Source organism: Exiguobacterium sp. LL15, assembly GCF_024436095.1.
Lineage (GTDB): Bacteria > Bacillota > Bacilli > Exiguobacteriales > Exiguobacteriaceae > Exiguobacterium_A > Exiguobacterium_A indicum.
Genome location: NZ_JANFNX010000001.1, coordinates 260735 through 318405, shown reverse-complemented (window position 1 = coordinate 318405; position 57671 = coordinate 260735). Strand labels below are relative to the sequence as shown.

At 46.6% G+C, this 57671-nt stretch carries 52 protein-coding genes (2 of these 52 running past the window's edge); 19 read left to right on the top strand and 33 right to left on the bottom strand.

The window, feature by feature from the left end; genetic code table 11:
- Positions 1–77, top strand: the final stretch of a protein-coding gene (locus NOM72_RS01455; protein ID WP_255997474.1) for a hypothetical protein. Its footprint begins 391 nt before the window's first position; only the last 77 of its 468 coding nucleotides appear in the window; its start codon lies off the left edge, out of view; it ends in the stop codon at positions 75–77.
- 60 nt (positions 78–137) lie between these two features.
- Here NOM72_RS01455 and NOM72_RS01450 read toward each other — a convergent pair whose 3' ends face one another.
- On the bottom strand, positions 138–734 hold the full coding sequence (locus NOM72_RS01450; protein WP_255997472.1) for an alpha/beta hydrolase: 597 nt from the start codon (positions 732–734) through the stop codon (positions 138–140).
- Positions 731–1669, bottom strand: a complete 939-nt coding sequence (locus NOM72_RS01445) for a VOC family protein (protein ID WP_255997470.1) — start codon at positions 1667–1669, stop codon at positions 731–733. Before NOM72_RS01445 ends, NOM72_RS01450 begins: the two co-directional genes overlap by 4 nt.
- 177 nt (positions 1670–1846) lie before the next feature.
- Here NOM72_RS01445 and NOM72_RS01440 point away from each other — a divergent pair, with 177 nt between their 5' ends.
- From NOM72_RS01440 to NOM72_RS01430, 3 genes are all read left to right on the top strand, one after another.
- Positions 1847–2740 (top strand): ABC transporter ATP-binding protein, encoded by an 894-nt coding sequence (locus NOM72_RS01440; protein ID WP_087681376.1) that lies wholly within the window; start codon positions 1847–1849, stop codon positions 2738–2740.
- Positions 2730–3929 carry an ABC transporter permease gene (locus NOM72_RS01435; RefSeq protein ID WP_255997468.1) on the top strand — a complete coding sequence of 400 codons (1200 nt, stop codon included), beginning with the start codon at positions 2730–2732 and terminating at the stop codon, positions 3927–3929. Before NOM72_RS01440 ends, NOM72_RS01435 begins: the two co-directional genes overlap by 11 nt.
- Before the next feature lie 66 nt (positions 3930–3995).
- Positions 3996–4433, top strand: coding sequence for a hypothetical protein (locus NOM72_RS01430; RefSeq protein WP_023469318.1), 438 nt, complete (start codon positions 3996–3998; stop codon positions 4431–4433).
- Positions 4434–4479: 46 nt separating this feature from the next.
- Here the strand turns inward: NOM72_RS01430 and NOM72_RS01425 are convergent, their stop codons facing one another.
- The 8 genes from NOM72_RS01425 to NOM72_RS01390 form a co-directional block, all read right to left on the bottom strand.
- On the bottom strand, positions 4480–5109 hold the full coding sequence (locus NOM72_RS01425; RefSeq protein WP_255997466.1) for a helix-turn-helix domain-containing protein: 630 nt from the start codon (positions 5107–5109) through the stop codon (positions 4480–4482).
- A gap of 30 nt (positions 5110–5139) precedes the next feature.
- On the bottom strand, positions 5140–7071 hold the full coding sequence (locus tag NOM72_RS01420) for an ABC transporter permease (RefSeq protein WP_255997464.1): 1932 nt from the start codon (positions 7069–7071) through the stop codon (positions 5140–5142).
- Positions 7037–7801: an ABC transporter ATP-binding protein gene (locus NOM72_RS01415; protein ID WP_023469321.1), complete on the bottom strand. Its 765-nt coding sequence runs from the start codon at positions 7799–7801 to the stop codon at positions 7037–7039. Before NOM72_RS01415 ends, NOM72_RS01420 begins: the two co-directional genes overlap by 35 nt.
- Positions 7794–8786: a sensor histidine kinase gene (locus NOM72_RS01410; protein ID WP_023469322.1), complete on the bottom strand. Its 993-nt coding sequence runs from the start codon at positions 8784–8786 to the stop codon at positions 7794–7796. The genes NOM72_RS01415 and NOM72_RS01410 overlap by 8 nt, the downstream gene beginning before the upstream one ends.
- On the bottom strand, positions 8783–9469 hold the full coding sequence (locus NOM72_RS01405; RefSeq protein WP_047393119.1) for a response regulator transcription factor: 687 nt from the start codon (positions 9467–9469) through the stop codon (positions 8783–8785). Before NOM72_RS01405 ends, NOM72_RS01410 begins: the two co-directional genes overlap by 4 nt.
- Before the next feature lie 97 nt (positions 9470–9566).
- Positions 9567–11483, bottom strand: coding sequence for an ABC transporter permease (locus NOM72_RS01400; protein ID WP_255997461.1), 1917 nt, complete (start codon positions 11481–11483; stop codon positions 9567–9569).
- Positions 11470–12231 carry an ABC transporter ATP-binding protein gene (locus tag NOM72_RS01395; RefSeq protein WP_058264636.1) on the bottom strand — a complete coding sequence of 254 codons (762 nt, stop codon included), beginning with the start codon at positions 12229–12231 and terminating at the stop codon, positions 11470–11472. Before NOM72_RS01395 ends, NOM72_RS01400 begins: the two co-directional genes overlap by 14 nt.
- A gap of 157 nt (positions 12232–12388) precedes the next feature.
- Positions 12389–12892: a PTS sugar transporter subunit IIA gene (locus NOM72_RS01390; RefSeq protein WP_035396161.1), complete on the bottom strand. Its 504-nt coding sequence runs from the start codon at positions 12890–12892 to the stop codon at positions 12389–12391.
- Between the two features lie 175 nt (positions 12893–13067).
- Here NOM72_RS01390 and NOM72_RS01385 point away from each other — a divergent pair, with 175 nt between their 5' ends.
- A complete protein-coding gene (locus NOM72_RS01385; RefSeq protein ID WP_087681385.1) occupies positions 13068–14774 on the top strand; it encodes a M3 family oligoendopeptidase in 1707 nt (568 codons plus the stop codon).
- A 104-nt stretch (positions 14775–14878) separates the two neighbouring features.
- Here the strand turns inward: NOM72_RS01385 and NOM72_RS01380 are convergent, their stop codons facing one another.
- Together NOM72_RS01380 and NOM72_RS01375 are read right to left on the bottom strand one after the other, a co-directional pair.
- A complete protein-coding gene (locus NOM72_RS01380) occupies positions 14879–17665 on the bottom strand; it encodes a putative bifunctional diguanylate cyclase/phosphodiesterase (RefSeq protein WP_255997459.1) in 2787 nt (928 codons plus the stop codon).
- A gap of 136 nt (positions 17666–17801) precedes the next feature.
- Complete coding sequence (locus NOM72_RS01375; protein WP_023469329.1) at positions 17802–18224, bottom strand: CBS domain-containing protein; 423 nt, start codon at positions 18222–18224, stop codon at positions 17802–17804.
- A gap of 173 nt (positions 18225–18397) precedes the next feature.
- On the opposite strand from NOM72_RS01375, the gene NOM72_RS01370 reads away from it, so the two are divergent.
- The 3 genes from NOM72_RS01370 to NOM72_RS01360 all read left to right on the top strand — a co-directional run bounded on the left by NOM72_RS01370 (position 18398) and on the right by NOM72_RS01360 (position 24193).
- A complete protein-coding gene (locus NOM72_RS01370; protein ID WP_255997456.1) occupies positions 18398–20671 on the top strand; it encodes a methyl-accepting chemotaxis protein in 2274 nt (757 codons plus the stop codon).
- A gap of 118 nt (positions 20672–20789) precedes the next feature.
- Complete coding sequence (locus NOM72_RS01365; protein ID WP_255997454.1) at positions 20790–21950, top strand: helix-turn-helix domain-containing protein; 1161 nt, start codon at positions 20790–20792, stop codon at positions 21948–21950.
- A 101-nt stretch (positions 21951–22051) separates the two neighbouring features.
- Entirely contained in the window at positions 22052–24193 is a 2142-nt protein-coding gene (locus NOM72_RS01360) for a bifunctional glycosyltransferase/CDP-glycerol:glycerophosphate glycerophosphotransferase (RefSeq protein WP_075642837.1), read from the top strand.
- Positions 24194–24240: 47 nt separating this feature from the next.
- Here the strand turns inward: NOM72_RS01360 and rlmD are convergent, their stop codons facing one another.
- From rlmD to NOM72_RS01315, 9 genes are all read right to left on the bottom strand, one after another.
- Positions 24241–25599 carry a 23S rRNA (uracil(1939)-C(5))-methyltransferase RlmD gene (gene rlmD, locus NOM72_RS01355; RefSeq protein WP_035396153.1) on the bottom strand — a complete coding sequence of 453 codons (1359 nt, stop codon included), beginning with the start codon at positions 25597–25599 and terminating at the stop codon, positions 24241–24243.
- 25 nt (positions 25600–25624) lie between these two features.
- On the bottom strand, positions 25625–26587 hold the full coding sequence (locus tag NOM72_RS01350; RefSeq protein ID WP_023469333.1) for a diacylglycerol kinase: 963 nt from the start codon (positions 26585–26587) through the stop codon (positions 25625–25627).
- 147 nt (positions 26588–26734) lie between these two features.
- Complete coding sequence (gene gatB, locus NOM72_RS01345) at positions 26735–28168, bottom strand: Asp-tRNA(Asn)/Glu-tRNA(Gln) amidotransferase subunit GatB (RefSeq protein ID WP_255997451.1); 1434 nt, start codon at positions 28166–28168, stop codon at positions 26735–26737.
- 14 nt (positions 28169–28182) lie between these two features.
- Positions 28183–29625, bottom strand: coding sequence for an Asp-tRNA(Asn)/Glu-tRNA(Gln) amidotransferase subunit GatA (gene gatA / locus NOM72_RS01340; RefSeq protein ID WP_023469335.1), 1443 nt, complete (start codon positions 29623–29625; stop codon positions 28183–28185).
- 15 nt (positions 29626–29640) lie between these two features.
- On the bottom strand, positions 29641–29931 hold the full coding sequence (gatC, locus tag NOM72_RS01335) for an Asp-tRNA(Asn)/Glu-tRNA(Gln) amidotransferase subunit GatC (protein ID WP_023469336.1): 291 nt from the start codon (positions 29929–29931) through the stop codon (positions 29641–29643).
- A 199-nt stretch (positions 29932–30130) separates the two neighbouring features.
- Complete coding sequence (locus tag NOM72_RS01330) at positions 30131–31375, bottom strand: Nramp family divalent metal transporter (RefSeq protein WP_074668410.1); 1245 nt, start codon at positions 31373–31375, stop codon at positions 30131–30133.
- Positions 31376–31486: 111 nt separating this feature from the next.
- Positions 31487–32998 carry a sodium/proline symporter PutP gene (gene putP, locus NOM72_RS01325; protein WP_023469338.1) on the bottom strand — a complete coding sequence of 504 codons (1512 nt, stop codon included), beginning with the start codon at positions 32996–32998 and terminating at the stop codon, positions 31487–31489.
- A 78-nt stretch (positions 32999–33076) separates the two neighbouring features.
- The gene (gene pruA, locus NOM72_RS01320; RefSeq protein WP_029342578.1) at positions 33077–34621 is read right to left on the bottom strand and encodes an L-glutamate gamma-semialdehyde dehydrogenase; all 1545 of its coding nucleotides are present in this window, start codon (positions 34619–34621) and stop codon (positions 33077–33079) included.
- 129 nt (positions 34622–34750) lie between these two features.
- Complete coding sequence (locus NOM72_RS01315; protein WP_023469340.1) at positions 34751–35038, bottom strand: HesB/YadR/YfhF family protein; 288 nt, start codon at positions 35036–35038, stop codon at positions 34751–34753.
- A gap of 122 nt (positions 35039–35160) precedes the next feature.
- Between NOM72_RS01315 and NOM72_RS01310 the strand changes: the two genes are divergently transcribed.
- The 4 genes from NOM72_RS01310 to NOM72_RS01295 all read left to right on the top strand — a co-directional run bounded on the left by NOM72_RS01310 (position 35161) and on the right by NOM72_RS01295 (position 39360).
- The gene (locus NOM72_RS01310; RefSeq protein ID WP_023469341.1) at positions 35161–36000 is read left to right on the top strand and encodes a hypothetical protein; all 840 of its coding nucleotides are present in this window, start codon (positions 35161–35163) and stop codon (positions 35998–36000) included.
- A gap of 12 nt (positions 36001–36012) precedes the next feature.
- Complete coding sequence (gene bcp / locus NOM72_RS01305; RefSeq protein WP_255997447.1) at positions 36013–36462, top strand: thioredoxin-dependent thiol peroxidase; 450 nt, start codon at positions 36013–36015, stop codon at positions 36460–36462.
- A gap of 329 nt (positions 36463–36791) precedes the next feature.
- On the top strand, positions 36792–38441 hold the full coding sequence (locus NOM72_RS01300; RefSeq protein WP_023469343.1) for a peptide ABC transporter substrate-binding protein: 1650 nt from the start codon (positions 36792–36794) through the stop codon (positions 38439–38441).
- Between the two features lie 268 nt (positions 38442–38709).
- Positions 38710–39360, top strand: a complete 651-nt coding sequence (locus NOM72_RS01295) for a homing endonuclease associated repeat-containing protein (RefSeq protein WP_023469344.1) — start codon at positions 38710–38712, stop codon at positions 39358–39360.
- Positions 39361–39457: 97 nt separating this feature from the next.
- Here NOM72_RS01295 and NOM72_RS16160 read toward each other — a convergent pair whose 3' ends face one another.
- Positions 39458–41155: a GGDEF domain-containing protein gene (locus NOM72_RS16160; RefSeq protein WP_055969073.1), complete on the bottom strand. Its 1698-nt coding sequence runs from the start codon at positions 41153–41155 to the stop codon at positions 39458–39460.
- Between the two features lie 133 nt (positions 41156–41288).
- Between NOM72_RS16160 and NOM72_RS01285 the strand changes: the two genes are divergently transcribed.
- Positions 41289–41897: a YktB family protein gene (locus tag NOM72_RS01285; protein WP_023469346.1), complete on the top strand. Its 609-nt coding sequence runs from the start codon at positions 41289–41291 to the stop codon at positions 41895–41897.
- A 29-nt stretch (positions 41898–41926) separates the two neighbouring features.
- On the opposite strand, the gene NOM72_RS01280 is transcribed toward NOM72_RS01285, so the two are convergent.
- From NOM72_RS01280 to NOM72_RS01255, 6 genes are all read right to left on the bottom strand, one after another.
- Entirely contained in the window at positions 41927–42436 is a 510-nt protein-coding gene (locus NOM72_RS01280) for a hypothetical protein (protein WP_255997445.1), read from the bottom strand.
- A gap of 162 nt (positions 42437–42598) precedes the next feature.
- On the bottom strand, positions 42599–43672 hold the full coding sequence (locus NOM72_RS01275) for an ABC transporter substrate-binding protein (protein ID WP_023469348.1): 1074 nt from the start codon (positions 43670–43672) through the stop codon (positions 42599–42601).
- A gap of 3 nt (positions 43673–43675) precedes the next feature.
- On the bottom strand, positions 43676–44476 hold the full coding sequence (locus tag NOM72_RS01270) for an ABC transporter permease (RefSeq protein ID WP_029342587.1): 801 nt from the start codon (positions 44474–44476) through the stop codon (positions 43676–43678).
- Entirely contained in the window at positions 44476–45285 is an 810-nt protein-coding gene (locus tag NOM72_RS01265) for an ABC transporter permease (RefSeq protein ID WP_029342588.1), read from the bottom strand. Before NOM72_RS01265 ends, NOM72_RS01270 begins: the two co-directional genes overlap by 1 nt.
- A complete protein-coding gene (locus NOM72_RS01260) occupies positions 45282–46376 on the bottom strand; it encodes an ABC transporter ATP-binding protein (RefSeq protein WP_023469351.1) in 1095 nt (364 codons plus the stop codon). Before NOM72_RS01260 ends, NOM72_RS01265 begins: the two co-directional genes overlap by 4 nt.
- Positions 46377–46389: 13 nt before the next feature.
- On the bottom strand, positions 46390–46953 hold the full coding sequence (locus NOM72_RS01255) for a helix-turn-helix domain-containing protein (RefSeq protein WP_255997444.1): 564 nt from the start codon (positions 46951–46953) through the stop codon (positions 46390–46392).
- Between the two features lie 169 nt (positions 46954–47122).
- Between NOM72_RS01255 and NOM72_RS01250 the strand changes: the two genes are divergently transcribed.
- Genes NOM72_RS01250 through NOM72_RS01240 form a run of 3 tightly spaced genes read left to right on the top strand, consistent with a single transcriptional unit; the run spans position 47123 to position 49158 of the window.
- Positions 47123–47968: a DegV family protein gene (locus NOM72_RS01250; RefSeq protein WP_023469353.1), complete on the top strand. Its 846-nt coding sequence runs from the start codon at positions 47123–47125 to the stop codon at positions 47966–47968.
- Between the two features lie 59 nt (positions 47969–48027).
- Positions 48028–48759 carry a tryptophan-rich sensory protein gene (locus tag NOM72_RS01245; RefSeq protein ID WP_023469354.1) on the top strand — a complete coding sequence of 244 codons (732 nt, stop codon included), beginning with the start codon at positions 48028–48030 and terminating at the stop codon, positions 48757–48759.
- Positions 48760–48810: 51 nt separating this feature from the next.
- Entirely contained in the window at positions 48811–49158 is a 348-nt protein-coding gene (locus tag NOM72_RS01240) for an iron-sulfur cluster biosynthesis family protein (RefSeq protein WP_055969076.1), read from the top strand.
- 230 nt (positions 49159–49388) lie between these two features.
- Here NOM72_RS01240 and NOM72_RS01235 read toward each other — a convergent pair whose 3' ends face one another.
- The 3 genes from NOM72_RS01235 to NOM72_RS01225 all read right to left on the bottom strand — a co-directional run bounded on the left by NOM72_RS01235 (position 49389) and on the right by NOM72_RS01225 (position 52901).
- Positions 49389–51431 carry a putative bifunctional diguanylate cyclase/phosphodiesterase gene (locus tag NOM72_RS01235; protein ID WP_023469356.1) on the bottom strand — a complete coding sequence of 681 codons (2043 nt, stop codon included), beginning with the start codon at positions 51429–51431 and terminating at the stop codon, positions 49389–49391.
- Positions 51432–51619: 188 nt separating this feature from the next.
- The gene (locus tag NOM72_RS01230; RefSeq protein WP_035396129.1) at positions 51620–52357 is read right to left on the bottom strand and encodes an anti-sigma factor; all 738 of its coding nucleotides are present in this window, start codon (positions 52355–52357) and stop codon (positions 51620–51622) included.
- Entirely contained in the window at positions 52338–52901 is a 564-nt protein-coding gene (locus tag NOM72_RS01225) for an RNA polymerase sigma factor (protein ID WP_023469358.1), read from the bottom strand. Before NOM72_RS01225 ends, NOM72_RS01230 begins: the two co-directional genes overlap by 20 nt.
- 227 nt (positions 52902–53128) lie before the next feature.
- On the opposite strand from NOM72_RS01225, the gene NOM72_RS01220 reads away from it, so the two are divergent.
- A complete protein-coding gene (locus NOM72_RS01220; RefSeq protein WP_058714080.1) occupies positions 53129–53392 on the top strand; it encodes a metal-sensitive transcriptional regulator in 264 nt (87 codons plus the stop codon).
- 93 nt (positions 53393–53485) lie between these two features.
- Here NOM72_RS01220 and NOM72_RS01215 read toward each other — a convergent pair whose 3' ends face one another.
- Positions 53486–55693 (bottom strand): phosphodiester glycosidase family protein, encoded by a 2208-nt coding sequence (locus tag NOM72_RS01215; RefSeq protein ID WP_255997439.1) that lies wholly within the window; start codon positions 55691–55693, stop codon positions 53486–53488.
- A gap of 175 nt (positions 55694–55868) precedes the next feature.
- Between NOM72_RS01215 and NOM72_RS01210 the strand changes: the two genes are divergently transcribed.
- Complete coding sequence (locus tag NOM72_RS01210; RefSeq protein WP_023469361.1) at positions 55869–56675, top strand: SMP-30/gluconolactonase/LRE family protein; 807 nt, start codon at positions 55869–55871, stop codon at positions 56673–56675.
- Between the two features lie 127 nt (positions 56676–56802).
- Positions 56803–57531, top strand: coding sequence for an MBL fold metallo-hydrolase (locus NOM72_RS01205; RefSeq protein WP_023469362.1), 729 nt, complete (start codon positions 56803–56805; stop codon positions 57529–57531).
- 74 nt (positions 57532–57605) lie between these two features.
- On the opposite strand, the gene NOM72_RS01200 is transcribed toward NOM72_RS01205, so the two are convergent.
- A protein-coding gene (locus NOM72_RS01200) for an alpha-glucosidase (protein ID WP_174316572.1) crosses the window boundary here: on the bottom strand, positions 57606–57671 show its final stretch. The gene runs 1545 nt beyond the window's last position; the window shows 66 of its 1611 coding nt (coding positions 1546–1611); its start codon lies beyond the right edge, outside the window; it ends in the stop codon at positions 57606–57608.

Below are 57671 nucleotides of genomic sequence, written 5' to 3'. Positions count from 1 at the left end.
AGACGCTCGCCCTCCAGCTCGTCGAGCGTGGTGTGCTCATCGTCTATTCTCGACCAAAAAGTGATCATCCTGCTTGAAACGAAAAGAGGACTGCCCCATCATCTTCTATGAAAGAAGTAGATGGGACAGCCCTTTTTTTACTGTTTCAGCCAATCCGTTGCTGCTTCAATCGTTGGCATGACGAGTTGGTGACCATAATTCGACCACGTGACGTCGACTGATGCACCAGCTTGTTTCAAGAGCGCTGATAACTCTTCCGTTTCCTGAGCCGGACAGATCGGATCATTACTACCTGCACCGATGAAGACGCGTACGTCCGATAGGTCAGGTAACGTCACACCACGACGTGGTACCATCGGATGCAACAGAATCGCTTGTTTGAACAAAGCTTCTTCGAACAACATGTTCGCCGCGATGTTCGCCCCGTTCGAGTATCCGACTGGAATCAGACGATCGAGATCAAAACTACGCTCTGCTGCTTGATCACGTAAAAACTGAATTAAACGCGCTGTCCGTAAAGCGAGGTCTTCTTCATCGAAGACGCCTTCCGCGAGTCGTTTGAAGAATCGTGGCATCCCGTTTTCCGAGACCTCCCCGCGGACGGACAAGTAGCCTGCTTCCGAATCGAGCAACGAGACGAGCCCGACGAGATCTTGTTCCGTTCCACCTGTGCCATGTAAGAATAAAAAGATCGGTGCGTCTGCTGTTTTTGGTGCTTGGTATAAATGAATCATACGAGTCTCCCCTTCGGTACAGTAATAGGTGTTACATGATTTGTGATCGCACTGCGATGTGCTTCGAATTGTTCCGGTAACTTCAAGTCTTCTCCGAGCATCTCGAACGCTTCATCGATTGCGAATCCTGGATTGTCGGTCGCAATTTCATGGAGAATCCGACCGCGGTCATGAAAATAGATCGATGTGAAGTAATGGCGGTCCTTCACTTCAGTCGTCAGTAAACCGAACGCGTTGATGGCATTCATCCAGTCGAGTTGTTCCTTTTGATCCGTCGCCCGCCACGCGATATGGTGAACCGTTCCCGTTCCCGGACGACCGACTGGCATTTGACCATGAACGACGTCAACGACATTCCCGAACTCGCCTTCTGCGATGTACCGGTCAACGGTTTCCGTCCGTTTGCTAAGTGTCAGCCCGAATGTGTCTGTCAGTAATTTTGCTGTATCTGATGGATCCCGCGACAGTAACGTCGCTCCGGCGAATCCTTTGATCGCGACTTCACGTGTGATGCCGTCGATTTCATAGCGACTGTCTGATCCCGCCTCGCGTTCGACGAGTTCAATTTGAAGACCATGTGGATCTTCGAAGGCGATCTGTTGTTCTCCGAAACGAACCGTCTCTACAAACGAGACGTTTTTTTCTGTCAGCCGCGCTTTCCAAAAATCTGCTGCACCGACCGGAATCGCGTACGCTGTCGTTCCGACTTGTCCGGCACCGACTTTCCCTTTTGCCATGCCTTTAAACGGAAAGAACGTGATGATCGTTCCCGGTGCTCCGGATTCGTTTCCAAAATAGAAGTGGTATGTTCCTGGATCATCAAAGTTGACCGTTTTTTTGACGAATCGTAGTCCGAGAATGGTTCCGTAAAAATCGAGATTTTCTTGTGGATCGCCGACCATTGCTGAGATATGATGGATACCTTGCGTTTTCATATGATGCGTTCCTCCTTCAGTCGTATCTATTAACACAATAATAGTAACTAAAGAACAAAAAGTAAACTAATAAGTCTTTCCTCGTTTTTTCTGGAACCTTTATCCAATTTAAACCGTAGGACACTAGGTAACAATGGTACACTTGTCGTGCAACAGACGTCTTTAAAGGAGGTTCATATGTTAGAAATCAAACACATCACGAAGCGTTTCGGCGATTTTACAGCCGTAGATGCTCTGACGATTGAGGTGCCACGCGGGCAAATCTTTGGTTTGCTTGGTGCGAACGGTGCCGGGAAGACGACGACCTTCCGGATGCTGCTCGGTCTACTGCAACCAACTGAAGGCTCAATCACCTGGAACGGAGAGCGCATCCCGACTTCAAAAATCGGATACCTTCCGGAAGAACGGGGCTTGTATCCAAAAGTCCGCGTCGACGAACAACTTTTGTTCCTCGCAGAACTCCGCGATATGAAACGGAAGGATGCGAAACGAGCGTTGACAGAATGGCTCGAGTATTTCCAAATTCCGCAGTATGAAAAAATGCGCGTCGAACAACTCTCAAAAGGAAATCAACAAAAGATTCAGTTGATCTCTGCCGTCCTACATAAACCTGAACTGCTGATTTTAGATGAACCGTTCAGCGGACTCGATCCGGTCAATGCGGAGCAATTAAAACGTGCTGTCAAAAAATTGACCGTCGACGGAACGACGATCGTCTTCTCAAGTCACCGGATGGATCATGTCGAAGAACTCTGTGAACATGTCGCCATTCTCGATCATGGTAAGCCGGTCGTTGCAGGATACCTCCCTGACATCAAAGCGAGCTACGGAAAAACCCGGGTCCTCTTAAAAACCGATGCACCACCTCTTTTATGGGATAGTTTACCGGGGATCCTCCAAGTCGAGTCGGATAATAACGGGTATGTCGTCCAAGTTTCTTCAAAAGAAACCGCTGATCAACTTCTTCAACATATCGTCAGCGAAGGACATCACGTCGATCGTTTCGTCTGGGATCAATTATCTCTACAGGATATCTTCATCGAGGAGGTCGGCAAACGTTATGAATCGTAAATTCCTGACTTTATATCGCTTCAATCTATTGCAAAAATTACGTGCTAAAAGCTTCTTGATTTCGACAGTCCTGATGGTCCTGTTCCTCGTCGGCTTCGGTAACATCGAACGGATTCTTGACTGGTTCTCCGGTGACGATCCAAAAGTCGCTCTCGTCAGTGAACTATCGACCGATCTTCGTCCTGCCTTGAAGAAGGCTGGTGTCACTTCAGACATCACGACGAAGGACTATACGGTCGCACAAGCACGAAAGGCCGTCGACCGCGGAACATTCGATGCCGTGGCAATCGTTCAGGATTCGTATGACGTGACACTCGTCAGTGCTAGTCCTGAGTCTGAATTACAGTCACAGGTCGCGACGGTCGTCAAACAAGTCCGTGACCAAGCCGTCATCACGGATGCTGAAATCGATCCGAACGTCCTCGCCTCACTCGCTGAACCTGTTCCTGTCAAACAGGAGTTGACGTCGACGGGTGGGAAAAGTGAGGATGAACTCTTTGCTGCCTCGGCGCTCGTCTATGTCTTGCTGTTCTTGATGTACTTCACGATTGCGATTTACGGTGGGATGATCGTCACGGAAATCGCGAACGAAAAATCATCACGCGTCATGGAGTTACTGATTTCAGCAGCGAGTCCGATTCAACATATGCTGGCGAAGATCCTCTCGATCGCTACGGTCAGTCTCGTACAATTATCGATCCTCGTCGGTGTCGGCTACTACAGTGCTCAAAACAGCAGTTTATTCGATCAGTTATCACTCGATTCCTTGAGTGCCCGGACGATCATTTATCTGTTCGTCTTCTTCCTGCTCGGATACTTCCTGTATGCGACGCTCCTCGCGGCACTCGGTTCACTCGTCAGCCGGGTCGAGGATGCACAGCAAGTGACGTTACCAGTCATCTTGTTGATCGTCGCTGCTTTCCTGATTTCGATGTTTAGTCTGAATGCACCGACGAACCAAGCTGTCGTCGTCCTGTCATTCGTTCCGTTCTTTACACCGATGGTTATGTTCCTGCGCGTCATGTTAACCGATGTACCGCTATGGCAAGTGTCGATTTCGCTCATCTTGATGTTGATCAGCATCTCGCTTGCCTTATTCGTCGGAACAAAATTCTATCGGGGTGGTGTTCTGTTCTATGGATCGAATCCACTCAAACAACTCCGTCGGATCTTAAGCGGTCGCCGGTAACAGTTTACAAGACGAATCGTTTCCGCTATCGTTAGGTGAGAAAAAGCCTTTAGGAGGAACTACGTTATGCGGTCTCGTTTTTGGGCAGCGATCCTTTTCACAGCTGCTGCCATGGTCTCGTCACTTGTCATGTTCACGAAATTTCCGCAGGCGAGTGCGACATGGGAACTCGTCCTTGCTTACGGTGGGATGACGTTCGTCGCCAGCCTCTTTTGCTGGTCCTTCGTTGCGGTTCGCCGTCAGTCTTCTCGCTTATACGGAAGCTGGGTTGGTGTCTTCATCGCTGGATTGACGGTTTTACTTGTCTGTATCGCACGCTTCGTCTTGCGTGGTGATTTGATGATGATTTTCAAATGGCAAGCGATGCTCGGTAGCTTAACCCTCAATTTCGGCTATGTCGGTTGGGTACTCGTCATCGCGAATGCAATCATTGGATTCATCATCGGTCGGACACGTATTAAGAATCCACGTTTACGTCAGATGTCACAAAACAATACACGTTAAAAAAAGTCGCTGTCTTCTGAACGTCAATCAGAAGACAGCGACTTTTTTATTTGCGATGATAACGTGAGCGGCTTTTCCGGTCACTATAATCCGCGTAATATGTCGAACGAGCTAACGATACACCATCTGTCATTCGGTCGAGATACTCGTCGAGTTGCATCATGGCTGGAAGTTTATCCTCAAACAGTTCAAACGTCTCTTCTGCTTGATCGCGTCGTAACTCTCCTGCTTCCATCACAGCATCAACCAGTTCATGAAAGATGCGTTGCTCGGTTGCGCTCATCGTCTGTTCGATCCGTTTGACATCTTCGTCGTACATCAGGTCAAACAGGCGCATTCGCTCTTCAAGCTGCTCTTCGACCCATGTCCCGTCTTGTCCGAGCGTCTGCTCATAAGCAAGCTTCATCTCTTCAAGTGGCGTCTTCTGTTGCATGATGAACTTCAAGGATTCTCCTGTCCAGATATGACGGGCCAAGTAACTCGCATCGATGTTCAAAGCGTCAGCCAGTGCCTCGATGTACGCTTTTGTTGGATAGACTTCGCTGAGTTCCGTTCGGCGAATGAAGTACGGTGCGACACCGAGTCGTTCTGCCAGCTGTTCGATCGTAACCCCGGCACGCTCTCGTAAAATCCGAATTCGGTCACCGTAGCCTCGATATGGTGAATGGTCTAGCATACGTTTCCCTCCCTTGTTCCTATGGTATCATCATACCCTTGAATTTGGTGTTGGATACATCGAACTTTCAGATGATTTCCGGAACAGATGGCGCGGGTACCGTAGCCAAATCGGTAAGACACTTAAGAAGTATCCAACGGTGACGATACTGATCCAAAACACAGCGAGATTAAGAAAAGGTTTCATTTCCAGTCCCGCCTGTGTCACGACGACTTGGAACAACAAAAAGGCATGAAAAACGGAAATCAGATACGGAATAAGTAAGACCGCACCATATTTCATAAGCAAGTAGCGACGGATGTTTCCGGATCCAAATCCGAGCGCAAACAATGTCTTCATCCGTTTTTGTTCCTGTTCCGCCGTCATCTGCATCCATACATGCAGGAAACTCGCATTGATGACGAACAACCAGATCGTCAGAAGGATGACGACGAACGTGACGAGTCGTACGATCCGGATTCCGTCGATCTCATCTTCCGTCTCATTGATCAACTGATAGGGAACCGGCTGCTTCTCATCCAGCTTGGCTGCGGATTGAATATTGCGAACGATCTTCATCCACTGCTTCCAGTCCCTCGTTCCATAATCATGATACGCCGGCGTATCGAAGACGACGATTTGCCGAACAGGTTTTTTAAGTGTCGGGAAGACAGCATCGCTGACGACGAATATCGTCTCGATCTGATAGTTATAGCCAAACACTAAATCATGGGAAGACGGCGAGAGCAGCTTAAACCCTTCTCGTTTCATCGCCTGTTCTGCCTTCTTCATCGTTGGTGTATTCTCTTCGAGTTGCACCGGTCGCGCGGGTACGAAGAAACTCTGTCGACCGGTCGCCTTCCGCTCCTCAAGGTGCAATTGACGCATCATCTTGTTGTAGGCAGAAATCGGTAAAAAGATACGCTTCCCTTCTGCCTTCACTTCAATATCTTGCTGATAGCGATCCGGAAATGCGTCCGTCATCGTCTGTTTAATATCCTTCAATCGCTTCGTCGGCTGAGCGGATTCTTCATAATAGACGAGACCAAATTGATTTTGGGACGAGAGATCGAGTCCGATCAATTGAAACAAGAAGACAAGTCCGACTGCCGTCAGCGCACATGACGTCAAGATCGTCCCGAGGGCAATCAGCGTACTATTCGTTCGTAACTGATTGGCGATCTCCGAAACGATCAGTTTCCGAAGAGACAACCGACATGGACGATATAGCTGGATCAACCACGGTAAGATATAGCGGCAAATGAAAAAGGAACCGATGAAGATGACAAGCGGGAATAACATATAAAATCCATACATTCGAACGAACGCGAGGACATATCCGTAAATCAAGAGCAATAGAGCGAGGACTTGTGTCAGAATCCAAACTCTTCTTCGAAAAAGTGAACGGGAACGGACCGGTCGATCCGGACGAAAACGGTAAATCGCCAGAACGGTCGCGATCAGTAAAACAAGGAAGGCGCCACCAATCAAGGCAAGAATCGCATAAAACGACAGCTCAAACTCGATCGGTGGCAAGAACATGATTTTGACGACAGAAAGTAACAGCATCTTCGTCAAGACATTTCCAAGTATCATCCCCGCCGTGATCGCTAATCCGCCGACGATCAGAACCTCAATCAAAAAATACTTCAAGAAGTGCGATAATCCACTACCGAGCGTCCGCATCGTTCGGAGATCGTTCTTCCGGTGCTCAAGCATCGTATAGGTCGTCGAATAGATGAACAGGATACTAAAAAATAGGATGATCAGTTCTGCGATGAAGACGAACAAGATCGTCATCTCGATGACTTGGTTCAATTGGCTGAGTATCTTGGCGACGTTTTGAAACGATCCGTTCGTCAGCAAGTTCCAGTAACTCGTCACGATCGTCATCGCGATGATGATCGTCAAGGCATACCCATAGTACAACCGCTGGTAGCGCCGGATATTACGTAGGGCGTATTGCAGATAATTGATGCTCATCCCCTCCTAACAACGATAACGACTCAATGACACGTTGAAAGAAGATCCGTCGTGGCTCATCACGGAATAACTCGGTTTGCACGCTACCGTCCTTTAAAAACAAGACATGATTACAATACGAAGCGACTTGCGGATCATGCGTCACGATGACCATCGTCATCCCCGTCGCGTTCAGTTCTGCTAATACATCCATGACATGTTTTGTCGCTTGAAAATCAAGCGCTCCGGTCGGTTCGTCCGCAAGTATCAGACGCGGCGTATGAATCAAGGCGCGACCGATCGCTGTTCGCTGCCGTTGTCCACCACTTACTTCGTCCACCTGCTTATCGAGCAAATCATCAATCTGAAGGCGACGAGCCAACTGCTCCATCTCTTCACGCGCCAGTTTTGCTTTTTTCCCAGACAACATCAATGGAACGAGCATGTTCTCACCGAGCGTCAAGGAGTCGAGTAAGTTGAATTCCTGAAAGATGATCCCAAGTGTCTCGCGTCGGAAGCGTGTCATCTCTTTTCGCTTAAACGTCGCTGTATCGACGCCATCAATCAGAATCGATCCCCAACTTGGTTCGTCGAGTGTCGCAAGCAAGTTGATCAGTGTCGATTTGCCACTACCGGACGGTCCCATGACTGCGACCATCTCGCCTTCTTCAACTCGGAAGTTCACATCCGTCAACGGCTGTTCCGTCACCTTTCCGGGATAGACCTTTCCTAATTGTTTCACCTCAATCATGTGCGCGACCTCCTACTAAACGAATCCGACATGTCGTCCCGATGCCTTCCTCACTCTCAAGTTCAATCTCGTGTCCGAGTTTCATCGAGACCTGCTGGACGAAATACAGTCCCATTCCGGTCGATTCCCCGTAACGTCGCCCATTCTCACCGGTAAAGAACGCATTAAAGACGCGTGGGACATCTCGTCTTGGAATCCCGACGCCGTCGTCTCGAATCGACAAAACGACCTGCCCATTTATCTCCTCCGCCTTCAAGACGACTTCTCGTCCGTGACCTGTCGTATATTTAATCGCATTCGTCACAAGCTGTAAGACGAGGAATCGAAACCACTTCGCATCCGTATAGACGTACATATCCTCCGCGATATCGAGTTTCGGAAAAACCTGATTTTTGACGAATAGTCGTTTTTCCTGATTAATGATGCCGGTAATAAGTGGCTTTAAGGATAACTGCTCTGCCTTCAGATCCGTCTCGATCGCTTCTAGACGTGACGAATAGAGCATCTGGTCGAGTCCACTGCGCAGCCGATCGACCTCTTGGCGCAAATCAGCTTGATAGTGCTCCCCCGGATGTTCGAGAATCAGTTCGATGACGGATAACGGCGTCTTCATTTGATGAATCCACTGGTCGACATACCGATGCCGCTCTTTTTCCTTCCGTCGCTCAGCAAACAGACTGTTTCGAAACAAGGTCTGTTGCCGTTCTAAAAATTGTTCGACAGCGACGGAAATCGGTTCTTCACTATCACTGCGAATCGGTTCTGCGACCGATTGGACCGGCTGTTGCATCCGTCGCAACAACGGAAGCATGCTGAAGAAACGATAACTGAGATAAATCAAGAGACCGATACTGTTCAAGAGCACGATATAAAAGAAGGCTGCTGGGCGATAAAGATCGTAGAGCCATAAGACGGCATATAAAATCAGCATTTGTCCAGTAAAGAAGATGATACCTGGTATCGCGTGCCGTAAAAAGAGCTTCATGGTTCAAGAACCAGTTTATAACCGACGCCTCGCACCGTCTCAAGTCCAGCGACACCGATTTCGGCAAGCCGTTTGCGGACACGCGTGATATTGACGTTCAACGTATTCTCATCGACGAATGCTTCGTCATCCCAAATCCGTTCAAGTAGATCGCCCCGACTGACGATTCGTGGACTTGCCGTCAGCAACATCTCAAGGATCAGTCCCTCTTTTTTTGACAGCTCGATCGACTGTTCCCCGTATTCGACGATATAACGGTCCAAGTACAGCGTGACCCCTTCTTTCGTCACCGTCCGCTCATCCGTCTCGTTTGAAAGCGTGCCATAGGCCCGGCGAATCTGACTTTTAATCTTCGCGATGACGACCGCTCCTTGGAACGGCTTGACGATGTAATCATCCGCTCCGTATTCAAGCGCCATGACTTGATCCATCTCCCCGACCCGTGCCGAGATGAACAGGATCGGCGCCCGTGTCTTCATCCGCAATTGCCGACACCAATAGAAACCGTCAAACTTCGGCAAATTGACATCTAATAGAATGACGTCTGGATTCGTCTCTTCATAGACGGCGACGACATCTCCTCGTCCATCTTCAACGACGACTCTAAAATCATAGCGTTCGAGTAGTTCTTTCAATAATGTGGCAATCTTCATATCATCTTCGACTAATAAAATCGTATGCATCGTTCCTATCAACTCCTTCTCCCTTTATCATAACGAACTCAAAAAGGACTGGAAACGATTATTCCGTTTCCAGTTCTGTGTACCCCTATTTAGTTCATCACGTGACGATGCGGCGGTACGCACGGACCGTGACGATATAGTAGATCAGATAGACGATCGTATAACAAACAATCGCAAGTAATGTCGGACGAACGATGTTGTAGTTCAACAGTTTCTGCAAGACTTGCATCGCAACTAAACTATGAACAAGTCCGAGCGCGTACGGTAAGGAGAAGACGAATCCGACAAGGAGACGGATGATGCCCGTCTGTTCTTTCTCATCGACACCGATTTTCTGGATGATGGCAAACCGTTGTTTCGATTCTTCTGCTTCCGCGAGCATCTTGAAGTAGATGATTGAACCCGTCGCAAGCAAGAAGACGAGACCAAGGAAGCCGGCAGCAAACGCGAGCAAGCCGGTCGTTGCTGTCGTCATCGTATAGACAGGATAATACGCCGCCATCTCCGTGTCCGCTTGTTTTCCATATAGTTGTGTCAACTGTTTCATCAATCCATCGTCATGACGTTCATCTGAGAACTGATAATTCGTCAGTGTGAAACCTTTTTCCGGCATCTTCGCGAACGTATCATCGTTTACGACGAAGGCGAGACGCTGTTTCTCATAAAGTTGAGCGATCGGTAGATTCGTCGCAGCGGTGATGCGAAAGGACTCATGAACGTCCTTGATTTCAACACCGACCGGCGATTTGACTTTCATCTTCAACAAATCGTTTCCTTTGAATGTCTCAAGGACGATTGCTTCGCCTTGTTTCGGTTCTTTGATGACCGTTTTCCCGTTCGCTTTCGCGAGCTTGACGTAGTCCGAATAGTTGACGTAGCTGAATTGTCCCGGCTGGTCTTCATACGCATACGTCGCGTAGTAGCGCGTGAACGTCAGCGGGTTCGGCAGATCGGTCATCTGATGGTCGACGTTCTTGACGTTGACCATCGTCCGGCTGTCGATCTTTTGGTCAGACTTTGCAATCAGTTGTTCCGCTTCAGATTGTTTACTCGCAATCGATAGACTGTACGGAACTTGCTCCTCGACGGTCTGATCGATGAAATAATAAATCGATGTCGCTGTACCGACTGTCGTCAATGTGACGGCAGTGATGACTGTGATCGTCGACAGCATGACGGCATTCGATTTGATTCGTGACAACAATTGCCCGTGCAGAATCAAATTTGTTCCTTTGAAGTGTCGCGCTTGATTACTTAAGACGCGCAATAAGAAGATCGTGAAGTAACTCATCGTTCCGAACGTTCCGAGAATGACGCAGAGCATTAAGAGTGGGGCAACGATCGTAAAGTGATCCATCAACGGTCGTCCGGTCAAATAGTATCCAACACCGATCAAGACGACGGAAAGCACGGCTAGGATCGGATGGACTTTCGGAAGCGATTCCGCTTGTTGTTCTGCCTTGAACAGTTCAATTAATGTAAAACGATAAATCGTCCGAGCCGAACGTAAAGCGATGATCAGAAAGATTAAAAGGAAAACACCGATTGTTTGCATGACGGAAGCTCCGCTGATCGTAAAGGTCGCATCGACTTGCATCGCCATGACGGAAGCCAGCAACTGAACGAAGTATTTCGAAGCGACGGTACCGATCGCAATTCCGAGAATCAGACCAATCACTCCGTACCCCATCGTCTCAAGGAAAATCAGGCGAGCAATCTGCCCTCGTTCTAAACCGAGTAATGCATAAAGCCCGATTTCCTTCTTACGACGACGTAAGAAGAAGTCACTTGAATACCAGATGAAGATAGCAGAGAAAAGCGCTAGAATGACACTTGCTCCGGTAAAGACCGTTCCTAGTTTGCCGTACAATTCGTTCGCCTGAAGCATCGCTTCATTCGATCGAATCGCGAGGAACGTGTAATAAATCAGAATCGCAAACGTGACCGCACCGAGGTACATCACGTTTTGACGGATGTTCTTCAAATTTTGAAACGCCAGTTTAGACAAGCTCACGGACGGCACCTCCGAGTTCACGCTGAACTTCCATGATCTGTTCGAAGAATTCCTTCTGCGAACCAAAGCGATGGACTTCCTTGAACAGCTCTCCGTCCTTGACGAACAGAATCCGTTCCGCATAAGACGCTGTCATCGGATCATGCGTTACCATTAAAATCGTCGCGCCTTCGTTGTTGAGCGACTGCATCGCTTCGAGCAATCCGGTCGCTGACTTCGAGTCAAGTGCACCGGTTGGCTCGTCGGCTAAAATGAGCGACGGATCATGAATGATCGCACGCGCGGCAGCCGTCCGTTGTTTTTGTCCACCCGATAGTTCGACTGGACGTTTATCGAGTAAGTCGTAGATACCAAGTTGACGCGCCACACGATCGACACGTTCTAAAATTATTTTTTTATCGACGTTCGCGAGTGAGAGCGGTAAGGCGATGTTTTCCCGGACCGTCATCGTATCGAGGAGATTGAAATCCTGGAAGATGAAGCCGAGTTGTTCCCGGCGGAAACGAGCCAATTGTTTTTCCTTCATCGCCGTCACGTCTGCTCCATTGATTAAAATCGAGCCGTCCGTTGGCTGATCAATCGTCGACAGCAGGTTAAGTAATGTCGATTTCCCGGCACCGGATGGACCCATGATACTGACGAACTCTCCTTCGTGGACACGGAGCGTCGTCGGACGCAGTGCTTCGTGGCGCGCTGTTTTCGTTTGATACGTTTTTGAAATCTGTTCTGCTTGTAAGATTGCTTTCATCTGTAATGCCTCCTGTGTTTGATTCGTTACACTCAGTCTAGCCCTTCCCTGCTTTTCTCAAAATGGACTTTGCTTTCACTTCTCTTACAAAACGGTAAGACACGGGAGGAGACGACAAAAAAGCCCCCATCCGCAAGGAATGGAGGCGTATCGTATCTTATTTGTGTGTTGCTTTGAAGAGCTCTGTATCGCCTGCGACAACAGAAGTTCCTTCCGCTGGTACAGCTGAAAGCGTGAATTGATCGTGGTTCGTTACGATGATCGGTGTGATCGTCGATGGTGCGTTCGCACGGATGTAGTCAAGGTCGAACTCGACGAGGACGTCTCCTGCTTTGACTTTGTCACCTGACTGGACGTGAGCCGTGAAGCCTTCACCTTTAAGGTTAACTGTATCAAGACCAACGTGGATCAAAAGTTCAAGACCATCTTCACCTTTTAGACCGATTGCATGTTTTGTTGGGAAGATCGTTTCAACCGTTGCGTTGATCGGCGAGACGACTTTACCTTCAGTTGGCTCGATCGCGACACCGTCGCCCATCATTTTTTGAGAGAAAACTTGATCGGGTACGTTCTCGATGTTGACGATTTTACCTGTAAGTGCAGAAGCGATTTTCGCGTTTCCTGCGTCGTTACCACCAAACAATTTTTTTAAGAATCCCATGATACTATCCCTCTACTTTCTCGATCGTTTTTCTTCCGAATGGAAGTTTCGATTTTTTATAGGAGTAAGCTGTCAGACAGCTCGCTCACGTTCTCACAAAAAGCATACGTTTGTCCCTCTGGTTTTGCAAGTATTTTTGTGTGATAATAGTTAGAAATCATAAGGAGGCGCTTACATGTTACCATTTTCAGAAATTACATATGTCCGTCCTGACCTTGCCTTGCTTGAAACATCCATGAATCAAGCGATCGCTCGACTGACGGAAGCCACACAGGTAGATGAAGCAAACGCAGCCATCACTGAGATTAATACCCTCAGAAATCAATTTGAAACGGCAAGCCAGCTCGTCGAGATCCGCCACACGATCGATACACGCGATACGTTCTATGAGACGGAACAAGGATTCTTTGATGAAGCGAGTGCGATCTATCAAGGATATGTCTCAAGCTATTATCAAGCGCTGACGACGCACCCACTCCGCAATGAACTCGAACAGACACAAGGCAAACAGTTATTCCTGATTGCGGAAGCGAGTCTGAAGACGTTCTCGGAAGAGATCATTCCAAAACTCCAAGAAGAGAACCGTCTCTCAAGCGAATATACGAAACTGATGTCTTCTGCTCAAATCGAGTTCGATGGCAAAACGCTCAACTTGTCGCAGTTCGGTCCCTATCTTCAATCACCTGATCGTGATGTCCGTAAAGCAGCTTCTGAAGCACGCTACGGCTATTTAAAAGAACAAGGCGAAGCAATCGATACGATCTACGACAAACTCGTCCGCATCCGGACCGAGATCGCGAAGACACTCGGCTTCCCATCGTTCGTCGAGCTCGGATACGCACGGATGCTTCGCGTCGATTATAACCAATCGATGGTCGAACAGTACCGCGAACAAATCCGTGAAACGATTGTTCCGCTCGCGACACAACTCAAAGAACGCCAGCAACGACGGATCGGCGTCGATCAGTTGTATTACTACGATGAAGGATTTGCCTTCAAGTCTGGTAATGCGACACCGAAAGGCGAAGAGTCGTTCATCATCGAAGGCGGCAAAAAGATGTATGCAGAGATGTCACCGGAGACGAACGAGTTCTTCAACTACATGCTCGACCGGGAAGCACTCGATTTAACGGCGAAACCTGGGAAAGCCGGCGGTGGGTATTGTACCTACATCGCAGACGAAAAACTCCCGTTCATCTTCTCGAACTTCAATGGAACGGCAGGCGACATCGATGTCCTGACGCACGAAGTCGGACATGCCTTCCAAGTCTATGAGAGCCGTCACCTGACAGCTCCAGAGAGTGCTTTCCCAACGTATGAAGCGTGTGAGATTCACTCGATGTCGATGGAATTCTTCGCTTATCCTTGGATGGAAGAGTTCTTCGGTGAAGAGACAGCAAAATACAAATTCAATCACCTCGCAGGAAGCGTCACATTCCTTCCGTACGGCGTTGCGATTGACGAGTTCCAACACGTCATCTACAACCAACCGGAATTGACACCAGCTGAGCGTCGCGAAGCATGGCGGACAATCGAGAAGAAATACTTGCCGCATCGTGATTACGAAGCGAACGATTATCTCGATTCAGGTGCATGGTGGCATCAGCAAGGACACGTCTTCGGCAGTCCATTCTACTATATCGATTACACGCTCGCTCAAGTCTGTGCCTTCCAGTTCTATGCATGGATGGAACAAGACCGGGAAGCGGCTTGGAAGTCATATCTCGATCTTTGTCGTGCCGGCGGCTCGGAAAGCTTCCTTACGCTCGTCGAACGTGCTGGATTGAAGTCTCCGTTCGCACCAGGTACGGTCGAGGCAGCAGTCGCACCGGTCAAAGCGTATCTCGAACAAGCGGACGACCTCGTACTCGATCGCGTCTAATTATTCGATTTCCTCAATTTATCCATTGAAAAAGGTGAGTTTCCGTCCGGAAACTCACCTTTTCTATTTTAAGAGACCTCAATCTTTAGACTGTAACTAGTGATTCATTCAGATAAAAGCGTTTCATGATACTTTCCGTACCAGACGCGGAACTCGTCTGCCGGGATTGGTCTTGAATAATAAAAACCCTGTGCATACTCGCAATCTAGCTGTTGCAGATGATTCGCCTGCTCCAGTTCCTCGATGCCTTCGGCGACAACATCATATTTCAATGTATGCGCCAGTTTAATGATCGTCTCGATGAGCGGTGCGTTCGAACAGGCATCCGGACCGCTGATGAACGAGCGATCGATTTTCAGTCGCTGAATAGGCAATCGACTCAAGTAGGACAAAGACGAATAACCAGTACCAAAGTCATCGATCGCCAGACGATAACCCATTTGGTGTAACGTCTGAAGCGCCTCGAAGACACGTCCGTCCGAAAAGACACCGAAAGATTCCGTGATTTCGAGTTCCATCCGGTCTTCAATTCCAGGATGAATTTCTCGGACGCCCGTCAGGTAATCCACAATCCGACCAGAGACGAGCTCTTTTACGGATAAGTTCGCTGAGACGCGAAGCGATCCGAGCTCCGTTTCTTTCCACGCCTCTACTTGGCGAACCGTTTCAGCGACGACCCACATCCCAATTTCTTCGATGAGCATCGATCGCTCGGCAATTGGAATGAAGACTGCTGGACTGATCATGCCACGTTCTGGATGGAACCAGCGCAAGAGCGCCTCACAACCGTCCACCTGCCGTGTCGCAAGGTTGATTTGCGGTTGGTAGAACAATTGTAACTCGTTCTTTTCAATCGCATCCCGTAACTCCCCTTCCAATACGACCGATTCCAGATATTCCGCACTCATCCATGGTTCGAACCAGACCGGTCCACCTTCTGTCTGTTGTTTCGCATGCTGCATAGCGATATCGACAGAGGATAATAACGAAGTGACAGCTACTGCATCGTCCGGATAGCGGACCATACTCATACTGATGCTGACGTTCACGAATTCTCCGTTAATTTCATAAACATGTTCGATGACTTGCTTTAATTTCTCGTAATCGACGATATCCTGTTGCGCGACTAACACAGCGAATTCATCCCCACCAATACGTGCCGCTTGCCCGGTTCCGATGAAATGATGCTTCAGTCGATTCGCGAGATCCTTTAAAATCTGATCTCCTGCCCCATGACCGTAGATATCATTAATTCGGCGGAATTGACGAATGCTGATAGTGACGAGCTCGCCTGTTTGTGGTGCTCTCAGTGCATCCTGCATCTTTTGTTCAAATCCATTTCGATTCAGTAACCCCGTCAACATATCAAAAAGCGCAAGTTGTGTAATGCGTTCTTCTCGCCGAAACTGATCTGTCTCATCATGACAAGAGAGATATAAGGCAACACCTGTTTCATCCTCTTTGTTCGGAACGTGAATGATGTTGACGAACATATTTAAAATATCTTCGTCAAATAACATTTTACAGCGAATCGTCTGACTGTTCCCTTCGATGGCTTGTTGAAGCGCTCGTCGCATTCGATTCAAATCAGCTGGATGCACCAATTCTTCAATCGTCCAACCCGAAGTGGCATGCGTTAACTGTCGAAAACGATCATTTCCATTTAAAATCGTATAGTCCGACGATAAAGCAAGAATTGGATCTGTATTTTGAGAAAAGAGAGATTCGATTTCGGCTTTCTTCTGCTTGATCTCTTTTGTATTCGCATCACTATGATCGAGTAATCCAGCTATGATTGCTGTCATCGTCCGGAAGGCTTGAACGACTGGCTTGAAGTCATTTCTTTCGTGTACATGATACCCAGATTGCCGTCGATCCTCAGCAAACGTATTCGCTTCGTTTTGTAGTAAGGAAATATCTTTTCGAAAAGCACGTAATAATAACCAATTCAATATTAATAATGCCGCAATGACAAGAATGATTGTTGCAAATAGCAGCCAAGCATTTTGAATGATCTGCGATCCTCGGTGCTGCATTTCTTGTTGTACCTGTTTTAACTTTTGATCATATATCTGGTACATGCTTGTTTCATATTGTTTAGACTGATTAGCTAGTTTCGCATAGTTTTGATCGTTTGATGTACTCAACAGTTCATCTAGCGTTTCTGTGTAATTTCGCATCTGACTTCTCATGTTTGCAATTTCTTGGCGCCCTGTATCGTCTTGTAACGAAATTACCTCGTACAAGGCATTCATGAGCGATTGTTGTCGAATGGGCAAGTCGATCCGCATTTGTTGGATGCGTAATCGATCAATCGAACTAATTTCGTTGTCCCGACGTGCTTCTCGTAGAATCTGTGCCGATTTCCCAAGTTGCTCTTCCATCATGATAAGATGCGAGAACACATCGTAATATGAACCAGTCTCTTTACTTAAGACGAGTTGATTAAAAATCACTTCACTTTTAAAATTCGTAGAGGCTGTGAAAAAGCGATGATTGGACTCGTATCCTTGACGCTCTAATTTCGTGAGTTCTTCCAACAACTCTTTACGTGCTGGTCCAGTCGCTTGCTCTTCCTTTAGCTGTTCATATAAGTGGAAGAGAGAGGTCTCTGCTTGTTTTGTTACTTGTGGTTCCTCAACCTGTTTCTCTAAGGAAGCAAGATAATAAGATGTTAAATCTTGAGTTGCATGATTTGCTGGGATCACGATGTCAATCGCTTTTGCCGCCTCTTCGAAACGTTTTCCTTCTTCGAGTGTTTTGTTCAATTGGTGTAACGCAACGATAATCGCAAGTAGACCGATGACTGCAATCATCCACGAGAACGTTTTATAGTAGGATCGTCTTCGAAAAGCTTCTTCGATGAAGACTGGTGATAAACGTCGCAACACATCGTCCTCCCTAAAATGTCATTATGCTTCTATATCGTCTCTTTTTGCTGTATGTTGAAGTCGATTTAAGTCAATAAAAAGCACTTCTTCTCACATTTCGTGAAAATAAGTGCTTTCTTTACTAGTTTTATATTTTTTAGTAACTGACATTTTCGCGCGCTACTTTTTTCGCGAAATAATCGATGATATCCCGACGACGAATGATTCCGATAAAGTGCTTTCCATCATCGATGACAGGAACGAAGTTTTGGTCCGTGATGACCTCAATCATCTCTTCCATTTGCGCAGTAATCGAGACTGGTTTATAACGAACACGTTGTTTAATATCCGTTAACCGTGTTTGCAAGACGTGATCGTAGTCTGCATGCTCTAGATTAGCCTCGAGCGCCCACAAGACATCCCCTTCCGTTAATGTCCCTGCGTATTTACCTTTATTATCGACGAGCGGAACGGACGTAAATCGATGATGTTTCATCTTTTCTAATGCCTGTCTGACCGTCGATTCAGGATCTAAATATTTCACCTCATCTTTTGGTAGTAAGAAAAAAGCAATGTTCATTTCTGTTCCTCCCTAGCCACTCTGTGACACCTTCTTCATTTTATCACGAAGCCTCACTGGATTCATTTCTCAAATGATGAAAATCTCTACATAATTCCTTCATATTTATCCGTACCCTTCCGATAGTCAGAATAGACAGATTTTAAAGACTATTTAGGATAGGAGAATTCATCATGCGCCTCCCGATCACCCGTCGTTTGTTCATCGGGCTTATTTTGTTGCCTGCTCTTACTCTCGGTGTTTCCACTTGGTTTTCGTATGACCAAACAAGCCGAACTGTCGATCAACTGGTCGACTCGACATCCCAAACTGCTTTAAAGCAACTCGAACAATCGTTTTCCCGCATCATCGATGATACTAAAAAAGATACAACACTCCTTGCCGGACTCCCTTCCAACCGTGAAGACGGTACTCTACCGAACTACATAGATACAACCAAACAACCCGATGCTTCGGAGGCTCCTTCTCAAAAAGCAACAGATATCTATAATGTCCTTGAGAAATATGGCTCCTCAAAAATCGAAAATTCATTTATCCAATACGCTGATACGAAAGGCGGCTATCTTAACTGGCCAAAACAAGACGTCGCACCTGGATACGATCCTCGAAAAGAGATTTGGTATAAACAAGCGCTGGAGAATTCAAGCACTGTCGCCATGAGCGAGCCTTACTATGATAGCGCGACGAAATTATCCATCATCGGTTTCTCTAAGGCGACACTAGATGCTCAAGCGAACATCAAAGGTGTATTGTCTGTTTATAAAAGCATCAATCGTCTTGCTGAAGATATGAAACGGATTGAAATCGGACAAAAAGGATTTGTTTTCAGCTACACACAAGACGGTAAGGTCGTCACGCACCCGAACCGAAATTATTTCTTCAAAAAAATCAATCAACTACGTGAAGACGGAAAAGCATATTTCTCTGCTCCAAAGTCCATGTTAGAGCAAGAATCCGGTACGAAGATCATGGACGTCGCCGGAAAAAAATCGGTCGTCATTTGGCAAACTTCTTCGAAAACAGGATTCAAACTAGCCGTCGTACTGGATTACGCTTCCTTGTATGCGCCTAAAGAAGCCATGCTCAATCAGTCATTGATCAATTTCGTCGTTGCGATCGCCCTCGCGACATTGATCGCTTGGTTGATCGGGCGTTCGATCAATCGCCCGCTGTCGATGCTCCGTCGTGAAGCATTAGCAATCGCATCAGGTGATTTGCGAACACAGCATCGTCCTAAACGATTCATCCGGGATGAATTAACGGACCTCAGTGCAAACTTCGACGCGATGCGCGCGCGCCTGCGACAAACGATTCTAGCGATGACTACATCCGCTACGACCGTTCGCGATGCGTCAGAAGAGCTCTCAAACAATGCGACTCATGTACAAAAGGCTTCACGTCATATCGGACAGACAATGGAAGAAATCGCTGCTGCTGGTGAAACTCAAACGAAACAAGCCGAACGTTCTTCCCATGCTGTATACGGTGTCAAGGAACGTTCTACAGCAATGCAACAGGTCGCGTCCACGACACTTTCTGAAGTCGCTTCCGTCGCTTCCGCTGCGACACGAGGAAGTGACGTGACGAAACAGACGATTTCTGATCTATTGAGCCATTCGGACTCATTGGAAAAAGAAATCGAGAACACTTCTGATTTCTTAGGCAAACGTTCTGATGAGATCGGAAAGATTCTTGGAACGCTGCAAGCCATCTCGAGTCAGACGAATTTACTCGCCCTCAACGCAGCAATCGAAGCCGCACGTGTCGGTGAACAAGGACGTGGATTTGCTGTCGTCGCGAGTGAGGTAAGAAAACTGGCCGAGGAGAGCGACGAATCCGCTAAACAAATCAAACAGCTCCTCGATAATATTCAACAAGAAACACATACTGCCATGAGTGCGATGCACCATGTCATGAGTGATTTGAAGCTGTCTCTTGAGTCTGTCAAAACGACAGGCGATGACTTCGAGCGCATCGCAGGATCCGTACATCATGTCTCGAATCGAACAGAAGTATTGACTGGTGACATCGAGGCGCTGACGCTTGCTACGGAAGAAGTATCCGATGCCATGGGAACCATTCTTGCTTTAACGGAAGAGAATGCAGCAGGTCTTGAGACAAGTGCTGCAAGTATTCAAGAAACGAACGCAACACTTGAATCCGTGACGACGGCAGCGGCTCACCTCGCTCACATCGCAGGTGATCTCCATGCGATCACATTGGAATTTCAGTTAGACGAAACCGTATCTGACGAACATTCGATCGAAGAACAAGAAGACGTCCTTTCATCAGAACCCGACACAAGCCATTCTGCAGACGATGCCTACGCGGAAGTCGCAAGCACAGAATTGACGGAGCACGATATCGAAACGAATGATCTTGAAGTCGAGACGGGGCACGAGGAGGATCCAACACCTGAGTCCTCTCCGTCTCCTACGAATCCATAAGCCTATCGATCCGGAGTCTTGAAGAAAGACTTCGGATTTTTTCATTCCCTACTCGACTATCGATTGCCGAGCACATACACTAGATACAATCGATGCATCATTCGAAAGGAGTCGCTTCATGAATCCCTTAAGCCCCTCAGACTTGACACAAATCGCGGAACATTTGTTTGGGATGACTGGTTTTTTTATTTCCTATCAAGATCAAGAGCACGTCTCAATCGAGTTACGTCCTTCCGCACCCAAGCATCCAGCTAATCTATTGATTGAAGATACGTGGCCTACTTTAAAAAATCATCGCCCTCTACTTCATACCTTAAAAGACGGAACGGCTTATCTGTTCGTAAACGTTCCTGACCAAGGCATGTACCGGATCGGTCCCGTTCTCTTACAGTCAGCACTTTTTCGGGCTCATATTCAAGATGAGACCTATCATCAATTTTATAAAGTTCTACCCCGAACGACGGAAAATCGTCTGATCGACTGTGCCCATTTGCTCTATCGCCTTCTACATGGTGAAGGATTGTCCTCTCGTGACATCGATCATGTTTCAGATATACAGGAAGAGGAAATTCCTTTAGTGTCTGAAGCCCCTTCGCACACAGGTGTGACCGCCTATCGAAAAGCTTGGCAACGCGAGCAACAAATCATCGACTGGATCTCATCCGGACAGAGCGAACGGTTGGCGACGACCTATTCTCTTCCCGCATACGGTGAGTTCGGAACACTCGCACGTCACCAACCACTCCGAGCAGAAAAGAATCTACTTCTAGGAACGGTTCTTCTAAGCGCACGTGCCGCTATTCGTGGGGGACTCGAACCAGACGAAGCCTTTTCGCTTAGTGATCGGATGATTGAGACGATCGAAGCTGCGACGAGTATTGCAGAATTGCGAAATCGTCACGTTCGGATCACGGTATCTTTTGCGGAAGCCGTCAAAGAAATACAGGCGTTGCGTCATTCGCCACACGTCTTAGCTGCCATTCGATACATTCAGCAGCATCTCTATGATCCTTTATCGGTCTCGTCCATCAGTCAGGCGATTCACGTATCCTCCAACTATTTATCCGTTTTATTTAAAGATGAAACGGGTTTACCGCTGGCTCGTTACGTCATTCGTGAACGGATTCGCGAAGCGAAAAGATTGCTACGTTCATCTGACGACTCGCTATTGACGATTTCAAACCGACTGCACTTTTCAAGTCAAAGTCATTTCAGTCAGGCCTTTAAACAAATCACAGGCGAGACACCTACTCATTACAGACAAAAGACAGATTTTTAGGAACACTGCTACCTTTTTCAGATTTGTGATATTCTATTCAACAGAATACAATTTTGCCGAATCGAATCTTTTTCGATTCTTTCATCAAAAGGAGAGTCAACATGAATTCAATTAGTGTGATCATTCCAGTCTATCAAACCGAGTCTCAAGCAAAAGCTGCGATTCAATCCGTTCTCGACCAACACGTTTCGATTCCTGTAGAAATCGTCGTTGTCTTTGATGGACCAAGTTCTTATGTCGATGATATTCGTGCACTATATCCAACGTGTACCATCATCGAACAATCACATCAAGGTGTGTATGCGGCTCGACGTAATGGAGTTCAAGCTGCTTCAGGAGACTATGTCATCTTTTTAGATAGTGATGATATTCTTGCTCCCCGTGCGCTTTACACATATATCAAGGCATACGAGAAGTCTCGTGGGGAAGTCATCATCGGTAAGATCTCCCCTGTCTATAATAAGAAGAAATGGCTGATGCCGATCGATGACGATCGTTACTTCTTTTACTCGCGCACGAAGTTTAATTCGCGTCACTTGACGACGATCCATGGATGGATGATCAAAAAAGAATTGCTTCAGACATTGCCTAGCCTCGAAACGACATGGTTTGCGGATACGCTCATCGCCCATACTGTCATTTCGCAGTTAACGAACATTACTTCCGTCAACTACATCGTGTACGGACGGAATTCAAGAAGTACACCACTAGATGGTCAATCGCTCTTCCAACTACGTGACATTACGACACTCTCAGATATCTCTCGAATTTATGGCATATTATCAGCAGAGACAAAAGATGAAGAAGTCCAAAAATTCTTAAATACGTGGTATAAACGGTTCATTTCAAAACGTGGACGTACATTACTCGAACGGAGTTCATCTAATACTCAACAAGCAGAAGTCTTCAACCATGTCGCTTACGACTTAAAGCGGATGCCATCAAAGAGTAAATATCTACAAGCTTGGTCAACGGGATCGTACGCGATGTTCAAGCTGTACATTACTGCTGTCAAAACAAAACGTTCCTTACGTACGGCGCGTCGTAAAAAAATTAAAAATGGTCTTATGCTATATCGACTATTCCAGAAGATGCCGATCAAAGACAATCTCGTCTTATTCGAAAGTTTCTTAGGGCGGAGTTACTCTGACAATCCGAAGGCACTTTACCTTCACCTAAAAGAAAAACATCCGGAACTAGAACTTGTTTGGATTTTCGCTCAAGAACCTTCTGATGAAGTGAAGGAAGCATGTCCGAATTGGGTACTTCGAAACAGCTTTACGTATTATCAATACATGGCTCGTGCGAAATACTGGATTTTCAACACGCGTCAGCCGCTCAGCTTGAAAAAACGCGAAGAAACTATCTATCTTCAAACATGGCACGGTACGCCATTAAAACGACTCGGTCTTGATATGGAAGATGTGCATATGGCTGGAACGAATGCGATTCGCTATAAAAAGAATTTCTATAACCAAGCGCAAGAATGGAACTATCTGATTTCGCCAAACGCATACTCGAGCGAAATCTTCAAGAGCGCATTCGGATTCCAAAATACGATGCTTGAAACGGGCTATCCTCGTAACGATCTCTTATATGCCGATAATCAAGCGGGTCTCATCAGTGAAATCAAAACACGCTTAAATATTCCGGCTGATAAAAAGATTGTCCTTTATGCACCGACATGGCGAGATGATGAGTTCATCGCGCGAGGAAAATACCGATTCGACTTGCAATTGAATTTAAATGAGATGCAAGCACGCCTCGGTGACGAGTACGTCGTCCTTTTACGGATGCACTACTTGATTGCTCAAAACATGGATATCAGTGGACACGAAGGATTCGCTTACGATGTCTCTTCATACGGTGATATCGCTGAACTCTACCTGATTAGTGACATTCTGATCACGGACTACTCATCTGTGTTCTTCGACTATGCCCACTTGCAACGTCCAATGATCTTCTTTACGTACGATCTAGAGAAATATGCTTCAACGTTGCGCGGATTCTACTTCGATTTCGAAGAAGTCGTCCCTGGACCACTTCTGAAGGAAACAGATCAAGTCATCGATTATATCGAACAAATCGATACGAAGTCCGTCGCTTACCAAGAAAAATACGATCGCTTCCTCGAACGGTTCTGTAGCTTAGATGATGGTACGGCGAGTGAACGCGTTCTTGCTGAATTGTTCCCAAGTACAGCACAATCGACGGTCGAGGATGAATCAACAGAAACGGAATGATAAATCAAAAGTGCCTCCTTCCTTAACTGGAAAGAGGCACTTTTGATTTAGTTACGGACGAACAAGGCAACGCTTTCGACGTGTGTCGTATGCGGGAACATATCAACAGGCGTCACTTCGACGAGTGTATACCCGAGCTCTGTCAATAGCTTCGCGTCACGCGCTTGTGTCGACGCATTACATGAGACGTAGACGATCCGCTTCGGTGCGACATCTGCTGCAGCACGTAAGAACTCCTCGTCACAGCCTTTACGTGGTGGGTCGACGACGATGACGTCTGGTTGGATACCGGCTTTAACGAGATCTGGCATGACCTTCTCAGCTGCACCATACTCGAACGTCACGTTCTCGATGCCGTTCGCTTGTGCGTTCCGGCGTGCGTCATCGATCGCTTGCGGTACGATTTCGATGCCGTAGACGTGCTTCGCTTGTTTAGCGAGTGATAAAGAAATCGAACCGATCCCACAGTAAGCATCGACGACTGTCTCATCGCCTGTCAACTGAGCGTACTCGAGCGCTTTCGCGTAGAGTTTCTCTGTTTGCAACGGATTGACTTGGAAGAACGAATGCGGTGAGATCTCATACGTCAATCCAGCGATTTGATCGCGGATGACGGACGGTCCATATAAGACGACGTTCTTTTTCCCGAGAATGACGTTCGTATCATCCGGGTTGATGTTGTGCTGGATCGACGTGACGTTTGGTAACGCCTTTAAGATGCCTTCAACGATCTTATCAATCCCACGCAATTGTTTGACCTTCGTGACGAGCACGACCATCAACTCGTTCGTGTGATACCCATGACGTGCCATGATATGACGGATGACACCTGCTTTTTTCTTCTCGTCGTACGCTGGGACTTTCAAATCAGCGAGGACTTTACGAACCGCTTGGACGGCTTCGTCGTTTTCTTTGTTTTGGATCAAGCAGTAGTCCATATCGATGATCCGGTGACTCCGTTTTTGGTAGAAACCAGCCATCAATTTGTTCGATTGGAAGGCGACCGGTACTTGTGCTTTGTTGCGGTAACCCCAAGGATCTTCCATCCCGATCGTCTCGTGGACGGGAATTTCAAGACCTGCTAGGCGCGCGAAAGCGTCACGGACACGATTGTGCTTGAACTTGAGTTCTGCATCGTATGACAAGTGTTGCAATTGGCAACCGCCACACTGGTTGTAAACCGGACAAGGTGGCTCGACACGATCGACACTCTTCGTCTTTTGACGGATGATACGACCGAACCCGTAAGACTTCGTCGTTTTCGTGATCTTGATCTTGACCTGCTCCGTCGGCAATGCGCCCGGGATGAAGACCGTATAGCCATCGATGCGTGCGACCCCTGATCCTTCATGTGTCAGGTCGACGATCTCGACGACGTGTTCATCGTTCTTTTGTACTGGAATCATGAATATCCTCCTTAAAAACCTCGCTTCACGCGAGGTTCGTTTCTGCTTCTTGTAGTTGTGTATTGATTTGTTCCATCTCTTCGATCCGGAACTTTGGTGTCATGACTTCGAAATGAGAGCGAAGATTCGTCATCTCGCCTTCGCAAATGCCGCCAAACTCACCATCGATGTTCAAACTCATCTCTGATGTATTCTTCATGCGGACGAATGAGGTCGTGACATGCTCGATGCAAGGGTCCGAGAAATGATCCCCTTTTAAGGCAAGACGCATGACACGAATCAGTTCGACGAGGTTACATTTCTTGAGAATGAAGAGATCGAACCGACCATCATTGAGTGACGCGTTCGGTGACAGCTTCTCGAACCCACCGACGGAGTTCGTGTTCGATGTCAAGAACAGCATGACTTCTCCTTTGAATATACCCTTTTCATGCTCCAGTTCGACATATGTCGGTCGGATTTGTGGAAGTTTCTCCATCCCTTTGACGTAGTACGCGAGCTGTCCGAGTGCCGTCTTCAGCTTCGAAGGCACTTCGTACGATAGTTCTGTCATGATGCCACCACCAGCGATGTTGATGAAGTAATGGACGCCTGCCGATCCTTCAATCTTACCGATATCGACCGGCATCGTATGTCCCGTGCAAATGACATCCATCGCCCCTTCGATCGTCAATGGAATACGCATCGCCCGACCAAAGTCATTCGTCGTTCCAACAGGTAATACACCAAGCTTCGGACGTTTGTTGTAGGCAGCCATTCCGCTGATCACTTCGTTCAACGTACCATCGCCGCCTGCTGCGACGACGAGATCAAAGTCTGCTTCGCATGCTCGTGCTGCTTCATACGTCGCATCGCCGACCGCTTTCGTCGAGTAGACAGATGTCTCATAACCCGCTGCTTCGAGTCGGTCGAGGATATACGGTAAATTTCGTTTAACCATCTCTTTCCCGGAAGTCGGGTTATAAATCACGCGCGCTCTAGGTCTCATAAGATTTTCTCCTTTTTGACTCAACCGTTCATTTGATACATAACTGTTTTATTTTACATGAACTCTCGAGACATTACAAAGCCAAAAAAGACAGCGTCCGTTTCCTCGCAGAAGTAAAGGAGGAACGAACGCTGTTTGATCAGGTACTTATTTTAATTTTTCAAGCTCTTCATAGAAGAGTTGATCCAGGAGGGCAGGATTCGCCATTCCTTTTGTTTTCTTCATGATTTGACCGATGACGAAGCCTTTCTTCCGGTCACGTCCACCGAGTAATTCCTCGACGACGGCTGGGTTCGCTTCGAACATCTCGACGATGAGACCACGTAGCAATCCTTCGTCTGAAATTTGTGCAAGACCGTTTTCTTCGACGTATGCACGTGGCTCGACACCTTCTTCGATGACGGCTGTGAAGACTTGTTTGGCGATTTTCGAAGAAATCGTACCGCTTGCGATCAAGTCGATCATCTCTGCCAGACGAGCTGGTGTCATCTTGACTGTTTCGAACGTTTCCGTCGATTTATTCAAGTGACCTTGGATCTCACCGATCGTCCAGTTGGCTGCTGCTTTTGGCTCTGCGCCTGCTGCCAGTGTCGCTTCGAAGTACTCTGCCATCTCACGTGTAACTGTCAATTGCTTCGCATCATACGCCGAAAGACCGAGTTCTTCTTGGTAACGAACGCGACGTGCATCTGGAAGTTCCGGGATACCGGCACGAATCGCTTCTTTCCAATCGTGATCAAGTACGAGCTTGACGAGGTCAGGCTCTGGGAAGTAACGGTAATCCGACGCCCCTTCTTTGACACGCATGAGAACGGTTTGTTTTTTCGTCTCATCGAAGCGAAGTGTTTCTTGACGCATCACACCACCTGCAAGCAATAGTTTGCGGTGACGATCTTCTTCGAACTCAAGACCTTTTAAGACGTTTCCGAATGAGTTCAAGTTTTTAAGTTCTGTTTTTGTACCGAACTTCTCTTGTCCGTATGGGCGAACGGAGATGTTACAGTCACAACGAAGTGATCCTTCTTCCATCTTGACGTCCGAGACGCCTGCATATTGCAAGACTTCCTTGAGACGTTCGAGGTAGGCGACTGCATCTTTCGGTGAACGCATGTCCGCTTCACTGACGATCTCGATGAGCGGTGCACCTGTCCGGTTGAAGTCGACGACTGAGTGATTCGCACCCGTGTGGTTCATCTTACCAGCATCTTCTTCCAGATGGACACGTTCGATCCGGAAGCGTTTTGTTTCGCCATCGACTTCCGCATCAATGTAGCCATCGAAGCCGATCGGTTGATCGAACTGTGAGATTTGATACGCTTTTGGCGTATCTGGGTAGAAATAGTTCTTCCGGTCGAATTTCGTTTGATCGGCCACTTGGCAGTTAAGTGCCATGGCTGCACGCACAGCAAGCTCGACGGCTTTTTCGTTGACTTTCGGCAAGACACCCGGATGTCCAAGACAAATCGGGCACGTTTTCGTGTTCGTCTCCGCGCCGTATTCCCGCGCACAACCACAGAACATCTTCGTGTTCGTGCTCAGCTCGGCGTGGACCTCGATCCCGATGATCGTTTCAAAGTTCATGATACATTCGCTCCTTATAACTTCGGAAGCGCGAATCCACCTGTCGCAAGCTCAAACGCATGCGCAGCACGATAGATTGTCGCCTCATCGAAATGTTTTCCAATGATTTGTAAGCCGACCGGAAGACCGTCGACGAATCCAGCTGGAACCGAGATGGCTGGAACACCTGCTAAGTTGATTGGAATCGTCAAAATGTCATTCGCATACATCGTGACGGGATCATCGAGCTGTGCACCGAGTTCGAATGCTGGTGTCGGCGCTGTTGGTCCGATGATGACGTCATAGTTCGCGAGGACATCGTCGAAGTCCTTTTTGATCAACGTTCGAGCTTGTTGTGCTTTTTTATAGTAGGCATCGTAGTAACCTGAGCTGAGCGCATACGTTCCGAGCATGATCCGGCGTTTGACTTCGTCTCCGAATCCTTGTGAGCGAGAATACTTGAAGACATCTTCAAGTGCGTCCGCTTCCGCACGGACTCCATAACGAATACCGTCAAAGCGCGCGAGGTTCGATGATGCTTCTGATGAAGCGAGTAAGTAGTACGTCGCAAGCGCATATTTCGAGTTCGGGAGTGATACCTCATCGACCGTCGCACCGAGTGCTTCGAGTTTTTGGATTGCTTCACGGATGTTAGCTTTGACACCTTCACTGACACCCTCACCGAAGTATTCTTTCGGAACAGCGATCTTCAACCCTTTGATATCACCTGTCAACGCTTGTGTGTAATCTGTTGCGGCGACATTCGCAGACGTCGAATCCATCTCACAGTGTCCTGCGATCGCGCTCAAGAGATACGCGTTGTCTTCGACTGTTCGTGTCAACGGACCGATTTGGTCAAGCGACGACGCGAACGCCACAAGACCGAAGCGTGAGACGAGACCGTATGTCGGTTTCAACCCGACGACACCACAATAGGCAGCCGGTTGACGAATCGAACCACCTGTATCCGAACCAAGGCTGAACAAGACTTCGCCTGCTGCGACAGCTGCTGCTGAACCACCTGAAGAACCACCTGGAACGTGTTTCGTATTCCATGGATTGCGAACCGGTTTGTACGCTGAGTTCTCGTTTGAAGAACCCATCGCGAACTCATCCATGTTCAATTTCCCGATTGTGACCGCCCCTGCTTCATGCAGACGCTCGACGACCGTCGCGTCATGCGCTGGTACGAAGTTCTCGAGGAATTTCGAACCACATGTCGTCGTCATCCCTTTTGTGACGATGTTATCCTTGACACCGATTGGAAGACCAAACAATGGATTCGCTTCGTGTTTCGCGACATCATCCATTCGTTTTGCTTGCTCGAATGCTTCTTCGTTCAATGAAAGAAACGCACCGATTTTTCCATCGACGCGGTCGATTTGATCAAAGGATTCTTGGACGAGTTCAGAAACTTTGACTTCGCCATCCTGAATGAGTGTGTGTAGTGTTTTGACACCATGTTCAAAAAGTGACATCGGGTCATTTCCTCCTTATTCGAACACCGCTGGGACGCGGACTTGTCCGTCTTCCCAATCGGGTGCGAGTCGTTCTACTTCCGTACGAGGAAGTGATGGACGTACTTCGTCCTTACGTAGGACGTTCTTTAAATCGAGGACATGAGTCGTCGGTTCGACGCCTGTCGTATCGAGTTCATTTAATTGTTCAGCGAACCCAAGAATCTTCTCGAGTTGTCCTGTGAATTGTGCTACTTCTTCATCTGTCACGGCAAGGCGTGCCAAATGCGCCACGTGGCGGACTTGCTCCTCATTAATCTTTGCCATGTCATTCCACCTCCGGAACTTTTGCGATATATTTTACACTATTTCTAATCATAGCACTTTTCGTCCAGACAAAAAAGACGATGGTGCATCGGGGGGAGGTCCGCACCATCGTCCTATAGGGGTAGCAAAGCTTCCGGGCGGAAAGCTTCTAGTTATGAAATACCCGCTTTAAATCAGACGAAACAAAAATACTGAATATTCATACTAATACATCGAAGAGCAGATAGACATTGAAGACGATGACGATCGAGACGATAATCCAGGCCAACGTGTTCATGAACCGACTGTTCCGATGTTCCCCCATGTACTGTTCACTCGCTGTCGCCCGAATCAAGGGAATCAAGGCGAACGGAATCCCGAACGATAAGGCGACCTGACTAAGGACAAGTGCTCGTGTCGGATCAAAACCGGAGAACAGCAACAAAATTGCCGGCAACATCGTCACGGTCCGGCGAACGAACAGTGGCAGTTGAAGATGAAGAAAGCCGCGCATGATCGCGTCCCCTGACATCGTCCCGACGCTTGAAGAAGCGAGACCCGAGACAAGTAAAGCAATCGCAAACAGATACGGTGCGCTACCACCGAGCGTGACATGAAGTCCCTCGTAGATCGCTTCAAGCGAACCCGCTTGATACGTCGTGCCGTAAAACACACTGGCGGCGATGACGAGCATCGCTCCGTTGACCGCTCCAGCAATCAACATCGCTCCCCAAATGTCGAAACGCTGAATCCGTAACATCGACAATTTATTCGCAACGTGTCCCATCCGGCGTTTCGTTAAATCGGAATGGAGATAGATTGCATGCGGCATGACGGTCGCTCCGAGCATCCCGGCAGCGAGGACGATGCTCGACGTACCTTCAAATCCCGGTAACAATCCTGCCGATAGATCACGAAAGACCGGATGAACTTCAAATACTTCAATCGCAAAAGCAGCGGCGATGATTAAGACGAGTACGGCGATGACAGCTTCGAAATGCCGGAGTCCCTTCTGCTCGAAGCCGAGGATGACGAACGACAAGACTGCCGTCAATAATGCTGCCATCCGTAAATCGATTGCAAACAGTAAATGAAATCCGAGTGCGGCCCCGACGAACTCTGCGAGATCGGTTGCCATCGCGACGAGCTCCGCTTGTACCCAGTAGAAGAAGCGCGTGACCGGCGATAACTCCTCCCGGATTACTTCCGCTAAACTGAGATTGCTGACGATTCCAAGCTTGGCTGACAGGAACTGAATGACGACCGCCATCAAGTTCGAGGCAACGATGACCCAGAGCAACAAATATCCGTACTGGGCGCCTGCCGTCATGTTCGTCGCGAAGTTTCCCGGATCGAGATACGCGACGGCAGCAACGAACGCCGGTCCGAGATATGTCCGTTTTCTTGGTAAATCTTGTGTAAGTGGCTGTGTCGCCATCTCGTTCACCTCACTTTTTGTTTTCATTATACGCTCATTTTGCACAAGAGCAACAAATATGTTTATGGTAAATAACAACGTATGAAGTGAATTAAAAAGGGATGTCTCCTGTAATCAGGAAACACCCCTTTTTGTTAATTAGACGATCTTCCGCTCAGGCTCCGCACCTTTTAGCTGCGCTTGCACTTGATCGAATTCATCATAGATCGCTTGACTCGGTTCCTTCGTCACGAGACTACCGACGACGAGCGCAACAGTCGAAGCGAAGAAGGCTGGAATCATCTCGTACATCTCAGAAATGTAGAATGGCAACCCTTCGACATTTTGTTTGATGAGAATCCAGGCGATGACGACGACAGATCCCGTAATCATCGAAGCAAGTGCTCCTGTCTTGTTCATCCGGCGCCAAAGCAAGCTGAACAGAACGACTGGTCCGAACGCGGCACCGAAACCAGCCCACGCATAACCAACGAGAGTCAAGATCGACTTCTGTGCACCGAACGATAAGAGAATCGCTAGAGCAGCGACGACAAGGACCATCACGCGCCCCATGACCATCAATTCACGATCCGAAGCATCACGCTTGAAGAAACGTTGATAGAAATCATTCGTTGCCGCACTCGAAGAGACGAGTAGCTGTGTCGAGATCGTCGACATGATGGCAGCAAGTAAGGCTGCAAGCAACAGTCCCGTAATGAAACCAGGGAAGAGATCGCGTGATAATTGAATGAAGACATTCTCTGGTTCTCCTAAAGGACTATTTTGTTGCGTGAAGTAGGCATATCCGATCAAACCTGTCACCATCGCTCCAACGATTGAGAACGTCATCCAGATCATCCCGACGCGACGTGCTGACTTCATCTCGTGTAAGTTCCGAATCGCCATGAAACGAACGATGATATGCGGCTGACCAAAGTAGCCGAGTCCCCATGCGAGTAGCGAGACGATTCCAATGACCGTCGTACCTTTGAATAACTCGAGCTTTGAACCGTCCGTCGACCGAATCGTTTCGAGCGTCTCGTTGATCCCACCGCTTAAAGCGAGGGCAACGCCTGGTACGATCAGCAACGCGATCACCATGATCATCCCTTGGACGACGTCTGTCCAACTGACGGCAAGGAAACCACCGAGGAAGACGTATGCAATGACGACGCCCGCTAGAATCCAAAGACCTGTCGTGTACTCGAGACCAAAGACTGCTTCGAACAAACGACCACCCGCGACAAAGCCACTTGATGCGTACATTATAAAGAATATTAAGATAACTCCAGCTGAAACAGTACGCAAGACACCACTTTTATCGTGGAATCGTTTTTCGAAGTAATCGGGAATCGTGATCGCATCCCCTGCATGTGCCGTATACGCACGCAGACGCGGCGCGACGAGTAACCAGTTGGCGTATGCGCCAAGTAACAATCCAACGACGATCCACCCACTGGACAGACCAGTTGCATACATCGCACCCGGTAATCCCATCAACAGCCAGCCACTCATGTCACTTGCTCCAGCAGAGAGCGCCGTGACGACTGGACCAATCGTACGTCCCCCAAGCATGTAGTCATTCATGTTCTTCGTCCGATAATACGCAATGACGCCAAGTGCGACCATCAGTCCGAGATACAACAAAATCGCAAACCACATTCCGTTCATCCTTGCTCCCCCTTTTTCCATGATATAAGAAAAACGGGCATGCAGGTCGCACACCCGTTTCATCTATTAAACACCATTTCAGAACATTTCTGAAGTTGTTTTTGCTTGAAGATGTAAAGTCAAGTAATCTGGTCCGCCCGCTTTCGAATCCGTTCCAGACATGTTGAATCCACCGAATGGTTGGTAGCCAACGATTGCGCCTGTGCACCCACGGTTGAAGTAGAGGTTACCGACGTGGAAGTTCGCACGCGCGTACTCTTGGTTCGTCCGGTCTTGCGTGATGACAGCACCTGTCAATCCGTATTCCGTGTTGTTCGCGATGTCGATTGCTTCTTTGAAATCTTTCGCTTTCGTGAACGCGACGACTGGTCCAAAAATCTCTTCTTGCATCAAACGATCCGTTGGTTGAACGTCCGCGACGACTGTCGGTGAGACGAAGAATCCTGTTGAATCATCTGCCGTACCACCTGCGACGATGCGTCCTTCTTCTTTTGCGACGTCGAAGTACGACGTGATTTTCTTGAATGCTGCTGCGTCGATGACTGGTCCGACGTTGTTTGAGACATCCGTCGGGTTACCGATGCTGAGTTTGTTCGTGTTCGCGACGACTTTTTCGAGCAACTCGTCATAGACAGAGTCGAGTGCGACGACACGTGAACAAGCTGAACATTTTTGACCCGAGAATCCGAATGCCGCTTTCGTGATCATGTCCGCTGCGTAATCGAGGTCGGCCGACTCATCGATGACCATCGTATCTTTTCCGCCCATTTCCGCGATGACGCGTTTGAGCCAGATTTGACCTTCGTTTAGTTTCGATGCCCGCTCGTTGATGCGAAGACCGACATCACGTGATCCCGTGAAGCTGATGAAACGTGTTTTCGGGTGATCGACGAGGTAGTCACCAACTTCTGCCCCTGAACCTGGTACGAAGTTCAAGACACCAGCTGGAAGACCAGCCTGCTCCATTACTTCGACGAATTTCGCTGCGACGACCGGTGTCGTCGATGCGGGTTTCAAGAGGATCGGGTTCCCTGCCACGATTGCTGCGACAGCTGTTCCAGCCATGATCGCGAGTGGGAAGTTCCATGGTGAGATGATGACACCAACACCGAGTGGGATGTAATCGTAACGGTTGTATTCGCCTGGACGACTCTCGACTTTTTTACCGTCTTTTAAGACGAGCATCTGACGTGCGTAGTATTCGAGGAAATCGATCGCTTCTGCTGTATCAGCATCCGCTTCATTCCAAGGCTTCCCTGCTTCTTTAACGAGGTAGGCAGAGAACTCATGCTTCCGCTTGCGGATGATGTTCGCTGCTTTGAATAGGACGTCCGCACGTACAGAAGGATTGACGAATTTCCATGTTTCGAAAGCTGTGACTGCTGCTTGCATCGCTTCTTCTGCATGTTCCTGTGTCGCTTTCGAGACACGTCCGACGATCTCTTCTTTGTTAGCCGGATTGACGGAGACGATTTTATCTTCCGTCGTCACATGTTTTCCACCGATGACGAGCGGATAATCTTTGCCGAGTTCTTGCGTGACGAGTGCAAGTGCCTCTTCGAACGCTTTCTTGTTTGCTTCTTGTGAGAAGTCCGTGAATGGTTCGTGTTTGTACGGAATCATCTCTATTCCCCCTTTAGTCTCTACTTTAAATCGCTTACATTCTCCATTGTACAGAAGCATGAGTCCGCTTACAATTATTCTAGTCAAAAAAATAGAGGAGCGACCAAATTGATCTCTCCTCGTCTCTATTTATTCCTTCGCTTGTGAAAAGACGATCTCTTCGTGTTCAATTGAAACTTTGACGTCTTGCCCTTGGAATAACCAATCATCTTGATCCGAGACGACGAAGTGGATGCCGTCGACGACCTCTTCGACCGCTGCCCGCTCGACTTCTTCCATATGAACACCAACCGAGAAACCTTGTGTTAAATCCGTTGAGCCACCATATTTTGCGAAGAAGCGAATCGTATCGCCTGATTTTGCTTCCATCTCATCTTTGAAGTATTGTAATGCCTCATCTGTAATATGAATTTTCATATCTATCACTCCCCTTTCATTTAGTGTACCGATATCCTACTCAAAAAAGCGAATTTCCTGTATGGTAGAGACAAGATTAGCTATGGAAGCACCATGAAACATTCATCTTAGGAGGAATTCGAATGAAACGATCGCTCGTAGTGCTGCTTGCGACCAGTCTCGTACTCGTCGGTTGCGGAAACGATTCCCCGTCTTCTACAGATACCAAATCCCCGAAGACGACGGAAACGAAACAACAGAAGGCTGAACAAGCCGTTCTTGACGTCTATCAAACATACGAAAAAACGCTCGGTCAATCCGGACGAGCAGATGCGAAGGATCTCGCATCGATTGAATATACGGCTGACGCAAAACAACTTGAACCGCTTGCCGTTGGTGCGAAGAACTTGAATGTCGTTCCCGGTAAGGTCGTCAAGTCGTTCCAAAAGGGCGACGTCGCCTATATCATCCACGAATTCAAGGATGCGAAAGGATCGATTCTCCCAAACCGGGGATCGAAACTGTTATTGAAGAAAGACGATGAGTGGAAAATCGTCCTGACACCGACGACATTCGATCCGTCCGTCTTCTCGACGCTTGGCGATATGTTCACTGGATTTAACGCTGATGAATATGGTGTCAATGCGAAGGCGGCTGATGAGATCGGAAAAACCGATGAAAAAGAGCAGGATGCCGTCTTCTCTCGTGTCAATGCGCAAACCGATTATATGGCGCTTGAGATGAACAGTAACATCCTGATGATTTACGGTGAGGCGCTCAAGAACGAAGGAAATCCTGAAACGCTCGTTGATTACTATCAAGACTACGCAGACTGGTATGAAGAAGAACAGCCACTCCTCATGAAGACAGCGAAAGCCGGTTCGGATTATGAGAAGTACTTGATTGCCCTCGATCCATTAAAAGAGAGTCTTCAAAAGAAGCTTGAGAAATATGCGGATCAATTAAACATGGAATTAGGATAAGGAGGAATTTTCATGCAAGCACCAACATTCACCCTTCCGAACGCACAAGGAGAACCGATTTCCCTCGAGGATTATCGCGGAAAAAAAGTCGTACTCTATTTCTATCCGAAGGATTCAACGCCTGGTTGTACGACCGAGGCATGTGATTTCCGTGATGCGACGCAAGCGTTCGAAGAAAATAACACCGTCATTCTCGGTGTTTCTGCTGATAGTCAGAAACGGCATCAAAACTTTATCGCAAAATACGAATTACCGTTCCAATTGTTATCAGATATCGAGCATGAAGTGTGTGAGCAATATGGCGTCTGGCAACTGAAAAAGAACTACGTTAAGGAATATTTTGGAATTGTTCGTTCAACTTTCCTAATTGATGAGTCTGGTGAAATCGTCAAGGAATGGCGCAGTGTGAAAGTAAAAGATCACGTCGCAGAAGCACTTCAGTACGTCCAAGAGCAGAAATGAGTTCAAGAACCAGTTGTTTTATACAACTGGTTCTTTTTGTATTAAACCCTTTTAAAAACTCCTAATTTTATCCTTCAAAAAAAATAATTTAATAAAAAAACCATTGGTATTACACACAAATTTAATGATTTTGAAATAATCTGAAAATATTCTATTGATTTTTCTGAATATTGTATTTATTATTGATAACAAGTTGATCCGGTGCTTTCCACAGCTTAAGAATAAAAGGCGATGACCCCTCTTATTTTTAGTCGGACACCGGATCGCTATCCTATCGGTTCTTATCGTTTCACCAGATATATCTATTTCTTTTGGGAGGGATTTACTTTATGAAGAAGAAAAAGGCACTTGCACTCGTTGGAGCACTGACAATCGCTGGATCAAGTCTTGCGGCATGTTCGACGACAGATGAAGGTAAAAAAGAAAGCGGTTCGACATCTGGAGAGAAATCTTCAGACAAACAAATCTTAAATTTAACGAGTGCTTCAGATATTCCAGCACTTAGCCCAACCGTCGCAACAGACTCTGTTTCCTTCACAGTGTTAAACAACGTCCAAGAAGGTCTATTCCGTCTTGATGACAAACAAGAAGCTACACCTGGTGTTGCTGAAAGTGTTGATGTTTCGGAAGATGGACTTACATACACGTTCAAGCTTCGTGATTCGAAATGGTCGGATGGCAGTGATGTCACAGCAAAAGACTTCGAGTATGCATGGAAACGTGTTCTTGATCCGAAAAGTGGTTCGCAATATGCGTATATCATGTATCTCATCGATGGCGCAGAAGCGTATAACACAGGAAAAGGAAAAGCTGACGATGTTGCAGTCAAAGCTGTTGACGACAAAACGCTCGAAGTTAAGCTGACACAACCGGCTGAATACTTCAAATCATTAACTGGTTTCGGTTCATTCATGCCACTGAAACAAGAGTTCGTCGAAAAACAAGGGAAAAACTTCGCGACGAAACCAGATACATTCCTTTACAACGGACCATTCGTCCTATCAGACTGGAAAACAGAAGTCGGTTGGAGCTACAAGAAAAACGATCAGTACTGGGATAAAGATAACGTTAAACTCGAAGAGATCAACTACAAAGTCGTTAAGGAAACATCGACTGCAGTTAACCTTTACGAAAAAGGTGATATCGACCAAGTTGGTCTGACAAGCGAATTCGTGGATCAGTACAAAGATAACGAAGACTTCGATACACGCCTTGATGCATCGATGTACTATATCCAAATGAACTTCAAGAATGAACTCTTGAAAAATAAAGACATCCGTAAAGCAATCGACTCTGGGTACGATAAAGAGCAGATGGCAAAAGTTCTCTTAAACAACGGTTCAATCCCAGCTTATTACTATGTCCCGAAAGAATTCGCAAAAGGTCCAGACGGTAAAGACTTCCGTGATGGTAACGAAGGCTTCGGTTCATACGATGCTTCTTCTGCAAAAGCATCGTTCGAAAAAGGATTGAAAGATATCGGTAAAAAATCAGTCAAACTCGAGCTTCTTTCATACGATGATGATAACTCGAAGAAAATCTCTGAATACCTTAAAGGCGAGTGGGAGAAAAACCTTCCAGGTCTTGAAGTCACGATCAAACAACAGCCGTTCAAGAACAAACTTGAGCTAGAATCAAAAGGTGAGTTCGAACTATCATTCGCAGGATGGGGACCTGACTACCAGGATCCGATGACGTTCCTCGATATGTGGGTAACAGGTGGACCATACAACCGTGGTAAGTACTCAAGCGATAAATATGATTCACTCATCAAATCAGCTCAAAAAGAAGTAGATGCTGAGAAACGTTGGCAGGCACTGAAAGACGCTGAGAAAACTCTCCTTGAGGACGATCAAGCGATCTCTGTTATGTATCAGCGCGGAGCTTCCTTCTTACGTAAGCCGTATGTCAAAGGAATCGTCAACCATAAAGTAGGTGCCGATACTTCATACAAATGGGCATCAATCGAAGGAAAATAAGTTACACCAAAAGACCAGATTCGCTGACGAGCGTGTCTGGTCTTTTTTTCCACCTGTGTCATTTGTCCTATTTTTCTGAATAGCATTAAAATTTCGTGTCATTCTGTTTTCATTTTTATATCTTCGTTTTATACTATCAAAGAATCCGATTCACTATATTTACAATAATTCATTAAAATTATTCATAATTAATGGAAATGAACCGATATATTTACCACAGAGGACTTTTGCCTCAATACTCTACTTCACTAGGAAGGAGGACTCACTCATGAAGCAACGCGTACTTACAAATCAAAAGAGTTATACGGAAGAACAACTCGAGATGATCGAAGCGATTCGCGCAGTCGGTGAACTCATCCAGGATCGTCCAAGGCGTACAGTCTACCGTCGTTATGCGCTCGTCAATGACTGGCCACAGCCAGAGAATATCGTTCGTCAATTCGGGTCTTGGCCTGAAGCTTTATCTGCAGCAGGTTACGAATGGAATGTAGATCAGCAACCCGAAGAACTCGAGCGGGCGCCGAAGTATACAAAAGATGAGATTTTAAAATCGTTTCATCGCTATGCGCAGGATGTCGGATCGACAATCACCTTGAAAAAGTATCAAATGTGGCGAAAATCCGTTCACCACGCGCCGAGTCACTATCACATCGTTAAGATGTTCGGATCATGGCATGATGCCTGTACGGCAGCAGGTCTTGAAGCCAGCGTGACCTATTCTAAAGCAGAGCTCGCTGCATCGCTTCGTCAAGCCATCGAAGAAGTCGGATTTTCTCTTTCATTTGAAGCCTATCGAGAATGGGCGAAACGGAACAATAAACCCTCGACGAAAGCTCTATTACACCGATACGGCTCTTGGTCGGCTGCGATTCATGCGATTGAAAATGAGATCCGTCTCAACAAACAACAAGCTCAATGAACTCATCCATTCTTCAGTCCTTTCCGATCTTCGAGACGGAAAGGCTTTTTTTCATCAAAAAAAAGATGACGTTTCCGCCATCTTTTTTTGGTGTGATTCAAATGACTTTCTCTTTCCATTCATGATACGCTGCGACACGATCGCGTCCTTGGAACTTCGCACCGACATACATCGCACGGTCCGCGTTTCGGATCAAACTGGCTAGATCGCCCAGTTCCTTCAGCGTATCTATCCCTATGCTCGCTGTAATCTCAAGAGTATGACCCTCGACTACTATCGGATTAGCATGCAACGTCTCACGAATTCGTTCTGCCACGATGCGGGCGGACTCTAGATCCGTATTCGGAAGCAAGATGACGAATTCTTCCCCACCATACCGAGCCACGAGATCCGTGATTCGCGTCGCTTGCATCAGCAACTTAGCTACTTCAAATAGGACGACATCGCCGATTTCATGACCGTACGTATCATTGATTTGCTTAAAGTGATCGAGATCGATCATCAATGCGGAGAAAGGATACAGATCGCGTTGTTTGATTCGACGATCCCCCCACTCTTGTAACGCACGATAATTGGGTAATTTCGTCATCGCATCCGTCCGGCTATCAATCAGCAATCGCTCTCGTTCATGTGCGCGCTCTACAGCCCATGACAGGACACGCAACGCGCGATACAACTCGTACCCAAAGTCTTTCGTAAACTCTCCACTGGCTTCAGAGGCAAGTAAGAGTGAGCAATTGATCGTCTCCGTTGCTTCAGGCTGTATGAATAAGACGGATTGAATTTCCTCTGGTAAACAATCATACAATCGAATATCCCACTCCTGTTGCATACCATAGAGTAAAACTTCCTCTTTTTCAATGATTTCCTCTATGACCTTCCCTTCTACATGGTCCGCCTTTAATTTACGCCCATCCTTTAAGGAATAATAGACACTTTGTTGTCCCTCTTCGAAATCGAATTTAATCCATGCAATATCCGGTTTGACGAATTGATTGAGTTGTCGCAGGTATCGTTCGATGATAAATTGCGCGTCACCGTCTTTCCACGCCGCTTCTTTTAAACGTTCAATTTGTTCCCAATGCTCAATTCGGTCCGATGCTTGGACCGAACTACCGAGAGAACGCTTGATGATGAAAAGTGCAAACGCTGCCATTACAAGCCCGCTATTCCCGTTTCCTTGCACGACAAGTGTACTGAAAATACCATAGAGTAGTTCTGCCGTGATGACGACTGCTTCGAAGCGTAGCAGCTGAAACATGACATCACTTGGAATATTTTCACCCAAAAGAAATCGTGAAAGTTGGTATTGCAGCAATAAGACAATCCATAAAATAACGACCATCGCAAGCAACGGGATGATGTTGTCAGTTAATTGAAAGGCATCACCATGCGTCCCACCTAAGAGATTATAAGCTAGACCTGCTGGTACGATTAAGAAAAGTTCTAGCGCCACATTAAACGGATAGTTATGTAGCATCCGTCGTCTTCCGACTGGTGTATGAATCGTACGTAATTGATAAATCAACATGGTGACCTGTCCTACACAAATAGCAGAAAGCATGCCATACGTTAAAAATGTGAACAATACAAAACCAAAATGAAACGTGAAGCTCATATGTCGTCGGCGAACCGGATCGACGACAAAAATAGTGGATAATGCGGCAATCAATAAAAACGTGAACAAGTCGACGCTGAGGCTATAATCCTTAGACTTCGCAAAAAGATCGATGCCAATCACGATTAAGAAAAATACGACCCAGCTTCGAAGGAGATATTGTTGAAAACGGCGCACTCGAACTTCCCCTTCCTGTTTAATCTATTTTTTAAAATTGTAATAAATTGTTAATTCTATTATTCAATTTTTTGAGCAAAATGTCGAACTTGAATCGTTTCATTTGATACACTCATTAAAGAGGTGATCTTTCATGACAAATACGTTTACTCAATATGCTTTTGACACGTTTCACATTGATGGTCTTGATTCACGAATGCATGCCATTCGCGAGCGCATCCAACCGATTTTTCGCGATATCGGACAAGAAATCACGCCCGACTTGACCGTCGCGATCGAAGAGGACATGCACGTCCATATCGCACAACATGCTAGACGCAAAGTAAATCCGCCACAGGATACATGGATGGCTTTTTCACCAGATAAACGCGGCTATAAAAAGCATCCTCACTTCCAAGTCGGACTGTTTGATGACCATCTGTTCATTTGGCTCGCCTATATCTATGAGTTGCCGAACAAACAACAATATGCCTCACAATTACTAAAGCATACGGATTTACTAACCACACTCCCTGAAGACTTCGTCATTTCATATGATCATATGAAAAAAGATGCTGTTCCCGTACACGAGACCGACATCCATTCAGGGTTAGAACGCTTCCATGATGTCAAAAAAGCAGAATTCCTCGTCGGTCGTCACATTTCAGCACAACAAGTGAGCGAATTGACACGCGAGGAGTTGTTAGATGTGATTCGAAATACCTATTCGCATCTCGTACCACTCTATAAAACGATTAAATAAAAAGGATGGCCGAATCGGTCATCCTTTCATTAGTTATATTTTACTAGAATTGACATGACTTGTGTACGGTCAGAGTTTAAATTTAGATAAATGTTGACCTGTTTTGAGGAAACGGTCATGACATTGAACGTTTTATCGAGTTTAGCTGTCGAATAGGCTTGTTTGACTTCCTTGACTGTAACCGTCCGTTTGACTTGTTTCGGATCATAAACGATGGCACTGACTTTCGCTTTTGCATCCTTCACACCATACGTTGAACAGTAGTGAAGGGCACGATCTGCTGAAGCAAGACCATTTCCACTTTGACACCAGTTCGAGCTCTTTTCGCCTTTGTACGCTTTATGTACTTGCGCAAGTGTCGTTTTTTCAAGAACAACTTTTCCATCGAGGGAATGTGCTTGTTTTGCTTGCGTCTGAATTTCTTGAAGCCATTTTACATCAGTTTGTTTTGTTGCTTCGACCGATTGATTATATGAAGTGCCTGACACGATGCTGACAGTGAGTGCGGCAGTTAAGATGATTCCTAAGACTTGTTTCATGCTAATGTCCTCCTCGGCGCCTATATAAAGCGTTGATAATAAACTGATTCCCCTATTTCAAAAAATTATTCAGTTTTTATAGTTTTTTTATGGAAGTTTATTTTTATTTTTTATACATGCAAACAAAAAGAACCTAGTGTCGGCGGGACACTAGGTTCTTCCTCATTTCTTATGCATCTTAAACTCTAGGAACAACTCATTGTAATGTGCGAGCATCTTCTTCCCGAGGTTCTCATAAACTTCAAGTGTATCGGTGACTTGTTTATCAGGATAGAATCGCTCATCGGTCCGAACCGATTTGTCGAGCAGTTTTAAGCCTTCTTTGTTTGGTGTCGAATAACCGACGTAATCCGCATTTTTCGCTGAAACATCTGGACGCAGCATGAAGTTGATGAACTCATGTGCCCCCTCGACGTTTTTCGCGGTCTTCGGAATGACGACATTATCGAACCAGACGTTTGATCCTTCTTTTGGAATGACGTAGTCAAGATTTTCATTCTCGCTCATGATCTCGTTTGCATCACCTGACCAGACGACACCGAGCCCCGCTTCTTCATTCGCGAGCAATAACTTAATCTCGTCTCCGACGATTGCCTTGACGTTTGGTGTCAGGCGCATCAAGTTCGCTTTTGCTTCCTGTAGTTTCGACTCATCCGTTTCATTTAACGAATAACCGAGACTATTCAAGCTCATCCCCATCACTTCACGGGCACCGTCAGCGAGTAGAATCTGATTCTTTAGCTTCGGATCCCAGAGATCCTTCCAGCTCGTCGGTTTCTTCCCATCAATCAAGTCTTTATTGTAGACGATACCGACCGTTCCCCAGAAATACGGAATCGAGTACTTGTTGTTCGGATCGAACGATAAATCTAAAAAGCGCGAATCGATGTTTTTGAGATTCGGGATTTTTTGATGATCGATCGGAACGACGAGCTTCTCATCGATCATCTTCGCAATCGCATAGTCGGACGGAACAGCGATATCGTACGTCGTTCCTCCCTGTTCGATCTTCGTCAGCATTGCTTCGTTTGAATCGAACGTCTGATAGACGACTTTGATGCCGCTCTCCTTCTCAAACTGTTTGATCAGTGCTGGGTCGATGTAATCGCCCCAGTTGTAGATGTTCAGGACATTTTTCCCTGAATACCCTTGTGTCTCATTTAACTGATTCAAGGTGAATAAAATGACACCCGAGATCAGGAAAATCGCAGCAAATAATTGAATCAATTTTTTCAACGGTCATTTCACCTCCGGTCGCGAAAGCTTCGTAGCAGCTCGTTGGTTCAAGAAGTAGTAGCCGATGACGAGTAAGAACGTAAACAAGAAGATGACGGTCGACAAGGCGTTGATCTTCATCGAAATCCCTTGACGGGCAAGTGAGTAGATCTCAACGGACAACGTCGTAAAGCCGTTTCCTGTCACGAAGAACGTCACCGCAAAATCATCCAGTGAGTACGTCAATGCCGTAAAGAAGCCAGCGAAGATCCCCGGTGTGATATACGGCAAGATAACTTTCGTCAAAACATCCCAACGGCTTGCGCCTAAGTCGCGCGCTGCATCAACGAGCGTTGGACTCATCTCCTGCAACTTCGGCAGGACGAGAATGACGACGATCGGTACCGAAAACGCGATGTGGGACAGTAAGACTGACGTAAAGCCGAGTTGGATGCCAAGTAGCGTGAAGAAGATCAAGAACGATGCCCCAATGATAACATCCGGACTGACGATCAAGATGCTGTTGAGCGTCAACAACGACGTCTCGACCCGTTTCTTACGGACGGCTTGAATCCCAATCGCTCCGAATACGCCAAGAATCGTCGAGATTGCAGCTGATAACAAGGCGATGACGAGTGTGTTCAATACGATGATCAACAAACGTGAATCTTGGAAGACTTCCTTGTACCAATCCCACGTGAACGAATCGAAGTTCGTCATGTTGTCAGCACTGTTGAACGAATAGAATGCCAAGTAGAATATCGGAGCATACAAAATGATGAAGACTCCGATCAGATAAAGATTTGCTAGTTTCAGACGTTTCATCAAGTCGTCGCTCCTTTCTTCCGTTTCGTACTCGTCAAGGCAAGGATGATCGCCATCGCGATGATGAGGAAGACAGCGATCGTCGCTCCCATGCCCCAGTTCTGTGTCACGAGGAACTGCTGTTCAATCGCTGTACCGAGCGTGATGACGCGGTTCCCGGCAATCAGACGCGTAATCATGAACAGCGATAACGCCGGAATGAAGACGAGCTGACAGCCTGACTTCACACCATCGAGCGTCAGCGGGAAGACGACACGCCGAAACGTCGTGAAGTTCGACGCCCCAAGATCACGTGCAGCGAAGACGAGTGACGGACTCAGTTTTTCAATCGCATTGAAGATCGGCAGGATCATGAACGGAATGAAGATGTACACCGAGACGAAGACGAAACTAAAATCGGTAAAGAGAATCTGTTGTCGTCCAATTCCAATCGCTTCAAGCGTTTGGTTCGCAAGACCATACGTACTGAACAACCCGATGAAGGCATAAGCTTTCAACAACAAGTTGATCCACGTCGGTAAGATGATCAAAAGTAGCCACAGCTGTTTATGCTTCGTTTTCGTCAACAAGTAAGCGGTCGGATAACCGATCAAGAGCGAAAACACTGTAATCAAAAAGGCATACCAGAACGAGCTGAGTGTCATCGTCAAATAGGTCGACGTAAAGAAGTTCTGGTAGTTCTCAAATGAGAAGTTGCCGTCCAAATCAAGGAATGAATAGTAGACGACGAGTACGATCGGTGCGATGACGAACAAGGCAATCCAGAATAGATACGGGATGAGATACCAGTTACGTGATTTTTGCATCATAACACCCCGTCGTAGGATTCCAGACGCTTATCGAATTCTTCTTCCGTCTCGTTCAGTCGCATGACGTGAATCGCTTCCGGATCAAATGTCAGTCCGATCTGCTCACCAACCGTCGCTTTTTTCGTACTGTGGACGAGCCATTCGTTACCGACTTCATCCATACAAGCGATCTCGTAATGCACGCCACGGAAAAGTTGCGAATCGACGGTGACTTGTAGTTTCCCCTGTGTCACGTTCGTGATTTCGAGATCCTCCGGACGGATGACGATCTCGACCGGTTCGTTCAATTCAAGACCACGGTCGACACATTCGAATTCCTTTTCTGCGAACCAGACCCGATAGTCTTCCACCATGCGCCCTGGAATGATGTTCGACTCACCGATGAAGTCCGCGACGAAGCGGTTGATCGGTTCATCATAGATATCCGTCGGTGTGCCCGATTGTTGAATGACACCGTGATTGAGGACGAAGATTTCATCTGACATCGCCAGTGCCTCTTCTTGGTCGTGCGTGACGAAGATGAACGTGATGCCAAGACGACGTTGCAAGTCGCGGAGCTCATACTGCATCTCTGTCCGTAATTTCAAGTCGAGCGCTGACAGTGGCTCATCGAGCAAGATGACTTCCGGCTCATTGACGATTGCCCGAGCAATCGCGACACGTTGCCGCTGTCCACCTGACATCTCGGTGATTTCTCGTTTCTCATAACCGGACAAGTTGACGAACTTCAACGCGTCCGTCACACGTTTAGCGATTTCTGCTTCTTTCACCTTCTTGATGCGAAGACCGAAGGCGATGTTCTCGAAAACGTTCAAGTGCGGGAAGAGTGCATAGTCTTGGAAAACCGTATTGACTTGACGTTTGTTCGCCGGTACATCGTTGATCCGTTTTCCGTTGAAGATGATGTCCCCTTCTGTTGCTTCCGAAAAGCCAGCAATCAGTCGTAAGATCGTCGTTTTCCCACAACCCGATGGTCCGAGTAACGTATAGAACTTCCCGCGTTCGATTTCGAAGCTGACTTGGTCGAGGACGGTCTGATCGTCGTATCGTTTCGTAACGTCCTTGAATTGAATGATCGTAGTATCTGCCAATCTAGTTCCTCCTTTATAAGTATGAGTCAGTCGCAGTCACGAGGACCTTCGTCTCTTGTGTTGACTCATTGCGTAGTTGATGGATTTCTGAAGCCTTATAGTAAAGTGTCTCTCCTTGTTTCGCTACAAAAGACTGACGTCCGAGCGTCAGCGTGACGTTTCCTACGAGCACATAGACGAACGTCTCGGCACCTGATGGTTCATACGTCTTGAATGCTCCCCCTGGCGCGAGTGTGAGCAGGACCGGTTCCATCTCTTTTTCATTCGATTCCGGAATGAGCCACGTGACATGATACCCCTGTTCCTCATCGGCATATGTCGTGACATCCTCTTCCCCATAGACGACTTTTTGATTGAGTGTATCCTCATCAAAGAAATCCTTCGGTGAGATGCCAAGGACTTCGAGGAGATGAAACAGCGTCTCGATCGACGGTGAACTGATTTCCCGTTCGAGTTGCGAGATGTACCCTTTACTCAGGTCTGTTCTTTCCCCTAGTTCCTCTTGCGTCAATCCCTTTTGAAGACGGAGGTTCTTGATTTTTTGACCGATTGAGTACAATCGACGTCCTCCTCTCATCGGCTTAGTTTAGTATAAGATGACTAAAAGTTTACTAATCACGTACCGATTATAGCGTATTTCATTATTTAATCAACTAAAACGTTCGATATTTTTTAATGTTCATTTGACAGCGAGAACGCTTACACCTACAATTAATATCAGGTACTAATTTAAGGAGGAACTTGTTATGCGGATCGCTTGGATCACTGATAGTACAACGATTTTACCGGATACGATCGCTCAGCGCGATGATCTTTCGGTCGTCCCTTTACTTGTCATGAAGGATGGAGAAAGTTTCGTCGATGGTGTCGACGTTGATGCGGAGACCGTCTATAGCTGGATTGACTCAAAACACAAGGTAACGACGAGCCAACCTTCAATCGGAAGCTTCACCGAGCATTATGAACGGTTGAAAGAGGATTACGACGTCGGCTTCGCTGTTCACTTATCGAGCGAACTGAGCGGAACGTACAACGCTTCCGTTCAAGGGGCAGAGATTGCTGGCTTTCGTCTGATTGCGATTGATTCCCGTTGTGGCATTTACCCGGCTGGTCAACTCCTAGCAGAAGCGATCGAACTCGTCGAAGCGGGACACTCGATCGAATCCGTCGAACAGATCATTCTCGAGCGTCGTTTCGATCATCACATTGAATTCACGGTCGCAAACCTCGATCAATTACAAGCAGGTGGACGGATCTCTTCGACGAAGGCATTCGTCGGTAACTTGTTGCAACTTCGTCCGTTGTTCCACTTCGAGGAAGGAAAGATCGTTCCTTATCAAACCGTCCGGACGTTCAAAAAAGCGCATTCGAAGATTTTTGATCACCTTGTCGCAATCATTGAACGGGGACAGGTCACGGATATTTCACTATTCCACGCGACAGCGTATGACCTGGCACTCGAGTGGAAACAACGCCTCGAATCGCAATACGATGTGCGTGTCCGGATCGATGACTTGACACCGGTTCTCGGTTCGCATACAGGAAATCCAGCGATCGGGATGTCCTTTTTGAACCCGACGCGCCGACCGTGATGACTAATGAATTTGATTTTTGGGTAAACCTTCTTTAGAGAATAAAGGAGGTTTTTTGTTTGAAAAATAATAAATGGATTTGGCTCAACTGGGTCGGCTTCATCTTCACGATTGCCGTGAACGCCCTTGATGGTGGAAAGACAGGACGAATCTCTGATTCGATCATCACATTGTTCAAACCGGCTGGGTATGCGTTCTCGATTTGGGGATTAATTTATACGATTCTACTCATCTGGTTGATTTTACAATCGATTCCGAAGTTCAAGGAACACGAACTGGCGAAGAAAATCGGACCGTGGTTCTTGATCAGCTGTCTGTTTAATGCTGGCTGGATCGTTTCCTTCACGTTTGAACTGTTCGTTGTCTCCGTTGTCGTCATCGTTGGTCTCTTGTTGTCCTTGATCGTCATCTACTCAAAAATTGACCGTGAGACGAAAGGATTACGCTTTAAGCTACCGTTCTCGCTTTACCTCGGCTGGGTATCGGTCGCGACGATTGCCGACATCTTCCTGACGATCAATGCAGAAGGTGTAACATCTTGGCTTGGAATTGGAGATGCGGGTTGGACGATGATCATACTCGTCGTCGGAGTCATCATCGCTCTTCTCTTCATGTTTGCGAACCGTGATCCGATTTATCCGCTTGTCTTCGTCTGGGCGTATATCGCGATCAACTTCGAGTCCGATAATGGTCTCGTCGATACGACAGTTCTCGGTAGCGTCGTCTTATTGTTAGCCGGTTATATCTTCCTTCTCGTTCGGATGCGCCGCCAAGTCAGCGTGAGCAAGTAACGTTCCTTTCTCGTTCAAACGGCGTATAATAAGGGAAAGGAGTGAATGACCATGAACATCACATTTACACCGTCTGCTCAGGAGCGAATCCGCCAATTACGCGGTGAAGTATCCGGTCAACTGCATCTCTATTACGATACAGAGGGTTGTGGTTGCGGAAACTCTGGTATTTTCAGTATTCGCATCGTCGATGAAGCGACACCGGAAGACATGACGATTGATTCAAACGTCGGTCCTGTTCTCGTCAAGCGGTGGTCGAGTCATTTCCTCGATCAAGAAATGACACTCGATTACAACGAGGAGAAAAAAGCGCTCATCTTAAAAAGTGATGGCCAATATTTCAATACGAATGTGCTCGTGACGGATCAAACAGGCTGCGTCCTGACGGTTCGCTCATAAGCGCAAATGAAAAAGGCAACTTCCGTCGTGGAAGTTGCCTTTGTTTGTGTTCGAACAGACAGGTGCTGCGTCGAAAGCTAGATGGTCTGAGTATGATTGAATGTACTAGATGTCTGTCTGCGTCGTGCACGAGCTGGTAATATCCCAGCGCTTTGCGTCCCCCCAGACGTCGCATGCATCATCCTCGCATGCTTATCTAGTATACGAACGAAAGTCATGTTTGGATTGCCTTATCCGACATTTAGAACGGTCTCTTCGATCGCTTGCTGATTTAAATCCTTCACATGCATCGGTCTACTATAGTAATAGCCTTGTCCATAATCACAACCGAGGCGTTTCAAGAAGAGATGCTGTTCGAGCGTTTCGACACCTTCTGCGACGACTTCGATCCCAAGACTCTTCGCAAGCTGGATGATCATTTCCGTAATCGCTGTTCCCCGTTCGTCATGTGGGACTTCATCGATGAACGACTTGTCGATCTTTAAGATATCGATCGGCAAATGCTTCAAGTGCGTTAGCGACGATAGACCCGTTCCAAAATCATCGAGAGCGATTGTCAGACTAAGCTGTTTCAATTCACCAAGCATCGTCATCGCCCGGTCCAGATTCTCCATAACGGACGTTTCCGTTATTTCGAGTTGTAGTTGCAATTCACTTCCGTTCTTCAAGGAATGATGAACGATTTCTTTAATCATCATATTATGCGACTCCGATCGGAAATGCATCGCGGATAAGTTCACCGAGACTTGGCGAATGAAATAATCTTCTTTCTTCCAAATCTCCATCTGTGCAACGGTCTCCTTCAACACCCACTCGGTCAAACGATGAATTAAACTATACTTTTCAGCAAGTGGAATGAATTCCGCCGGTGAGATGAAACCGAACTTCGGATGATTCCAGCGAATTAGAACTTCCGCCTGATCCACCTTGCCTGTCGCGAGTGCGATCTTCGGTTGGTAGACGAGAGCGAACTCCTTGAAATCCGTCATCGCCCGGCGTAAGGAACCGACGATCAATTGCTCTCTTTTGTCGGAATGCAGGGAATCATCGTACACGATGAATCGATCTCTTCCTTCGTTTTTGCCGACCCGGAGAGCACTTTCCATTTGACCAATTCGCATTTCTAACGTTTCTCCCATATCCGGTAAGATGACACCCATCGTTGCTGTCAAATGGATTGGTTGATCATCTAAGTGAATCGGTTGTCGAATATCTTCTAAAATTTGTTCGAAAGTACGAAGTAATGCATCAGTAGGTACTTTTTTGATAAGAAAAAACTGCGTTCCATTATAACGAATACATGCTTCATCTTCCGATAAGGACGCACGCATCCGATCTGCAAACTCACGAATGACGGCATCTCCTTTATCAAAACCAAACGTATCATTGACCCATTTGTACCCGTCCAGGTCAAGTATAGCCATCGCCATCTCGTCTTTAGACTTTCCGTAATGCGCATCTACTTTTATCATATGGTGATCTAACCATCTACGGTTATGCAAACCGGTCAAATGATCAGTATATGCCATCATCTGTAAGGCACGTCGTTCTAAATGAATATAGAGTCCAGCGATTAAGATCAAAATCAAAAATACCGGAATGGCTACATCGTTTAAAATATTCGATGTAATAGGACCATCACCAATACGTCCTGCTTGATCAATCGGGATACAAAAAGATGTTCCTAACATACCTACATAATGCATGGAAGAGATAGCAAAGCCCATTACAATCGCAATGGGAATAAGAATTCTTTTCTTATCAACATGTCGTAGACGATGTAAGAGTAACAAGGCAACATATGCTACAGTGATCGCAATTAGGATGGATAGAGCGAACAACCCTGTTTCATAACGAATCGCGCCACCAAAATCCATTGCCATCATCCCAAGATAATGCATCATCGCAATACCTACGCCCATCAAAGAACCTGCTAAAATGACTTTGTTTCGTGTAATCGCTGATGAGTAGAGTAGATAAAAGGCGATGAAGGCAGCTAAAATAGCTGGAATGACGGATAAGAACATTAAAATCCAGTCATAACGAACCGTGACGGGTAAAGCGAAAGCACCCATACCAACGAAATGCATCCCCCAAATCGATAGTCCCATCGTCAAAGAAGATAAGAATAACGCTCGTTTTTTCAAAGAAGTCGCCTTAGCCAAACGTCGATTTAATTCAAGCGATCCATACGATCCAATGATCGCGACGAGTACCGACAGTACAACTAAGCCCACTTCATAGTGCTTTGTTAAAATAATCCATTCATTCATTGTATGTGGCCTCTCCTTATAGAACTGACTTTCTTCTTAGTATCGACGGTTATGAAGTATATTTTCAGTCGAAACTTGCATTTCATGCGATTTAATTGATATTTTCTACTTTTTAGTCTTTTTTTCTTAATGTAAAACGCACAAAAAAAACGAATTCGTCGTAGACGAATCCGTTCGTATTTTTTAAGTTAAAGTGCAACTGAGGCCACGATTTCTCCCGTAGGTTTCGCTAAATCCGGCTCGGGTTCGACAGTGATTGCTACAGCATCGACGTCACCATTACCTTTGAGTTGAAATACCGCTGCTGCTTCGCCGTCTTTTTCAATAATACCGTTCGCAGTCGGTGTCTCACCTTTGATGGTCCATAATTGATACAATTCTCCTTTTTTCAATGGAGGCAGATCTTTCAATTGAACGAGCATATACGACTTATCGTTTTGTGTAAATACCATGCTTGATCCCTTGATCGACTCGTTGCTTTCAAAGTTTCCCATTCCTTTAATTTCATCCATCGCCAGTGTTTCCGGTGTATCTGTACTTTCTTCCTGTGACAAAAAGTAGGCATTCGCACCAAGTGAAAGAATAAGGGCGGCAGCAATGCTCATCAACCAGCCAAGTGGGACACTCTTTTTCTTCGTTTGTTGCTGACGTGCTTGTTTAATGTCTACTGGAGTAGTCATCGGTTCTTCTTTAGGAGACTCCGTCTCTGTTGAACCAAGAACTTCTCCAAGAATACGTGCTTTCATTCCTACAGGAACAGGACGCTCCGGAAGCGATTCAGCGATGGGAAGCATGAGTTCTTCCATTTCTAAAAGTGCTTCGCGACATTCTTCGCACGTCGCAAGATGCGCTTCGAACGCGTCGCGATCTGCTGAAGAGAGTGTTCCATTGAAGTAATTGATCAAGTCATGACAACGTTCTTCCATCTCGTTCCCTCCCATCTAATCGTTTTCTTAATGCTTGAATCGCACTTCTGATACGTGTTTTGACTGTTCCGAGTGGTAAGTCAAGTTGATCTGCGATTTGTTGTTGAGTTAGTCCCTGAAAATAGACTAGTTCGATCAAATCCTGTTGTTCTGATTTTAGTTCACTTACGGCGCCCCGCACTTCCGCTGCAGTTTCGCGTTGCATGACGGTCCGCTCAACAGGTTCATCATATCCGCCATCTCGTTCTTCAACTTCAATCGTCGGTTGTCGTTTTTCACGACGTAAACAATCAAGAGCCGCATTACGCGTGATCGTCAAAATCCAAGATGAAAACTTTCCTTTTTGTGTATCAAAATCAACACGACCATTCCAAATTTTCATCCATACTTCTTGAATGACTTCTTCAGACAATCGATCATTATTCGTAAAGCGATAGGCGAATGAAAATAACAATCGCTCGTACTTCTCATACAAAGTCTCGAGTGCCTGTTCATCACCGCTACGCATCAGATGATAAAGCGATTCATCGGATTGAGTATGCATCCTTTTCCTCCTCCTGATATCAGCTTCATCATATAGTATACGAGAGCTAACACCAAATCGTTTTAGTTTTCATCAATTTTCTAAGTAAATTCCTCACCACATCCATATTCCCTGATTTCAAGAAAAGTATATCTTAAAATTCGATAGAATTGACAGTAATACCGTTATGGGCATAGCATAAAGGTATTACTCAGACGTTAGTTCTACTATGAAACGGAGGAACATATATGGATTATGATCGCAAAATGAAAAATCGCGTCAGCCGAATCGAAGGGCAATTACGTGGTATCCTTCGTATGATGGAAGAAGGGCAAGACTGTCGAGATGTCATTACTCAACTTTCCGCTGCTCGCTCCGCGATTGATCGTACGATTGGTGTCGTCGTAAGCTCCAATTTAATTGAGTGCGTAAGAGACGCCGAACAAAATGGTGACGGTCAGACAGAAGAGCTTGTGAAGGAAGCTGTAAATCTTCTTGTCAAAAGTCGCTAATTACTATAAACCACCCGTCAGAGTAATTTTTATCTGATAAAAAAAACAGGGTCAAGATTTCATTGAAATCCGATTCCCTGTTTTTTTTTAGGTTTAGTATAAAACTTTGAGTTGATCCAAGTACACCTTACTCTTAATGGTTGTTCCTTTTTTCAATGTATCCGTTTCAACAAAATACAACGATTCGATTTTAAGAGGTGTTGGCCACGTCGGATCGAGTGTCGCTTGTACCGTTTTAAATCCTTTCCAATCTACCTTCTTGACGAAATCCACGACATGTCGATTTCCTGCAGCATCTTTGACTTCTGAGCGAAGCCAAGGCGCGCGTCCATCTCCATACACATCCATCGTCAATGCACGGGCAGGAGAAGGAATGATCCATGATGCTTTTTTAATGTACATGGCTCCGTTTTGTTTCTTCCACCCTGAATAATCATATGTCATTTCAAGCGATTGTTTGCCACTGGATTTCTGTAAGGAACTGAGACGGACAGTATAACTCGAAACATAAGGAGATTTCGCTTCGTAGACTCCCTGTTCGAAGGAATCGATGACTTCCTCTTTTTTCATAGCAGAGACGGTGACCGGTAGTCGAACCGTCTTCCCTCCAGATGAGACAGTTAGTTCTGTCTTCCCGATTTTCTTTGCAAGAATATTCCCTTTTGTAATCGATGCGGTCGCTCCGTTTGCAACCTGGTAATTGAGTTGCGAAGCAGGGATTACGACACGTCGTCCGTTTAGCCATCCTTCTGATGAAATCGCGAGGCGTTGTCCTACTTTCAACAAGATCGGACGCCCTCCATTGACTGTAAGACCGGTCAAGCGATTCGTGACTGGAATCGATACGGTTCGTTTAGCACGATCAACTTGCATCGTACCTGTCCATTTTCCAGGAGTCAGCGGTGCCGCGACTTGTAAGCCTTTGACACCTGTCCCTTTCCAAATAATCGATTTCTTCGTTGCATCTACAGGCTGTCCATTTGCATCCGTCAGCTTTAATCCAAATCCACCTTTTTCACCTACATATAATTCTTTAGGGGCAGTCAATAAAATCGTCGTCGCTACATTCGATGGAACATAATGAGTGGCTAATATTAAACCGTTCGTAATAGAGCGACTTCTTCCATCTGCCGGTACATTCGCTGTTTTAGGTAAAAACTCTCCAGCGCGTCTGACCATTATCTCTGTCGATCCCCCACCATCAAATGCGAGGGCCGACGTTACACCTAAACGCTTCATTTGCTCCACTGCCTCAAGCATCGTAATCCCTTTTGAATCAAGACGAGCTTGGTCCACCGTAATGATTTGAACTGTCCCGTTTGACGTTGTACCGATAAGTGTCCGCGCCTTACGAGCGAGCATCAAAAAGCGGTCATGGTTCAATGCTAGGCTGTCTAAACTATATCCAACTCCATTTTGAATCAACCAGTTATATCCAGATACAGCTTCTTGAATATCGTTACGCATTTGAAGATTCGATAATTGAACTAGATTTAATTGTGTTGATAACAGACCATTTGATTTTTCTTCTGCTGCTTTCACAAGTGAGAGTAGTGCCGCTTTTTGTTTTCCGAGACCAACGAGGACAACTCCAGCATCGGGTAAGCGAATTTCTTTACGGAATGTCGTATCTACCGATTCAACGGTCCATTGATAGTTCTTCCCGAGTGTAAACGCCGATGTCGCTGTTCCTTTTAAATAGACGATAGCAATTTCTTTTTTCATCGCTTCTGACGGCTCAATTAGCTTCAGCATTTTTGAAGCATGATGAGCTGAACTAAAGATACCGATTCGATTCGCTAAGTTCTCGTTACGGTTAACTGAGTGGATCGTTACCCGCTTCGTATCAGTCGTCGCAGATCCGATGATACCGAACGACCCGATCTCTGGTTTCCCTTGTCCGTTGATCATGAATGATGGGAATTTTGTCGCAGAATCTTTTACACTATGACTAACCAGTACTTGATTTTGCTGAATTTGAAGTCCAATCGGTAACCCCGAAGCTACTCGATACATATCGGCATTGATCGCTGTTACGACACGCCCCCCGCTCGCTGTCACGCGACTAACTTGAGAAGGTAAAGATTCTGTTGCTAATACACGATCTCGTCCTTTCGTCGTCATCCAGTAGTTACCGGTATCGGGCTGAACCGTTATATGTCGAAATAACTGTGGTGTACCCGAAAGTGTTTCTGATTTTGTCGTATAGGTCACACCTTTTGAAATCGTTTCTGCCTGAGTGGTAGAGACAGATTGAAAAAGACAAAAAGTTGTTAATAAAATACAAATTTTCTTGAACATAACACACCTCCGTTATATATTATGCCTTTTTTAGTAAATAAATGACATAATTAATTTAGGAGAGGTTTATTTTTATTCATAACAGGTATAGAAAGTAGTTAACTAATTCCTTTTAAGCCACATATGTTGCAATCAACATATGAATCTATTCATACATGATGTAGGAGGCCTTTTCATGAGTGTATCTGTATTTATTGATGTCGCGTGTAAGACAGGTGAATCTCCTGTCTACGATGCGAAAACAAAACGCTTTTATTTTGTCGACATTCCGAATCAACTTCTTTTTTCATATGACCTTGCCACAGAAGCACTCAAGCCGTACACGTTACCAAGCGCCATCACATCAATTGCCTTGACGGACGCTCCAGACTTATTACGTGTCACGGCTGAACACGGATTTGGGACGTTTGATCTCAAGGAAGGTCATCTGTCTCTTGAGCATCAACTGTCACTGCCCGATTCTGACCGAATGAATGACGGAAAGCTCGATCCGACTGGACAATATGTCGCTGGTAGCATTAATGAAGAAGACGGTAAGACTGCTGGATTGTTCCGTCTGCGTCATGACGGTTCCATCGATGTCTTGCACGAAGACTTGACGAACTCGAATGGACTCGTCTGGTCAGAAGATGGCAAGACGCTCTATCACATCGATACACCGACAAAAAAAGTCTATGCCTTTGACTACGCTCCGGACGCACCACTTTCCAATAAACGTGTCGCCGTTGACCTTGAAGAAGAAGAAGGGTTCCCGGATGGTATGACGAAGGACGCGGAAGGTCATGCTTGGATCGCGCATTATGCTGGATCATGCATCACCCGTTGGAATCTTGCGACTGGTGAAAAACTCGATCATGTCGACTTCCCTGTTTCGAATCCGACGTGCCCGATTTTCTATGAAGATCGATTGCTCGTCACGACGGCTGCCGACGGAGATGATGCACCACATGCCGGTGCCGTCTTCGCTGTGACATTTGAATGATTCATAGAAGAGGGATCATCTTTTTACAGGTGATGCCTCTTTTTCCACATAATGCGTCTAGACGCATCTAAAAAAACAGACGATACTAAAGAAGAAAACTATTCATTTTTTTGAAGGAGTGAAGCCGATGCGTGTCACGACAATCGAACGTTTACACCAACTGCAGACGACCCCATCCTTTTTCCCGGTCAACTGCTACCTGTTTGAAGAAGCAGACAGTTTGACATTGATTGATGCCGGCCTCGGGATCAACGCAAAGGCGCTCTATCACTATATTCGAAAGCAAGAGAAACCGCTTGGTGCAATCATCCTGACTCATGCGCATGCCGATCATGTCGGTTCGCTTGATTTCCTTGCGAACGCCTTTCCTCTCGCTCAAGTCTGTATCAGTTATCGCGATGCTGCATTGCTCAGTGGGGACGAGACGCTACGCGAAGGCGAAACGACACCTTTAAAAGGTGGTATTCCGAAAAACATCAAAACACGTCCGGATCGCTTGCTCGAGAGTGGTCAACAAGTCGGAAGTCTCAGTGTCATTGCCTCACCCGGTCATACACCTGGTTCGATCTCACTTTGGCATGAAGGAAGCCGGACGTTGATCGCCGGAGATGCTTTTCAGACGCAAGGAGGACTCGCCGTCTCCGGTGACGTCCGCTGGCAATTCCCGTTCCCTGCACTCGCAACATGGGATCCGGACGTCGCCCTTCGCTCGGCTGATCAACTGACGGAACTGTCTCCGGATATACTCGCTGTCGGACATGGTCCGCTCTTTCTCGGACCGAGTTATGAGATGCGCCAAGCCGTCGATCGATTCTCTCACGTCTTACAGACGAAAAAAACATCACCTTTCAAGTAATGTACGCATATGAAAAAACATCCGCGAACGTGTTCCTGACATGTCCGCGGATGTTTTTCTTTTCAACAGACGACTCACGTCTGTTCTGTAACAGCATAACGATAGACGCGTGCTTCGTAAGGACGCAAGATATCCGGGCT

What these genes read in the sequence shown, in the direction of transcription:
- gatC (WP_023469336.1), bottom strand. Translation starts at nt 29,931, where the DNA reads ATGGCAAAGATTAATGAGGAGCAAGTCCGCCACGTGGCGCATTTGGCA.
- putP (WP_023469338.1), bottom strand. Translation starts at nt 32,998, where the DNA reads ATGAACGGAATGTGGTTTGCGATTTTGTTGTATCTCGGACTGATGGTC.
- NOM72_RS01255 (WP_255997444.1), bottom strand. Translation starts at nt 46,953, where the DNA reads ATGAGAGGAGGACGTCGATTGTACTCAATCGGTCAAAAAATCAAGAAC.
- NOM72_RS01385 (WP_087681385.1), top strand. Translation starts at nt 13,068, where the DNA reads ATGTTACCATTTTCAGAAATTACATATGTCCGTCCTGACCTTGCCTTG.
- pruA (WP_029342578.1), bottom strand. Translation starts at nt 34,621, where the DNA reads ATGATTCCGTACAAACACGAACCATTCACGGACTTCTCACAAGAAGCA.
- NOM72_RS01225 (WP_023469358.1), bottom strand. Translation starts at nt 52,901, where the DNA reads ATGCATACTCAATCCGATGAATCGCTTTATCATCTGATGCGTAGCGGT.
- NOM72_RS01215 (WP_255997439.1), bottom strand. Translation starts at nt 55,693, where the DNA reads ATGTTCAAGAAAATTTGTATTTTATTAACAACTTTTTGTCTTTTTCAA.
- NOM72_RS01265 (WP_029342588.1), bottom strand. Translation starts at nt 45,285, where the DNA reads ATGATGCAAAAATCACGTAACTGGTATCTCATCCCGTATCTATTCTGG.
- NOM72_RS01405 (WP_047393119.1), bottom strand. Translation starts at nt 9,469, where the DNA reads ATGCATACGATTTTATTAGTCGAAGATGATATGAAGATTGCCACATTA.
- NOM72_RS01390 (WP_035396161.1), bottom strand. Translation starts at nt 12,892, where the DNA reads ATGGGATTCTTAAAAAAATTGTTTGGTGGTAACGACGCAGGAAACGCG.
- gatB (WP_255997451.1), bottom strand. Translation starts at nt 28,168, where the DNA reads ATGAACTTTGAAACGATCATCGGGATCGAGGTCCACGCCGAGCTGAGC.
- NOM72_RS01250 (WP_023469353.1), top strand. Translation starts at nt 47,123, where the DNA reads ATGCGGATCGCTTGGATCACTGATAGTACAACGATTTTACCGGATACG.
- NOM72_RS01280 (WP_255997445.1), bottom strand. Translation starts at nt 42,436, where the DNA reads ATGAAACAAGTCTTAGGAATCATCTTAACTGCCGCACTCACTGTCAGC.
- NOM72_RS01220 (WP_058714080.1), top strand. Translation starts at nt 53,129, where the DNA reads ATGGATTATGATCGCAAAATGAAAAATCGCGTCAGCCGAATCGAAGGG.
- NOM72_RS01295 (WP_023469344.1), top strand. Translation starts at nt 38,710, where the DNA reads ATGAAGCAACGCGTACTTACAAATCAAAAGAGTTATACGGAAGAACAA.
- NOM72_RS01430 (WP_023469318.1), top strand. Translation starts at nt 3,996, where the DNA reads ATGCGGTCTCGTTTTTGGGCAGCGATCCTTTTCACAGCTGCTGCCATG.
- NOM72_RS01410 (WP_023469322.1), bottom strand. Translation starts at nt 8,786, where the DNA reads ATGAAGCTCTTTTTACGGCACGCGATACCAGGTATCATCTTCTTTACT.
- NOM72_RS01210 (WP_023469361.1), top strand. Translation starts at nt 55,869, where the DNA reads ATGAGTGTATCTGTATTTATTGATGTCGCGTGTAAGACAGGTGAATCT.
- NOM72_RS01450 (WP_255997472.1), bottom strand. Translation starts at nt 734, where the DNA reads ATGATTCATTTATACCAAGCACCAAAAACAGCAGACGCACCGATCTTT.
- gatA (WP_023469335.1), bottom strand. Translation starts at nt 29,625, where the DNA reads ATGTCACTTTTTGAACATGGTGTCAAAACACTACACACACTCATTCAG.
- NOM72_RS01440 (WP_087681376.1), top strand. Translation starts at nt 1,847, where the DNA reads ATGTTAGAAATCAAACACATCACGAAGCGTTTCGGCGATTTTACAGCC.
- NOM72_RS01445 (WP_255997470.1), bottom strand. Translation starts at nt 1,669, where the DNA reads ATGAAAACGCAAGGTATCCATCATATCTCAGCAATGGTCGGCGATCCA.
- NOM72_RS01420 (WP_255997464.1), bottom strand. Translation starts at nt 7,071, where the DNA reads ATGAGCATCAATTATCTGCAATACGCCCTACGTAATATCCGGCGCTAC.
- NOM72_RS01415 (WP_023469321.1), bottom strand. Translation starts at nt 7,801, where the DNA reads ATGATTGAGGTGAAACAATTAGGAAAGGTCTATCCCGGAAAGGTGACG.
- bcp (WP_255997447.1), top strand. Translation starts at nt 36,013, where the DNA reads ATGCAAGCACCAACATTCACCCTTCCGAACGCACAAGGAGAACCGATT.
- NOM72_RS01235 (WP_023469356.1), bottom strand. Translation starts at nt 51,431, where the DNA reads ATGAATGAATGGATTATTTTAACAAAGCACTATGAAGTGGGCTTAGTT.
- NOM72_RS01230 (WP_035396129.1), bottom strand. Translation starts at nt 52,357, where the DNA reads ATGGAAGAACGTTGTCATGACTTGATCAATTACTTCAATGGAACACTC.
- NOM72_RS01205 (WP_023469362.1), top strand. Translation starts at nt 56,803, where the DNA reads ATGCGTGTCACGACAATCGAACGTTTACACCAACTGCAGACGACCCCA.
- NOM72_RS01425 (WP_255997466.1), bottom strand. Translation starts at nt 5,109, where the DNA reads ATGCTAGACCATTCACCATATCGAGGCTACGGTGACCGAATTCGGATT.
- rlmD (WP_035396153.1), bottom strand. Translation starts at nt 25,599, where the DNA reads ATGATTCCAGTACAAAAGAACGATGAACACGTCGTCGAGATCGTCGAC.
- NOM72_RS01395 (WP_058264636.1), bottom strand. Translation starts at nt 12,231, where the DNA reads ATGAAAGCAATCTTACAAGCAGAACAGATTTCAAAAACGTATCAAACG.
- NOM72_RS01350 (WP_023469333.1), bottom strand. Translation starts at nt 26,587, where the DNA reads ATGAGACCTAGAGCGCGCGTGATTTATAACCCGACTTCCGGGAAAGAG.
- NOM72_RS01285 (WP_023469346.1), top strand. Translation starts at nt 41,289, where the DNA reads ATGACAAATACGTTTACTCAATATGCTTTTGACACGTTTCACATTGAT.
- NOM72_RS01360 (WP_075642837.1), top strand. Translation starts at nt 22,052, where the DNA reads ATGAATTCAATTAGTGTGATCATTCCAGTCTATCAAACCGAGTCTCAA.
- NOM72_RS01310 (WP_023469341.1), top strand. Translation starts at nt 35,161, where the DNA reads ATGAAACGATCGCTCGTAGTGCTGCTTGCGACCAGTCTCGTACTCGTC.
- NOM72_RS01370 (WP_255997456.1), top strand. Translation starts at nt 18,398, where the DNA reads ATGCGCCTCCCGATCACCCGTCGTTTGTTCATCGGGCTTATTTTGTTG.
- NOM72_RS01435 (WP_255997468.1), top strand. Translation starts at nt 2,730, where the DNA reads ATGAATCGTAAATTCCTGACTTTATATCGCTTCAATCTATTGCAAAAA.
- NOM72_RS01315 (WP_023469340.1), bottom strand. Translation starts at nt 35,038, where the DNA reads ATGAAAATTCATATTACAGATGAGGCATTACAATACTTCAAAGATGAG.
- NOM72_RS01375 (WP_023469329.1), bottom strand. Translation starts at nt 18,224, where the DNA reads ATGAACATTGCTTTTTTCTTACTACCAAAAGATGAGGTGAAATATTTA.
- NOM72_RS01300 (WP_023469343.1), top strand. Translation starts at nt 36,792, where the DNA reads ATGAAGAAGAAAAAGGCACTTGCACTCGTTGGAGCACTGACAATCGCT.
- NOM72_RS01240 (WP_055969076.1), top strand. Translation starts at nt 48,811, where the DNA reads ATGAACATCACATTTACACCGTCTGCTCAGGAGCGAATCCGCCAATTA.
- NOM72_RS01270 (WP_029342587.1), bottom strand. Translation starts at nt 44,476, where the DNA reads ATGAAACGTCTGAAACTAGCAAATCTTTATCTGATCGGAGTCTTCATC.
- NOM72_RS01365 (WP_255997454.1), top strand. Translation starts at nt 20,790, where the DNA reads ATGAATCCCTTAAGCCCCTCAGACTTGACACAAATCGCGGAACATTTG.
- NOM72_RS01330 (WP_074668410.1), bottom strand. Translation starts at nt 31,375, where the DNA reads ATGAAAACAAAAAGTGAGGTGAACGAGATGGCGACACAGCCACTTACA.